We start from the raw sequence: 55,946 nt of genomic DNA, 5'->3' as shown, positions 1-55,946 counted from the left end.
GGCGCGGCAGGCTGCGCGGGGGACGTGGCTTGCACGCCCGCCGCAGAGTCATCCGGGGTCGCGGCGTCGGGGACGGCCGCGGCCGCCGCGGCGTCGGGCGCAGCCGCCGGTGCGGCCCCGTCGGCGGCGGGTTGCGGGGCGGCAGGAACTGCAGCCTCTGGCTGGCCCTGGGTCGTCGGCACATCCTGGGCCAGGCCTGCACCGGCCAGCGTCGCGGCGACCAGAAATGCGGCAAGCCCCGCGCGAAGCGGCTGTCTGGGCAGATGGGTCATGGCGGTCCTTGCATCCAGTTGGTGTCGGGCAGGCGGGCGCGAAAGGGCGTCGGGCCTGCGGCGGTCCGGGGGGTTATCGGCCCACCAAGCAAAACTGTCAACTATTGGAAACGCGGTGATGCCTTGTGCCGCCGATGCGGCGGGGCCACAGTCGCGCCATGACATCACCCCCCCGCATCCCCGCCCTGATCCTTGCCGGAGGCCGCGCGACCCGCATGGGCGGCGGTGACAAGCCCCTGATGGCGCTGGCCGGGAGGCCGATGCTGGCGCATGTGCTGGACCGCCTGCGCCCGCAGGCCGGGCCGCTGGCGCTGAACGCCAACGGCGATCCGGCGCGCTTTGCCCGGTTCGGTCTGCCCGTGCTGCCCGACAGCCTGCCCGACCGCCCCGGGCCGTTGGCGGGGGTGCTGGTGGCGATGGATTGGGCGCGGGACCTGGGGGCCGCGCATGTGCTGACCGTGCCGGGCGATTCGCCCTTCCTGCCACCGGACCTGGTGGCGCGGCTGTGGGCGGCGCGGGGGCCCATGGGGCTTGCGCTGGCAGCGGGCGACGATCCGCAGGGGCCGCGCGAACATCCGACCTTCGGGCTGTGGCCCGTGGCACTGCGCGACGATCTGGCCGCGACGCTGGCCGCGGATCAGCGCCGCGTCCGCCGCTTTGCCGAACGCCATCAGCCGGGGCGCGCAGTCTGGCCGGACGCGGTCTTTGCCAACATCAACACCCCCGCCGACCTGGCCCTGGCCGAGGCGCGTCTTGCCGCGCTTTGACCGGATCGTGGTCCTGGACTGGTCGGCGGCGGGACGCCCGACACGAGGGGCCGATTCGATCTGGATCGGTGACGACCGCGGCCTGCTGGCCAACCCGCCGACCCGGATGGAGGCCCACCACCTGCTGCAGGAATTGGCCGAACGGGGAACGCGGCTGCTGATCGGGGCGGATTTCGCCTTTGGCCATCCGTCGGGGCTGGCGCGCCAGATCACCGGGCGGGCCGATGCGCTGGCGCTGTGGGACCATCTGGACGCGCAGCACAGCGACGACGCGCGCAACTGCAGTAACTATCGTGACGTGGCGGCGGGGCTGAACCGGGCGCTGGATGCGCCGGTCTTCTGGGGGGACGGGCGGCGGCTGCCCACGCCGGACCTGCCGCGGCTGAGGCCCCCGCCCCATCCCGACCTGGCACCGCACCGCGTGACGGAAACCCCAATTCCCGGAGGCCCGCGCCCGAAATCGCCCTTTCAGCTGGCCGGCGCGGGCGCGGTCGGCGCGCAGAGCCTGACGGGCATCCCCTGGCTGAACCGCCTGCGCCAGCGGGCGGGCACGGCAGTCTGGCCGTTCCAGCCATGGCAGGACGCGGAACTGGTGCTGGCCGAGGTCTATCCCTCGATGCTGGGGCGGCTGGATGTTGCGGGCTGGCCCTGCCTGGACGCGGCGCAGGTGGGGCTGCTGGCCCACACGCTGCGCGCGCTGGACGACCGCGACGCGCTCGTGCCGATGCTGGCCCCCGACCCCCGCATCACCGATCCGGCGGCCGAGGGGCAGATCCTGGGGTTCGGCCATGACGCGGCCCTGCGCGCGGCGATGCCCCGGACGGGCGACGGGGCGATGCCCTAGGCCGGCGGCGCGGTGGACCGGCCGACGACCAGTTCGGCCTCCAGCAGCTCCTGCACCGGATCACCGGGTCCGCCGGTGATCCGGTCGATCAGCAGCGCCGCACAGCGCGCCCCTGCCACTCGCACCGGCGACCGCATGGCGCTGAACACCGGCACCGCATCGCGGTTCGCGTAGTAGGACAGGTCGTCATCGAAGGTCAGTACCGACACGTCGTGGCCCAGGACCAGCCCCCGCTCCTCGATCGCCTGGCGCACGCCGGTTGCGATCATCGTGGCCGCGCACAGGAACGCGGTCGGCGCCTCGGGGCCCGCCAGCAGGGCGCGGGCCTGGGCATAGCCATAGGCGGCCGTCATCTCTCCGGTGGTCATCAGCGCGGGCCGCGGCGCATGGCCCGCATCGCGCAGCGCGCGCAGGTATCCGTCGCGGCGGCGGCGCGCGAAATCCAGCCGTTCGTCCCCGTTCAGCAGCGCGATGCGCAGATGACCAAGCTGCAGCAGGAACCCCGTCCCGCGTTCAAAGGCCCGCAGGTTGTTCACGTCCACCCAGCTGTAGGGACCGTCATGCCCGGTCACCCGCCCATGCACGACATAAGGCAGTCCGATCCGATCCAGCAGCGCGGGGCGCGGGTCGTCATGGCGCGGGAACTGCACGATCACGCCCCCGATCAGACCTTTGGACGACAGCGCGCGATAGGCGTCGGGCTGATCCTCCTCGGGGACGACGGTCAGGTTGATCTCGAACCGGCGGCGGGCGCATTCCTCGCCGACCCCGGCCAGGAAATCGGCATAGATCGGGTTCACGATCTCGTTCCGGCCGCCGATGGGGATCACGCAGCCGATGGTGCTGGCATGGCCCATCGCCAGAAAGCGCGCATGGGCGTTGGGCTGATAGCCGTGCTGGCGGGCGGCGGCGACAAGGCGGGCGCGGGTCGCCTCGTTCACCTCGGGGTGGCCGTTCAGGGCACGGCTGACCGTGGTCGCGGACATGCCCACCAGCTTGGCGAAATCCTTGAGCTTCATCGTCTGCACGGGCCATCGGGCTGCGGCGCGGTGTCGCGCCGGGATGCGGGGGCCCTATCCATGGCGCGAACGCGCGCCCATGGCAACCGCCGCGCCACCCTGCACGTTGACAAACGCGCACAACGCGCCAACCTGCACCCCGCGCCCCAGCCGAAAGCCCTGCCCATGCCGAACCGCACCCTTGCCCTTCTGGTCCTGCTGGCGGCGGTGGCCTTTGCCGTCTCTCCGCTGCTGTTCCCGGGCTTTGCGGGCTACGACCCCGACCGCTTTCCGATTCCCCAGCCGGACCCGCCGATCCAGCCCGCGGGCTGGGCCTTCTCGATCTGGGGCCTGATCTATCTGTGGCTGATCGCCGGCGCTGCCTTCGGCCTGTGGCGCCGTGCCGACGACGAGGGCTGGCTGCCGCTGCGGGCGCCGCTGCTGGTCAGCCTGGTCATCGGTTTCTTCTGGTTGCCGGTGGCGCAGCGCCTGCCGGGGCTGGCCACGCTGATGATCATCGCGATGCTGGTCAGCGCCATCGTCGCGATGATCTGGGCCGGTCGCCGCGACCGCTGGCTGGAGGGGCGGCCCATCGCGCTTTACGCGGGCTGGTTGACGGCGGCGTCGGGCGTGTCGGTGGGGATCTGGCTGGGCGGCCACGGCTGGCTGTCGGCCCAGACCGCCGCGATCCTGTGTCTGATCGCGGTCAGCGCGTTGGCGCTGGCGGTCCAGTCACTGCGCCCGCGCGAATGGGCCTATTCCGCGGCGGTGATCTGGGCGCTGGCCGGGATTGTCGTCGCCAACTGGGGCGCCGGAAACTGGCCCGTGATCCTGATCGCAACCCTTGGCGCCGCCGCGCTGGCGGGTCGCCTTGCCACCGCCCGATGAGTTGACCCGCACCCAAGGAGAAAGCCCATGAGACGCCGCCTTTTCCTGTCCCTTGCCACCGCCCTGCCCGCCCTGGGCCTGACCCGCGCGCGGGCAGAGGACGTGCCGCATTTCACCTTTCCGTCCGTCGACGGGGGCAGCTATGACACCGCGCAGTGGCGCGGCAGCCCGGTTCTGGTCGTCAACACCGCGTCGATGTGCGGCTTTGCAGGCCAGCTGGCCGACATGCAGGCGCTGCACGATGCCTATGCCCCACGCGGGCTGGTGGTGCTGGCCGTGCCGTCGGACGATTTCAACCAGGAATTGGCCAGCGGCGCCGAGGCCAAGGAATATTGCGAGCTGCAATATGGCCTGACCCTGCCGATGACCGACATCCTGCACGTGGCCAAGCGGGACGTGCACCCGTTCTATGCCTGGGCGCGGGCGCAGACGGGGTTCGTGCCGCAGTGGAACTTCAACAAGGTGCTGCTGGACCCGCATGGCCGCATCGCGGGCACCTGGGGGTCGTTCGTCAAGCCGGGCGGGCGTCAGATCATGGGCGCCGCGTCGCCCTATCTGACCTGATCACCACGGCACCCGCGCGCCCTTCCAGTCCCAGAAGCTGCCGGTATCGTCGGTCGTCAGCCCGTCGATCACCGCCAGCAACGCCTCGGCGCTGCGGTCGGGGGTGATGGTTGGATAGCGGGAGGCGTATTTCGCGGTCAGCGGCGTCTCGACCGTGCCAGGATGCAACGCGACCAGGATCGCGTGCCGATTGCGGCGGCGGTATTCGATGGATGCGGTGCGGATGATCTGGTTCTGCGCCGCCTTGGCCGCGCGATAGCCAATCCAGCCGCCCAGATCGTTATCGCCGATCGAGCCCACGCGCGCCGACAGCGACGCGAACACCGCCCGCCGGTCCCGCGCCAGCAGCGGACCAAAGGCCTGGATCGCCAGCGCGACCCCGGTGGCGTTCAGCGCGAACTGTCGTGCCATGGCGTCCGCATCGACCGCGTCCAGCGACTTTTCCGGCTGGTGCCCGTCGATGACCAGCGCGCCCGTCGTGTTCACGATCAGATCAAAGGACTGCCCCGCCAGCCGCGCGGCGTGTTCCGCGACCGTTCCGGGCCGTGTCAGGTCCATCCCGTCGGCGGATCGCGACAGGCCCGTGACCTGCGCCCCCTGCGCCTCCAGCCGCGCGGACAGCGCCCGCCCGATGCCGCCCGTCGCCCCCAGGATCAGCGCGCGCGTCACGATTTCACCTCCTCATAGGCCGTCAGGGCGCGGGCGCGGCCCTCGGCCAGCGAGATCCGCGGCATAGCGCGTTTCGTCAGGTCCAGGTCCCAGGCCCGCGGAATGGCCGCCGCGAATTCCCGCGCGCCGGACGCGTCGGGGCGCATCCAGTGGTCCTGGTACTGGCTCTTGCCGTCGAACTTCTCGGCCTGCGTCTCCGGATTGAAGATCCGGAAATAGGGCGAGGCATCCGGCCCGCAGCCCGCCACCCATTGCCAGTTCATGGCGTTTGACGCCGCGTCCCAATCGGCCAGGCAATGTTCGAACCACGCAAGCCCCACGCGCCAGTCGGTCAGCAGATGTTTCGTCAGATAGCTGGCGGTGATCATCCGCACGCGGTTGTGCATCCGCCCCGTGACGTACAGCTCTCTCATCCCGGCATCGACGATGGGCACGCCGGTGCGGCCCCGCCGCCAGGCCTCGGCGTCGTCATTGTCGGCGCGCCAGGGAAAGTCGTTCCACTCCTTGCGCCAGCAGCTGCGGTCCATGTCGGGCGTCTCGAACATCAGCTCGCGCGCGAACTCGCGCCAGCAGACCTCGGACAGGAACGGCTCGATCCCCGGAATGCCCTGCTCGAACTCTCCGCGGCAGCGCGACCAGATGCGCCGGGCGCTGATCTCTCCGACGGCCAGCGCATCGGACAGGCCCGACGTGGCCTGGGGACGCCAGGGATGGTTGCGGTCCTGCTTGTAGCCTGCGACGTCACCCGACATGAACTCCTCCAGCCGGGCATGGGCCTCCTCCTCTCCGGCGCGGACATGGGCGGCCATGACATCCCAGCCCCGGTCCATCGCAGCGCGGGCCTCGGGCCAGTCGGTGCCGTCGCTGTCGGGCCAGGCATCGGGTGCGGACAGCGACGGTGGCGCCAGGGGCGGCGCGATGTCCACCTGGCGCACCGCCTTCCAGAACGGAGAGAAGACCTTGTAGACCCCGCCCGACCCGGTCAGCACCGACCCCCGCGGCACCAGATCGGCCAGGTCGTGCAGATGCAGCCGCGCCCCGCCGCGTTCGACCACCTCTGCCAGACCGTCGTCTGAGGCGAAGGGAAACCCCACCGTCGTGTGCACCGCATCGGCCCCGGTATCGTTCAGGACCTGTTCCAGCACCCTGGCCGGATCACCCCGCCGCACGATCAGCCGGCTGCCGATCTTGCGCAGCGCGCGGTCCAGCGGCGCCAGCGCCATCGCTTGGCGCTGCGCGCTGGCGGGCCGGTCGCTTGCCTCGCGCGGGTCCAGGATCACCAGCGGGATCACCGCGCCCGCGGCGGCGGCCGCGACCAGCGCCGGGTGGTCGTCCAGCCGCAGAACCCGCCTGAACCAACAGATGACCGTCATCGCATTCTCCCTTGATGCCCGGATGATCACGCGCCAGCGGCGATATGGTTTCATCGCCCGTGCCGCGCGCAAAGAAAACGCGCGGCATTGTCACACCGGGCCGGGGTGGTATAGCTGAAACCCCGCCCGCCCATAAGGCCCACAGCCCTTGTCCGATCCCAGCTTTCCCCCCGGCTTCGTCTCGCTTGTCTCGGCGGGTCCGGGCGATCCCGACCTGCTGACGCTGAAGGCCGCGCGCAGGCTGGCCCATGCCGACGTGGTGCTGTTCGACGACCTGGCATCGGGACCGGTGCTGGACCATGCGGGTCCGCAGGCCGACCTGATCGCCGTGGGCAAGCGGGCGGGCCGCCCGTCGGCCAAGCAGGACGCCGTGAACGCGCTGATCGTGCAGCATGCGCAGGCCGGGCGCCGCGTCGTGCGCCTGAAGTCGGGCGACAGCGGCATCTTCGGCCGGCTGGAGGAGGAGCTGGTGGCCCTGACCGCCGCCGGCATCCCGTGGGAGATCGTGCCCGGCGTCACCTCGGCCAGTGCCGCAGCGGCGGCGATGGGCATGCCGCTGACCCGGCGCCTGACCGCGCGGCGGGTGCAGTTCGTGACCGGTGCCGACATCACCGGCCAGCTGCCCGGCGACATCAACTGGGCCGCGCTGGCCGACCCGCTGACCACGACCGTGGTGTTCATGGGCCAGCGCAGCTTTCCCAAGATGGCACAGGGGCTGATCGACCACGGCCTGCCCCCCGACACCCCCGCCCTGCTGGCCGAGGCCGTTGGCCATCCCGGCCAGCGCCTGCTGCCCGGAACGGTGTCGTCGCTGGCCGATCTTCTGTCGCGCGACGGGCCGGCCAGCCAGCCGGGGCTGATCCTCTATGGGCCGCTGGCGCTGCCCGCCTGAGGGTTCCCGCCCCGGCGCGGGCCTTTGCCTAAAATGCACGTCAAGCAAGACTGGCCAGGCGGCGCGGTTAAGACCATCTTAACACCTGCCCCCTGTTCCCGGCGCCGATGGCCGGACAACCCGCAGTATTGCCATGATCGTGTATCGCCACGTGACGACCTTTGGCGTCACGGAACAACGCTGGCTGTCCAATCTGACCGACCTCGAGATCGTCGAGGCCGACGGCCGCCTGCTGCTGGTGGCGGCGAACCAGGTCCGGGGCGGGATCAGCACCTATGCGATCAGCGACCCCGCGGCCCCCATCACCATGCTGCGCACCCGCCCCTATCTGGCCGACTTCNCCTATCAGGGACCGCCGCAGATCACCGCGATCCACATGGGTGGCGACACGCTGATCCATGTGGGCCAGATGGGCGGGGCCAGCAACCTGGGCGTGACGCTGCGCGGCGACATCGGGGCGATGTCGACCTTTGGCTGGCTGTTCGGCACCAGCCTGGGTCCGCAGGTGACGGCCTTGGGCCAGGTGGACACGGGCCAGGCGCAGGTGCTGTATTCGGCGCAGGGCGGCGGGCTGACGCTGACCACCCACCGGATGGGCGCGGACGGCGCGCTGGTCCGGGCAGGCCAGGCCACCATCGCCACCCCGGCGGGCACGACCGACGCGAACCTGGACAAGATCACCGATGTCAGCGTGGACGGACAGCGGATCCTGATCTCGATCTCGGGGAACGGGAACTTCATCGCGACGCATCTGGTATCGGCGTCGGGCGCGCTGACGCCGGGCATGGTGCACGGGGCGGACCGCGGCACCGGCTATGACGTGCCATCCGACGTGGACGCGGTGCAGTTCGGCGGCCGCACCTATGTGGTGATGGCGGCGACGGGGTCCGGGACGCTGACCGTGTTCCGCCTGACCGCCGACGGGCGGCTGACCACCGTCGACCATGTCCTGGACGAAGGGACGACCCGGTTCCAGAACGCCACCGCGCTGGAGACCGTGGTCCTGGGCGGGCGGGCCTTCGTCTTTGCGGGCGGGGCCGATGACGGGATCAGCGTGTTCACCATGCTGCCCGACGGGCGGCTGCTGCACCTGACCACCATCATCGACACCGACGCGATGACCCTGGCCGATGTCACCGACATCGAGGCGCGGGTGATCGACGGCCGCATCCTGCTGTTCGTCGGTTCCGGGACCGAGACGGGCGTGACGCAACTGGTCTTCGAGCCCGGCCCGATCGGGGCCACGGCCACGGCGGGGGCGGGCACCGCGCGTGGCGGCACCGGGGGCGACCTGCTGGTCGCCGGCGCCGCCACCACCCGGATCGAGGGGGGCGACGGCAACGACATCATGGTCGCGGGCGCGGCCCCGGTGACCCTGGTAGGCGGCGCGGGGGCCGACATCTTCGTGCCGTCGCGGGTGACCGGGCGGATCACCATCCTGGACTATGACCCCGCGGTGGACCGGCTGGACATGTCGATGCTGGGCAACATCCGCAGTGTCTGGCAACTGCGCTCCATCCCCACGGCGAACGGGGTGATGATCATCTATGGCGACACCATCCTGAACATCACCACCCGCACCGGGCGCGGCCTGACCGCGGCCGATTTCTCGAACGCGCTTTTCCCGGTGGGCCACTATCTGGCGCCCGAGACCGACCCCGTGGTGACGCCCCCCGTGCCGCCCCCCTCGACCGAGGCGCTGTGGATCTTCGGTACGGCGGACGCCAATCACCTGATCGGCGGGGCCCGGCGCGAACAGATCATGGCCGGGGCGGGCAACGACACCGTTTCCGGCGGTGCGGGCGACGACACCTTGCGCGGAGAGGCGGGCAACGACTATCTGCGCGGCGGCGACGGCTATGACAGCCTGCATGGCGGCCCGGGCCGCGACACGCTGTTCGGGGATGCGGGCGACGACCTGCTGCACGGCGACGATGACGACGACCTGCTCTATGGCGGCGACGGAACGGACACGCTGCATGGCGATTCGGGCAACGACACGCTGTATGGCGGGGCGGGCAACGATCGGCTGTCGGGGGGGGACGGCAACGACGTGCTGTCCGGAGAGGCGGGCAACGACTGGCTGGAGGATCTGTCCGGCAACAACCGCCTTCTGGGCGGGGACGGTGATGACACGCTGATCGCCGGGGCCGGGATCGACTACCTGGATGGCGGCGCAGGCCATGACAGCCTGCAGGCGGGCGACGGGCGCGACACGCTTTTGGGCGGGGATGGCGACGATCGGCTGTTCGGCGATGGCGGTGATGACCTGCTGATCGGCGGGGCGGGCAACGACCACCTGGAGGGGGGCGACGGCACAGACCGCCTGTCAGGCGGCACCGGCCGCGACACCCTGCTGGGCGGGGTCGGCGACGATGTCCTGGAGGGAAACGAGGATGACGACCAGCTCGACGGCGGCGAGGGCAACGACACGCTGTTCGGCGGGACGGGGGGCGACCGCTTGCTGGGCGGTGCCGGGCATGACGTGCTGTGGGGCGGTGACGGCAATGACATGCTGTGGGGCGGCGATGACCAGGACACGTTGTGGGGCGGCTGGGGCTGGGACACGCTGTACGGCGATGGCGGCAACGACGTCCTGAACGGCGAAGGCGGCAATGACATGCTGTTCGGCGGCATGGGCGACGACCGCCTGTTCGGCGGATCCGGCAACGACCGCCTGTTCGGAGAGGACGGCAACGACCTGTTGATCTCGATGGTCGGATGGAACGTGCTGGACGGCGGCACGGGCAATGACACGCTGACCGCGGGGATCGGGCGCGACCGCCTGATCGGCGGTGTTGGCAATGACGTCCTGCAGGGCGGAGCGGGCGACGACACGCTGGATGGCGGGGCGGGCAACGACCGCATGAACGGCGGCCCCGGGCATGACCGCATGTTCGGCGGCACGGGGTTCGACCTGCTGATGGGGGGCGGCGGCAACAACGTCATGTCCGGCGGCATGGGCAACGACACCCTGCTGGGCGGCGGCGGCAACGACTGGATGAACGGCGATCTGGGCAATGACATCCTTCGCGGCGGGGCCGGCAACGACCGCATGTCCGGCGGCGCGGGGGCAGACCGCCTGTTCGGAGAGGCCGGCAACGACCGCATGTTCGGGGATGCGGGCGACGACGTCATGGATGGCGGCATTGGGGCGGACTGGCTGGTCGGCGGGCTGGGCAACGACCGCCTGAACGGCGGCTGGCACAACGACACGCTGGACGGGGGTGTGGGCAATGACTGGCTGTCCGGGGGGCCGGGCAATGACCTGCTGCGCGGTGGTCCGGGGGCGGACCGGATGCTGGGCGGGCCGGGCAACGACGTCCTGGTTGGCGGGACGGGCGGCGATGTGATGCAGGGCGGCATGGGGCGCGACACGTTCCGGTTCTTCGGCGCGATGGACAGCCCGCGCCGTGCCCCCGACCTGATCACCGATTTCCGGACGGGCGAGGATCTGCTGGACCTGCGCGCGATGAACCTGGCCTATGCCGGGTCGGGCGGGCATCAGGGCCAGCGATCCCTGCGGTGGGAGCATGTGGGCCAGCAGACGCACCTGCTGATCGACGTGAACGGTGACCGACAGGCCGACATGCTGATCCGGCTGGACGGTCGGCTGTCGCTGGACGGCGACGACTTCCTGCTCTAGCGCGCCAGCCGCGCCGCGGCCCAGGACGCGGCCTCGGCCACGACCGGATCGGCGTCCCCGGTCAGCCCCCGCGCCACGGGTGCCAGCGCGGCATCGCCGGAATTTCCGATGGCGTACAGCACGTTCCGGACAAAGCGGTCGCGCCCGATCCGCTTGATCGGCGACCCCGAAAACCGCGCCCGGAACGCCGCGTCGTCCAGTCCCGCCAGCTCCGCCAGAGGCGGCGCATCGATGATCCCCCGATAGCGCATCTCGGAGCCTGCCTGCGCGAACTTGTTCCACGGACAGACCGCCAGGCAGTCGTCGCAGCCATAGATCCGGTTGCCCATCAGCGCCCGCAGGTCGGGGTCCACCGGCCCCTTGTGCTCGATCGTCAGGTAGGAGATGCAGCGCCGCGCATCCAGCTGATAGGGCGCAGGAAAGGCCCCGGTCGGACAGACGTCCAGACAGGCGCGACAGGACCCGCAATGACTGACCTGCGGCGCGTCCGGTGGCAGCGGCATGGTCGTGAAGATCGCGCCCAGAAAGAACCAGCTGCCCAGATCGCGCGACAAAAGGTTGGTGTGCTTGCCCTGCCAGCCCAGGCCCGCGGCCTGCGCCAGGGGCTTTTCCATCACCGGCGCGGTGTCGACAAAGACCTTGATCTGGTGCCCCGACTCGGGCGCCGTTTCCAGCAGCCAGCGCCCCAACCGCTTCAGCCGCTTCTTGACCAGGTCGTGGTAATCGCGCCCCTGCGCATAGACGCTGACGGCGGCGCGGTCGCGCTGATCCAGCACCGCCAGCGGATCGCCCTCGGGGGTGTACAGCTCGGCCAGCATCACCACCGACCGCGCCTCGGGCCACAGCGCCGCCGGATCGCCGCGCCAGCTCATCCGTTCGGCCATCCAGCCCATCTGCCCGTGCCGCCCCTGGGTCACGAAATCCGCCAGCCGCCCGGCCAGTTCCGGCACGCCGTCCGGGCGCATGACGCCCATCGCGGCAAATCCCACCGCGCGCGCCTCGGCCTGCATCCGGGCCTTCTGCTTTGCCCAAATACCCCGGGGGGGATCGCCGTCAGGCGATGGGGGGCTGCCCCCCCCGCCCTCAGCCGAAGTCAAGCTCGGCATAATGCGGCGCAGGATGGATGCCCGGCACCTGGTCGGCCAGGACCGACCGGAACGCGGGGCGGGACTTGATGGTCGCATACCAGTCGCGCAGACCCTCGGACCGGTCCCAGTCCACGTCCGAGATGTAATCCAGGCACGAGAAATGCGCGGCCGCCGTGAAATCCGCCAAGCTCAGCGTGTTGCCCGCCAGCCAGCGCCGCGTCTCCAGCAGGGACGACAGGTAGTCGATGTGGTCCTTGACCGCGCGCAGCCCGTCCTTGACCACGCGGCTGTCGGGGTACCCGGACCGGGTGATCTTCTTCCAGACGCGCTCGTTCAGGATGGGCTGGGTGACCTCGGTGTGGAACTTGTCGTCGAACCAGGCACACAGGCGGCGCACCTCGTGGCGCTCCAGCGGGGTCTGCGGCATCAACGACGGGGCGGGCACCGCCTCGTCCAGGTATTCGATGATCGCCTGGCTTTCCGCCAGCAGGTTGCCGCGATAGCGCAGTACCGGCAGCTTGCCCGCCGGGTTGCGGCGCTTCAGATCGGGCGATCCCTCCCAGTACCGCTCCTCGACCAGTTCGACCTCGATCTTCTTCTCGGCCAGAACCAGCCGCACCTTGCGGCAGAACGGGGACAGGGCGGTGTGGTACAGTCGCGTGGTCTGCGTGTTGGTGTTCATGGCTGCTCGAGACCTTCTTCTTATTGTCGCAACGCCCCGTTGATACGCCCCGACCCCGCCGCTTTCAACCGCAGCCCTCAGAAGCAGGCGGCCCGCCCGTCCCGCGCGATCGTCTCCGCCCCGTCCAGGATGGCCCGCGACCGCGCCGACGGCCCTGACGGGCTGCGCTGGCGCGGGTTGGGCAGGACGGCGGCCAGGCGCGCGGCCTGCACCGGGGTCAGCCGGNCGGGGGTGGTGCCGAAATGGTCGCGCGCCGCGGCATGGATGCCGAAGATGCCCGGCCCGAATTCGGCCAGGTTCAGATAGACTTCAAGAATGCGGGCCTTGGACCACAAGGCCTCGATCTGCGGCGTCAGGATCGTTTCGGCGGCCTTGCGCGGCCAGCTGCGCGTCTGCCACAGGAACGCGTTCTTGGCAGTCTGCTGGGTGATCGTGGACGCCCCCCGCGACGACCCCGACGCGACCACCTTGCGGATCTCGACCATGTCGAAACCCCAGTGGCTGCAGAAATTCGCGTCCTCGGCCGCGACCACCGAGCGGCGCATCACGGGGGCGATGTCCGCCAGCCGCGTCCATTCGCGCGGGGTCAACGGGTGCTGACGCGCGGCGCCGACCATCGTCCAGGTATGCGGCGGGTTCACGACGCCATAGATCGCCACTGACCCCAGCATCACCAGCACCGCCCGCAGCGCCAGAAAGCGCAGCCAGAACATCGGCCTGCCGCGCCTGCGGGCGGATCGGGCCGGTTCGGTCTTGGAGGGGTGGGCGCGGCGCAGGATCATGCCCGCATGTCTCATGGTGCGGCGCTTTGCGTCAAGCGCACCTTGCCAGCCGCGCGGCCCCGCGCCACCCTGCCCGCGAACAACCGCCCCGAGGATGCCATGACCCGACATGCCGCGCCGATCCTGCCCCTGCTGCTGGCCCTTGCCGCCCCCGCGCTGGCACAGCCGATGCTGTCCCTGCCGCTGGCGCCCGATGCCACCATGACCAGCGTCACGCATGATTGCGACGACGGGCGTCAGGTGGCGGTGACCTATGTGACGTCGGGGGACGATGCCTTGGCGCTGGTCACGCTGGAGGACGGCCCGCGGATCTTCGTCAACGTGATCGCGGCATCGGGCGCGCGCTATGTCTCCGGGGCGCTGGAATGGTGGACCAAGGGCGACCAAGTGACGTTCACCGACGCCATGTCGGACGCGGACCCCGTCACCTGTACCGCCCGGCCCTGAAACGCAGCGCGGCCCCGCAAGGGGGCCGCGCCGGATGTCATTCCGCGGGAACCGCGCGGGTCTGGTCCACCGCCTCGATGGGGTGGGACAGGTGCTGCAGCATCTCCTTGGGGCAGACCTGCAGGAAATTGCCCTTCTCGCGGTCCCAGTTCGACAGGATCTCGTCGGCGCGACGCGAGCCGGTCTCCTTGAGGTGCCGTTCGATCAGGCCCTTCAGCTGATCCTCCCAGTGGTCCTGGGTCACCGCGCACATCACCAGCGTTTCCGGGTTGATGTAGTCGCGCGCCAGCCCCTCGGGGTCGTACAGATAGGCCATCCCCCCGGTCATGCCCGCACCGAAGTTCGCGCCGATCCGGCCCAGAATGACGGCCACGCCGCCGGTCATGTATTCGCAGCCGTTCGACCCGCAGCCCTCGATCACCACGCTTGCACCGCTGTTGCGGACCGCAAAGCGTTCGCCCGCCCGGCCCGCCGCGAACAGATGCCCGTTCGTCGCGCCATAGAGGACCGTGTTGCCGATGATCGTGTTGTCGGCCGCAACCAGCGGGCTGGCCATCGGCGGCCGCACCACGATGGTGCCGCCCGACAGACCCTTGCCGACATAGTCGTTGGCATCGCCCGAGACCTCGATCTTCAGCCCCGGGGCCGCGAAGGCGCCAAGCGACTGCCCGGCGCTGCCGGTCAGGCGGATCGTCAGGTGGTCGGGCTGCAGGTTGTTGCGCATCCCGAACTTCTGCACGATCAGCGACGACGTGCGCGTCCCGATGGTGCGGTGGGTGTTGCGGACCGCATAGGACAGCTGCATCTTCTCGCCGTCCTCGAAGAAACGGGCGGCGTCCTTGACGATCTCGGCGTCCAGCGTGTCCAGCACGGCATTGCGCGGCTTGGTGCGGTCATAGACGATCTTGTCCGCCCCATCGACGGTGATCAGCAGCGGGTTCAGGTCCAGATCGTCCAGGTTCGCCGCACCACGGCTGACCTGGGTCAGCAGGTCCGCACGACCGATGATCTCGTCGATCGACCGCGCGCCGATGGATGCCAGGATCTCGCGCACCTCCTGGGCATAGAAGGTGATCAGGTTCACCACCTTGTCCGCCGACCCGGTGAACATGGCGCGCAGCTTCTCGTCCTGGGTGCAGACGCCCACCGGGCAGGTGTTCGACTGGCACTGGCGGACCATGATGCAACCCATCGCGATCAGCGCGGCGGTGCCGATGCCGTATTCCTCGGCGCCCATCATCGCCGCCATGACGATGTCGCGGCCCGTGCGCAGACCGCCATCGGTGCGCAGCGTCACCCGCTCGCGCAGGCGGTTCATGGCCAGGACCTGATGCGCCTCGGTCAGGCCCATCTCCCACGGAAGACCCGCGAACTTGATCGACGTGGCGGGCGAGGCGCCCGTGCCGCCGTTATGGCCGCTGATCAGGATCACGTCGGCCTTGGCCTTGGCCACGCCCGCCGCGATGGTACCCACGCCCGACGATGCCACCAGCTTGACGGTGATCTTGGCGCGCGGGTTGATCTGCTTGAGGTCATAGATCAGCTGCGCCAGATCCTCGATGCTATAGATATCGTGGTGCGGCGGCGGGCTGATCAGCGTCACGCCCGGCGTCGAGTGACGCAGACGCGCGATCAGCTTGGTGACCTTCATGCCGGGCAGCTGGCCGCCCTCGCCGGGCTTGGCACCCTGGGCGACCTTGATCTCCAGCTCCTCGCAGGCGTTCAGGTATTCGGCGGTGACACCGAAGCGGCCGGAGGCGACCTGCTTGATCTTGGCGCAGGGGTTGTCGCCATTGGGCAGCGGGTGGCTGTGCGCCGGGTCCTCTCCGCCCTCGCCCGAATCGGACTTTGCGCCGATCCGGTTCATCGCGATGTTCAGCGTCATGTGCGCCTCGGGCGACAGCGCCCCAAGCGACATGCCCGGCGTCACGAAGCGCTTGCGGATCGAGGTGATCGATTCGACCTCCTCGATCGGCACCGGCTTGCCGAAGGGCTTGATGTCCAAGAGATCGCGGATGTGGATCGGCGGGTTGGTCCGCATCGTGGCGCTGAACTGCTTCCAGATGTCATAGGACGCCTTTTCGCAGGCCACCTGCAGCAGCTTCATGGTATTGGCTTCCCAGGCGTGCTTTTCACCCGTCCGCCGCAGCTTGTAGAAGCCGCCGACCGGCAGCATGTCCACGTTGTCGGTGCGGAAGGCGACCCGGTGCAGCGCCTCCAGCTTGGCCTGCAGCCCGTGCAGGCCGATGCCCGAGATCCGCGACTGCATGCCGGGGAAATATTCCGCGACCATGGCGCGCGACAGGCCCACCGCCTCGAAGTTCAGACCGCCCCGATAGGACGACAGGACCGAGATGCCCATCTTGGCCATGATCTTCAGCAGGCCCGCGTCGATGGCCGTGCGATAGCGGCGCATGTTCTCGACCAGGGTCCCGGTCAGCAGCCCGCGCGCGATCCGGTCGTCGATCGAATCCTGCGCCAGATAGGGGTTCACGGTCGTCGCGCCGCAGCCGATCAGCACCGCAAAGTAATGCGGGTCGATGCATTCCGCCGACCGCACGTTGACCGAACAGAAAGTCCGCAGGCCCTTGCGGGTCAGCCAGGAATGCACTGCGCTGGTCGCCAGGATCATCGGCATCGCGACCCGACCAGGGCCCTGCGCGTCGTCAGACAGCACCAGATGGCCCGCGCCCGACCGCACGGCATCCTCGGCCTCGGCGCGGATGCGTGCCAGACCCTCACCCAGGGCGTCCGGCCCCGCGCCTTCGGCAAAGGTGCAGTCGATGACGGTGACGGTGTCGCCGAACATCTTGACCATCTCATCGTATTCGCCGTTGGCGATGAACGGGCTCTCCAGCACCACGATCTCGGTCTGGGCACTGCTTTCGTCCAGCACGTTCTTGAGGTTGCCGAAGCGTGTCTTGAGGCTCATCACCCGCGTCTCGCGCAGGCTGTCGATCGGCGGGTTCGTCACCTGGCTGAAGTTCTGGCGGAAGAAATGGCTCATCGGGCGGTACTGGTTCGACAGGACCGCAGGCGGCGTGTCGTCACCCATCGACGCGATGGCCTCCTTGGCATCCTCGGCCATGGGGGCCAAGACATGCTCCAGATCCTCATGGGTGAACCCGGCCGCGCTCTGCCGGCGGCGCAGGGCGTCGCCCTGATACCGCACCACCTCGGGCAGGTCGCGCATGATGTCATTCAGCTCGGTGACCTTCTCGATCCACTCGCCAAAGGGCTGGCTGCCGGCCAGGCGGTCCTTGATATCGGTGTCGTGGTACAGCTTGCCGTCCCACATATCGACCGCGATCATCTGCCCCGGCCCCAGCGCGCCCTTTTCGCGCACGCCGGTCTCGTCCACCGGGACCATGCCGACCTCGGAGCCCGCGATCAGCAGGTTGTCGCCCGTCACGACATAGCGCATGGGGCGCAGCCCGTTGCGGTCCAGACCGCCGCAGACCCAACGCCCGTCGGTCATGGCCAGCGCCGCGGGGCCGTCCCACGGCTCCATCACCGCGTTGCAATAGGCGTACATGTCCGCCCAGGCCTTGGGCATGTCGGTGGTGGCCTTGGACCAGCTTTCCGGGACCAGCATCGTCTTGGTCATCGGCGCGGACCGCCCGGACCGCACCAGAACCTCGAACACCGCATCCAGCGCCGCCGAATCCGACGACCCGGCGGGCACGATCGGCTTGATGTCCTCGGCCGCGTCGCCGAAGGCCGACGATGCCATGCGGATCTCGTGGCTGCGCAGCCAGTTCAGGTTGCCCTTCAGCGTGTTGATCTCGCCGTTATGGGCCAGCATGCGGAAAGGCTGGGCCAGCCACCATTGCGGGAAGGTGTTGGTTGAATAACGCTGGTGATAGATCGCGAAGGCCGATTCAAACCGCTCGTCCTTCAGGTCGGGATAGAATTCGGCGACCTGCTCGGCCAGCATCATGCCCTTGTAGATGATCGACCGGCAGGACAGCGAACAGAAATACAGCTCGCGCACCTGCGCCGCGATGGCGGCCTTCTCGATGCGGCGGCGGATGATGTACAGCTCGCGCTCGAAGCGGACCTGGTCGATGTCCTTCTCGCAGCGGATCAGGATCTGCTCGATCTCGGGGCGGGTGGCGTTCGCCTTCTCGCCCAGCACGGCGGTGTTCACTGGCACATGGCGCCAGCCATAGATATAGTGCCCCATCCGCAGGACCTCGGATTCCACGATGGTCCGGCAGGCCTCCTGGGCGGCAAAGTTCGTGCGCGGCAGGAACACCTGGCCGACCGCGATCAGCTTGTTCTGATCGGGTTCGTGTCCCGTGCGGCGCACCTGGTCATAGAAGAACGGCACCGGGATCTGGACGTGGATGCCCGCGCCGTCACCGGTCTTGCCGTCCGCGTCCACCGCGCCGCGATGCCAGATGGCCTTCAGCGCGTCGATGCCGTTCTGCACGACCCGGCGGCTGGCCTTGCCGTCCAGATCGACCACGAAGCCCACGCCGCAGGACGAATGCTCGTCCTCCTCGCGGTACAGGCTGTTCTGGTCCATCCATGCGCGGCGGGCTTCTTCCTGTGCTTGCCAGTCCATGGTCATGATGCGGCCCTTTCCTGCGGGATCTGCGTCAGCAACTGATCGCAGTCGAATTGTGGGGTTGTGGAACCGAACCCGGCCTCGCCGGGAAAGGTGAACAGCACGGGGCTGTCGTCGGTCTCGGTCTTGGTGCCGGTCCAGTCGCTGCCGGTCTCGGTCCCGCCATAGAAGCGGTTGAACTCGCGGCTGATGTACTGGCTGCCCTCGCGGGTGATCAGAACCTCGCCGCCGGCGTCGCGGGTGGTCAGCCGGAAGCGGGTCCGTTCCAGTGCCTGGCCATCGATCGTGACGGTCTCTCCGGTCAGGGTGTCGGCGCCCTGGTGGTGCAGGCGCTGGCCGTCATCGGTCTGGGTCCAGAAGTCGAAATCATCGCGCCCCGTGGCCAGCAGTTCGCTGAAGCTGGCATGGTCGTCGGCCTCCTCGACCAGCCGGTCGATCAGGCCGGACGACATGCTCTGGCTCTCGATCCAGCGCGTCTCGGCGTCGATGGTGGACAGGTGGTACAGCCCCTCGCGCCCGAAATGGGCGCTGTGCTGATAGCCTTCGGGATCGGCACTGCAGGTATAGTACTGGCTGACGGTGCAGCTGCGGTTCTGCACCGTGACGTTCAGCGTGCAGCCCGCGGGCGGCGTGAAGCTGGCCGCCCCCGCCTGCCCCGCCGCCAGCATCCCGCCCGCCAGCACCAGAAGCGTCAACAGGCCCGACATGATCCCGACAGCGGGGACGGCCCGCGCCGCCGCTGCTCCATGCCGCCGTCCGCACGCTGCACGCCCCGTGTCATGGTGGTGCGCCATCGCCATGCCCCTATTCGGCGGCGATGCGGGCATCGCCCGTCAGGAAGGTCGCGATCGCGTCCGCGGCCTCGCGCCCGTCCCGGATCGCCCAGACGACCAGGCTGGCGCCGCGCACGATGTCGCCCACCGCGAACACGCCAGGGATCGAGGTCTGGTGCGTCTGGAAGTTCGCCTTGATGGTGCCCCACCGCGTGACCTCCAGCCCGTCCACGCCCCACAGCTTGGGCAGGTCCTCGGGTTCGAATCCCAGGGCCTTGATGACCAGGTCGGCGGGTTCGTCGTAATCGGCGCCCTCGATCAGCTCGGGCGACTGGCGGCCGGTGACGTCGGGCTGACCCAGGCGCATCTTCTGGATGCGCACCGAGGCGATCTGCGGCAGACCGTCGACGTCACGCTCCTGCGCCTCGGCGGCGATGCCGGTCACGTGGCCCGCAAAGGCGCCGGGGGCCGACAGCCAGACGAACTCGACGCCCTCCTCCTCGGCGTTCTGCACCTCGCGCTGGCTCCCCGGCATGTTGGCGCGGTCGCGCCGGTACAGGCACTTGACCGATTGGGCGCCCTGGCGGATGGCCGTGCGCACGCAATCCATGGCCGTGTCGCCGCCGCCGATGACGACGACGCGCTTGCCCTTGGCGTTCAGCTCTCCGTCGTCGAAATCGGGAACATCGTCGCCGAACTCGACCTTGTTCGAGGCGGTCAGATAGTCGATCGCGCGGACGATCCCGCCGTGATCGGCGTTGTCCAGGTCCAGGTCGCGGGTCTTGTAGACGCCCGTGGCGATCAACACCGCATCGTGCTTGCCGCGGATCGCGTCAAAGCTGATGTCCTCGCCCACGTTGCAGTTCAGCACGAACTCGACGCCGCTGTCCGCCAGCAGCTGGTTGCGGCGCATCACCACGTCCTTCTCCAGCTTGAAGCCGGGGATGCCATAGGTCATCAGCCCGCCCGCGCGGTCATAGCGGTCATAGATCGTGACCTGGAACCCCTGCTTGCGCAGCATGTCCGCCGCGGCCAGGCCGCCCGGCCCGGCCCCGATGATGCCGACCGATTCGGCACGCTCCTGCGCGGGCTTGAAGGGCTGGACCCAGCCGTTGTCCCAGGCGGTGTCGGTGATGTACTTCTCGACCGCGCCGATGGTGACGGTGCCGTGGCCCGACTGCTCGATCACGCAGTTGCCCTCGCACAGGCGGTCCTGGGGACAGATGCGGCCGCAGATCTCGGGGAAGGTGTTGGTGGCCTGGCTGACGCGATAGGCCTCCTCCAGGCGACCCTCGGCGGTCAGACGCAGCCAGTCGGGGATGTTGTTGTGCAACGGGCAATGCGACTGGCAATAGGGCACGCCGCACTGGCTGCAGCGGCTGGACTGTTCGGCGGCCTTGGCTGCGGCGAATTCGCGATAGATCTCGTGGAAATCCTCGCTGCGGTCGGCAGCGGCGCGTTTTTCGGGCATCTCGCGCGGGGTCGAGACGAATGTCAGCATCTTCTGCGTGGCCATGGCTGCGCTACCTTCCCTGAAAGGACTTCGGCAACCGCAATAAACCAAGGCTTTTGCGATGAAAAGTCAGCAATACTGACCTAATCGCCACTTTTTCGGTGCGCGGACCAAGTTTTTGTCCGAACACCCGCAATATTAGGTCAGCATTGCTTACATACCCAGTGCAAGCGCCAGCAATGCAAGGCTTCCAACGATGATGCGCCACCATGCGAACAGCCCGTATCCGTGCTGGGATACATAACCAAGCAGCCAGCGTACCACCACGACGGCGGCCAGAAAGGCGGTGATGAAGCCCACGGCGATGTCGTTGATCGCGCCCGCATCCAGCGCCGCGCGATTCTGCCACAGGTCCAAGCTGAAGGCGCCCAGCATCGTGGGCATCGCCAGGAAGAACGAGAATTCGGCGGCCGACCGCTTGTCCGCGCCCATCAGCAGGGCACCGACGATGGTGGCCCCCGACCGCGACACGCCGGGGATCATGGCAAGGCACTGGAACAGGCCGATGCGGAAGGCCATCGACAAAGGAATATCCTCGGCCCGGGTATAGCGGGGGGTGACGGCGCGGCGGTCGACCCACAGCAAGACGAAGCCGCCCAGGATCAGCATGACCGCGACCAGCATCGGCGTCTCGAACAGCACCGTCTTGATAAAGCCGTGCGCCATCGCGCCGATCACCGCCGCCGGGGCAAAGGCCAGCAGGACCGCGCCGATGAACCGCCGGGCGACCGGATCGTGGGGCGCGTCGCGCACCACCTGCACCAGCCGGGCGGCGTAAAGGCCCAGGATCGCCAGCAGGGCGCCCAGCTGGATCAGTACCTCGAAGGACCGGGCGGGCGAATCGAAGCCCAGGAAATGACCGGCCAGCAGCAGGTGGCCCGTCGACGACACCGGAATGAACTCGGTCAGGCCCTCGAGAACCCCGAGGGCGGCGGCGACGATCGTGTTGTGGTCCATCAGTGCTCGCGCAGGTTCTTGGCCGACCGCTTGATCGAATCGTACTGGCCCGACGGGCGGAAGCGCACCAGATAGTCGTCCAGAACGGACCCGGCCGCCGTGGGCACGATGCCCAGATCCGCGAAACCGCGGGCGCCGGGCGTGACGACGTTGTCCTTGCGCAGCAGGGCCAGCTGGTCGCGGCTCAGCGGACTGGTGAACAGGCCGCCGGTGACCGCCTGCGCCACGCCCATCGCGGCCGATGCCAGTCGCGCGATCGGGAACGGCAGGTTCACCACCGCGCGGCGGCGGTGGACGGCGGACAGCACCTGCCCCACGATCTGGCGCGTGGTCAGGATCTCGGGACCGCCCAGTTCATAGATGCCGGGGGCGGCGGCGCCGGTGGCGCCCATCACCGCCGCGCGGGCGACGTCGCCCACGAAGACCGGCTGCATCCGGGTGTTGCCGCCCACGATGGGCATCACCGGCCCCATCCGCGACATGCCCGCAAAGCGGTTGTAGAAATTGTCGTTGGCACCGAAGATCACCGACGGGCGCAGCACGACCGCATCGGGACGCGCGGCCAGCACCGCGGCCTCGCCCCGCGATTTCGACGCGATGTACGTGCTGTCCGATTCGGGATCGATCCCCAGGCCCGAGATGTGGACCAGCCGCGCGACGCCCATCTCCGCCGACAGGCGGGCGATGTTGTCGGCGCCGGTCTCGAACACGGTCTTGAAGGTGCTCTTGCCCTGCGCGTTCAGGATGTTGACGCAGTTGATCGCGGCATCCGCCCCGGTCAGGGCAGCCCGGACGGAGTTTTCGTCGCGGATGTTGCACATCACGGGGACGACCTGCCCGACCGCGCCATAGGTGCGGGTGAACAGCGCCTCGTCGGGGCGGCGGACGGCTATGCGGACGCGCCAGCCCTCCTTGGCCATCAGCCGGGCCACCTGCCGGCCGACAAAGCCCGATCCGCCAAAGATCGTGACCAGTTTCGCCATGGGCGTCTCGCCTCCCTCTGATAGGCCGAATGTCGCGTGATCCTTACCCCCGACGCGCGTTCCGGGCAAGGCTGCGCAGGGTCGCGGGCAGCTTCGCGCACGGCCTTGGCAGGTCTTGGCAAAAAACTGTCGAAAAACTTTCACGACCCCCATTGACGCCCCCCCGCACTCGCTTTAATCAGCCGCTCATACCACCTGCCCAGGTGGCGGAATTGGTAGACGCGCACGGTTCAGGTCCGTGTGCCGCAAGGTGTGGAGGTTCGAGTCCTCTCCTGGGCACCAAAAACAAAACCCCCGAAAACCTCGTGTTTTCGGGGGTTTTGCTTGTCCGGCGGGACGATCCGACCTTGGGGCTTTTCATTTCCGCGCCGGTCGCGTTCCCTCTGGCGAAACATGGGGACGTGATGAGCTTGTATCTGGGGATCGACGGGGGCGGCACGGGCTGCCGGGCGGCCATTGCCGATGCGGCGGGCCGCGTGCTGGGCCGCGGTCAGGGCGGGCCGGCAAACATCAATTCCGATCCATTCGGCGCGGTGACCAGCGTGCTGGCCGCGGCGACGGCGGCGATGGCTCAGGCCGGGGCCTCGCCTGCGGACCTGACCGCGGTGCTGGGCCTGGCCGGGGGCGGCATGCAGGACGCGGCCCGCGCGATGCAGGCGCGCCTGCCCTTCGCGCGCAGCCTTGTGGTGAACGATGCCGTCACCGCCGCGCGCGGCGCGCTTGGCGCGGATGACGGCATCCTGGTCGCGGTCGGCACCGGGTCGGTGCTGGCGGTCCAGCGCGGCGGCCAGCTGCGCCAGATCGGGGGGCGCGGCTTTCTGATGGGGGACGAGGGCAGCGGTGCCGTCCTGGGCCGCACCCTGCTGGCGCGGGCGATGCGGGCGGGCGACGGGCTGGTCCCGGACACGCCCCTGCTGTCCGCGCTGCGTGACGAATTCGGCGGGATCGAGGGGATCATCGCCTTCGGCACCGGCGCTGCGCCCGCGCGCTTTGCGGAACTGGCCCCGCGCCTGGTCGCCTCGGACGATCCCGCGGCCCGTGCGATTCTGGACCAGGCGGTGGCCCAGATCGGCGACGCGGTGCGCGTGCTGCAGGATGGCGCCCGCCTGCCGGTGGTCTGCACCGGCGGGCTGGGCCCCTTCTATGCCACGGCGCTGGCGGCGGACTGGCCCGTCGTTCCCGCCCGCGGCACAGGCGTGGACGGTGCGCTGGACATGGCACGGGCCTGGGCGCCATGACCCTGCAGACCCTGGCCGCCACCACCCTGTTCGATGGCGCGCAGCTGCTGGACGACATGGCGGTGATCCTGCGCGACGAGGTGATCGAGGCCATCGTGCCGCGCCCGGCAGGCGTGGTTCCGATGCCCGGCATCCTGGCCCCCGGTTTCGTCGACCTTCAGGTGAACGGCGGCGCCGGGCTGATGGTCGGCGCAGGAACCGACGCCGCAGCCCTGGCGCGCATCTGCGCGGTGCATCGCGATCTGGGCTGCGCGGGCATCCTGCCGACGCTGATCACCGACGGACCCCAGGTCACGGCGCGCGTGCTGGCCGCCGGGATCGCCGCCGCCCGCGTCGACACGCCGGGCTTTCTGGGCCTGCACCTGGAGGGGCCGCATCTGGACCCGCGCCGCGCCGGGGCGCATGACGCAGCCCTGATCCGCCCGATGACCGATGCCGACATGGCCGCCCTGATCGCCGCCCGCGCGGACCTGCCCGCGCTGATGGTGACCCTGGCCCCCGAGGCCACCACACCTGCCCAAATCGCCGCCCTGACCGCGGCGGGGATCATCGTCAGCCTTGGCCACAGCGACTGCACGCTGGATCAGGCACAGGCGGCCTTTGCGGCAGGGGCGCGCTGCGCCACGCATCTGTTCAACGCCATGAGCCCGCTTGGCCACCGCCAGCCCGGTCTGGTCGGCGCGGTCCTGTCGGGCGATGCGCAGGCCGGGATCATCGCGGACGGCACCCATGTCGACCCGGCGGCGCTGCGCATCGCACTGCGCGCACGGCCTGGGGGGTTGTTCCTGGTCAGCGACTGCATGGCGGTCGCGGGCACCACGCTGACCGAATTTCCATTGCAGGGCCGTCGCATCCTGCGGCGCGACGGGCGGCTGACGCTGGCGGACGGCACGCTGGCCGGCGCGGATCTGCGGCTGGACCGCGCGGTGCGCGTCGCGGTGGCGGCGGGCGCGGGCCCGGCGCAGGCGCTGGCGATGGCGACGTCGGTCCCGGCCGACCTGATCGGGGCCAAGGCCGGGCGCATCGCGCCGGGCCGGGCCGCGGACCTGATCCTGCTGGACGCGGACCTGCACCTGACCGGCATCCGCGACGGCGCGGGCTGGCGCGCGCCCCGGGCCTAGCTGCCGCGCAGCCGGCTTTCGATCAGCAGCCCTTCGTCCTGCAGGATCGGATGGGCGACCGAGACCGCATGGGCATTGATCCGCTTGAGGTCGCGCAGCAGGTCCAGATGCAGGGACGAGGTTTCGCGGCTTTCGGTCTGGCCTTCGCGCAGGCGGATCAGGTGGCGCTGCGCGGACTGGCGTTCCAGGTTGCGGATGGTGACCTTCTGCTCCATCAGGCGGCGGGCCATGTCGCGGTCACGCGTCATGAACACCGTCTGCGCCATGCGCAGGTTCTCCTGCGTCAGCAGGAACAGCGCGTCCAGTTCGCGGAACCCCTCGCCCGAAAAGCGCAGGCCCAGGCCGATCTTCTTGGCCACCTCGGGGGACAGGCCCCGGTCGATGATGTCGCCGATATGTTCCAGGTTGATGACGTAATCCAGGATGTCGATGGCCTGCCGACGCTCGGCCTCGGTCGCGTCGCCGGTCAGGCGCGACAGATAGTTCTTGACCTGCTGCTGTCGCCGGTCGACCTGATCCTCGATCGCGCGGACCTCGGCCAGGGGGGCGGGATCGTGCTTGCGGAACGCCGCGCGGGTCTGGGCCAGCATCCGCTCGACGCTGTCGCCGATGTCCAGAACCTCGCGCCGGGCGCCGGTCAGGGCCAGGGGCGGCGCGTCCAGAACCTGCGCATCCAGCCAGCGCGGCGCGGTCGAGGCCGCATGCGCGTCCTGCGGCATCAGCACCGCCACCAGACGGCAGACCAGCGCGTTGAAGGGCCAGATCAGCGCCGCCAGCGCCAGGTTGAACGCCAGGTGGGCGCTGACCGCCAAGGGCCCCACGGCCAGGGGCATGGCATTCAGCGCGCCCGCCGCCAATCCCGCCAGCGGCAGCGCGATCAGGCAGCCGATGGCGCGCACCGTCAGGTTGCCCAGCAGCACCCGCCGTGCGGCGATATCCAGCGTGGCCCCCGCCAGCACCGGCGCCATCGCGCCGCCCAGGTTCGCGCCCAGCACCATGACCACCGTCAGGTCGGGCGGCAGAACCAGCGACCCGATCAGCAGCACCGCCGCCAACGATGACGAACACAAAAGCGCGATCCCCGCCGCGAAGGCCAGCGCCACGGGCCAGGCCTGATCCAGCATCGGCAGGAAGGCGGCCATCTGCGGCGAGGCGAGCAGCGGCGCGGTCGCCTGGTCCAGCAACGTCAGCGACACCAGCATCAGCCCTACGCCGATCAGGGCCGTGCCCACCCCCGACGTCACCGTCGTGCCCCGGCGGCGCAGGCCGTAACCCAGCAGCACCAGGACCGGCGCGACCGCGGTGATGTCGGTCGACACGATCACCGCCGTCATCGCCGTGCCGACATTCGCGCCCAGCAGCACGATCTGCGCGCGGCGGGTGGCGATCATCTCTCGCTGGACGAAGGACGCGGTCAGCAGGGCGGTGGCCGTCGACGATTGCAGACCCAAGGTGGCGGCAAGCCCCGATGCGAAGGCCCGCAGCCCCGTGCGCGTGCCCGCGCCCAGGATCAGCTTCATTCGCAGGCCGAAGGCCTCGACCATGCCGTCGCGCACCAGTCCCAGACCGAACAGCAGCAGCGCCACCGCGCCTGCCAGCTGCAGGAAACCCAGAATCGATGCCATGTGCCTTTACCATCCCTTTCCGGGCTGCCCGCGCGGGCCGTCACAGATCCGACTTGAAGCCGCCCCTTGCATCCTGTGAAGGGGATAACGACGCAGCGGGCGCCGCTGTTGCACAAAGCGCACAGGATTTGGGCCGATGCCGTGCCTAAAATGGATTTAGCGCCCTGTGAATCTGAGCCTATGGCGCAGAATACATCCAAAGATTTGTCACCATCCCCGGACCGGGTGAGATTCGACGTTTAACTTAAAATCGCAGTACAATGGAAACCTGTTCACCGGAACGCGGTCCAGCCCTGGTGCCACCGCAGGATCGTGGTGACGCCGCAGGCCGCGGCAAAGATCCAGGCCAGCAGTGGAAAGGATGCGGGGATCAGGCACATCGCCAGGAACAAGACGATCGTCTCGAACCCCTCGGTCAGGCCGCCCAGATAGTAGATGCCCTTGGTCGGAAAGGCCGCCGCCCGGTCGCCGCGCCGGGCGGCGATAGCGGCAAAGGCCAAAAACGACGATCCGGTCCCCACGAAGGCCGCGATCAGCACCGCCGCGGGCAGCGCGTTGGCCGCGGGATCGTGCAGGGCGAACCCCACCGGCACCAGCGCATAGAAGACGAAGTCCAGCGCGATATCCAGAAAGGCGCCGCGGTCGGTCGGGCCCTGGATGCGTGCGACCGCGCCGTCCAGCCCGTCCATGATCCGGTTCGCCGCGATCAGCACCAGCGCCGCGGTCCACCACCCCAGGGCCAGCGCGGCCACCGCCAGCAGACCCACGGCAAAGCCCGCGATGCTGATGGTGTCCGCCTTGACGCCGCGGGCAGCCAGCATCTGCGCCGGGTGCCGCAGGGCCGCGCGCTGCAGCGGTTGCAGTCGGGCGTCGATCATCCGCGCCTCCATCGATGATAGCGTTCGACCAGCGCCAGCAGGCGCGGGTTCACATGGGCGCGCCGCCAGGTGCCGGCGACCGCCTTGTTGGCCTCGGCCCAGGTCGGATAGATGTGGATCGTGGCCAAAACCTTGTTCAGGCCTAGGCCGTGCTTCATGGCTAGGACGAACTCCGCGATCAGGTCACCGGCGTGATCACCCGCGATGGTCACGCCCAGGATGCGGTCGCGCCCCGGCGGGGTCAGCACCTTGACGAAGCCGCGCGCCGCCCCGTCGGTGATGGCGCGGTCCAGGTCGGCCAGGTCATAGCGCGTGACCTCGACCGCGATGCCCCGGTCGCGGGCCTCTGTCTCGGACAGGCCGACGCGGGCGATCTGCGGATCGGTGAAGGTGGCCCAGGGGATCACGCGGTCATCGACCCTGAACCGCCTGAGAATGCCGAACAGCGCGCTGACGCTGGCGAACCAGGCCTGGTGGGATGCGGCATGGGTGAACTGGAACGGTCCGGCCACGTCGCCCGCCGCCAGGATGTGGGGAAAGCGGGTCTGCAGGAAGGCGTTCGTGACGATGGTGCGGTCGGTCTCGATCCCCAGACGGTCCAGTCCGAACCCCTCCAGCCGGGCGCTGCGGCCCACGGCCACGATGATCTGGTCAAAGCCGATGCGGCGGGCCGCGCCGTCCCGTTCGACCTCGATCCACCTGCCCCCGTCGATGCCGCAGCGGATCGCGCGGTGCCCGGTCAGCACCGTCACCCCGTCGGCGCGCAGGGCGTCCGCGACCAGGGCCGACACCTCGGGGTCCTCGCGCATCAACAGGCGGGGGGCCATCTCGATCTGGGTGACGTCGGACCCCAGCCGCGCAAAGGCCTGCGACAGCTCGCAGCCGATCGGCCCGCCGCCCAGGACAACCAGCCGCCGCGGCGCGTGGTCATGATCCGCCAGCCGCGACCACAGCGTCTCCGAGGTCAGCGGGTCGACCAGGTCCAGCCCCGGCAGCGGCGGCATGACGGGCCGCGCACCGGTCGCGATGATGATCGCCCGCGTGGTCAGCCGCCGCTCGGCGCCCTGCGGGTCGGTGACCGCGACCGTCCAAGGGTCGATCAGGCGGGCGTGGCCCTGCAGCACATCGACCCCCAGCCCGGCATAGCGTTCGACGCTGTCATGGGGCGCGATGTCGGCGATGACCTGGCGGATGCGGTCCATGACCGCGCGAAACGGGACCGCGGGCGGCGTATCGGCCAGCCCGAAGCGCGCGGCATGGCGCATCTGATGCGCCAGGGTCGCGCTGCGGATCAGCGCCTTGGACGGAACGCAGCCATGGTTCAGGCAGTCGCCGCCCATCGCGCCGGCCTCGATCAGGGTCACCTTGGCCTTGGTCGCCGCGGCGATGTAGGCCGAGACCAACCCGGCCGAACCCGCGCCGATCACCACCAGATTGCGGTCGAACCACCGGGGTCGGGTCCATCCGGCATAGGCGCGACGGCGGCGAAGGATGCCCACGATGGCGCGGGCGATCCACGGAAACACGGCCAGCGCCGCGAAGGACGCCAACAGGGGCGGCGACACGATCTCGGACAGGCTGTCCAGTGCGGCCAGCTGCGTGCCCGCGTTCACATAGACCGCGGTGCCCGCCAGCATGCCAAGCTGGCTGACCCAATAGAACGTCCGGGTACGGATCGGCGTCAGGCCCATCAGCAGGTTCGTGGCAAAGAACGGCATCACCGGGATCAGCCGCAGCGAAAACAGATAGAACGCCCCGTCCCGTGCCAGCCCGGTCTCGATCCCCTTGGCCCGCGCGCCCAGCCGCGCCCGCACCCAGTCCCGCAGCAGGTACCGCGCCGCCAGAAAGGCCAGCGTCGCCCCAATGGCCGACGCGAACGAGACGATCGCCAACCCTGTCCAGAACCCGAACAGCGCGCCCCCGGCCAGCGTCAGCCAGACCGCGATCGGCAAGGACAGCGCGGTGATCGCGACATAGGCGGCGGCGAACAGCGCCGCGACCAGCACCGGCCGCTGCTGCTGATACTCGGCCACGGCGGACAGATGCCCGCGCAGCGACTGCAGCGTCACGTCCTGACCGCCCAGCAGCCACGACCCGGCCAGCACAAGCGTCGCGACAAGGATCAGCAGAACGGGTCTGGTCACGGCATGTCCTTCATCACGGCCTCGGGGCACCTACCCGACAGGTCGTCAGGATGCCCGAAGTCTTACCGGACCGCCGCGACCCGCCCGGTCACGTCCCCGTGTACACGCGGCCCCGTCATCCCCGTCATCCCCGTCGGAGCCGTCGGAGCCGTCGGAGCCGTCGGAGCCGTCGGAGCCGTCGGAGCCGTCGGAGCCGTCGGAGCCGTCGGAGCCGTCGGAGCCGTCGGAGCCGTCGGAGCCGTCGGAGCCGTCGGAGCCGGATGGGTCTTTTGGAATGTCATGTCCACACCTGAAGACAAGGCTGGTCAATAGCGGCTCAATCCGATGCATATTGGAACGGTAACGCCCGGCGGAAACCGGTCTCCAATGCCCCTTGGCATGACCGATCACGCCCCTGCCCGGCCCCAACGCGCGGCGATGGTCTGCGCCAGTCCGGCAAGGTCGGGGGCCGTCACGTCAGGCTGCGGCACGCCCGGCAGCACCAGCGCCGCGTTCACGCCATGGGTCACCAGCGCGCCCTTGCCGCCCAGCGCCTGCATCCCGATCGTGTCCCAGACATGGCAGGCCACCAGGCAAAGATCGGACAGCGGTACCGCCAGTGCCTCGGCCACCAGTTGATAGGTCTGGGGCGCGGGCTTGAAACGGTTGGTCGGCTGGACGCTGAAGCTGGCCTCGAAATGCTGCGCCAGGCCCGAGCGGTCCAGCGCGGTCCCTCCCGCAGAGGGCGGCGAGTTGGTCAGTGTCACCAGACGGAACCCCCTGTCCCGCAGACGGACCAGCGCCGCCTCGGCATCGGGATGGGCGGGCAGCGTGCCCATAGTCCGGCGCAGCGCATCCTCATGCCCCTCGGTGATCGCCACGCCCCTAATCTCTCCGATCATGCGCAGCACCGCGACGGCCAAGGCGCCGAAATCGCTGCGCAGTCCGGTGATCGTCAGGGTCTGGGAATAGAGGATCAGCTGCGCGAACCAGTCGCGCATGACGGCCCCGTCGCCGAAGATGTCATCGAACAGCGGACACAGGTGGTCCAGGTCCAGCAATGTCTCGTTGACGTCAAAGACCAGGATGGGGCGCGGGGACATGGGGGCGATCCTGATCGGTTGACGGTCATGCAGAACCATCGGTCGCGATTATCGTTCCCTGCGACTGCCCTACGGCGAAGTTCTGGCCAATGCAGGTTGGACGCCCCTGCTGACCACCATCGCGGGCGGCAGCCGATGCAGCCTTTCCGGTGGTGAAAGGCGCGCCGTAACCCACGTTTTTTCATTGTCACCCGCGTGATCCACTGCGCCTGGCCCTGATCGAACACTTGTCCACCTATGGACGGCACTGGGTGCCGCCGAGTCGGCAAAGGCGGTGCGGAACGCCATCGGACCGTCCATGGCCGGGTCTATCACCATCATTTTCGGTTCGTGCCACGCCGGGCCTGGGTCGATCGAGCATCGGCCATGCATTCGCCTCAGCACCAGAAGGGTGCTAAGACCGTCCGCCATGGCGGTCACGGTCATCGGCCTGTGGGGCCGCCTCGCCTTTGCCAATCTGCCGCCGCGTGAGGTCCAGGACGGGCGGACGGTCAGCCCGAACGTGGTCGATGTCCCGCCTGCATTGAACATCCGGGCGTTCAACTTGGGCGTTGCGTACCGGGATCGGAGGCATGATGCAGAGGATGCGGGTCTGACCGCCGCCCCCTGTAACCGTCCAGTGGCCGAGGGCACTGCGGCGACACGCCAGTCGGGTCTCCATAAGGGATCAGGCGCGGTCCCCGTCCCCTTACCACCCGTCCGCGCCAAGGTTTGGCAATCCCGGCACGTTCATGCCACAAGGCCCCTGCTGCAACGGGATCGGAAGGGATGCCATGTCGTCGTTCATGCAGCAGATCGCGGGACTGGACGCCGTGGCCCTGGCCCGTCGGCTGATCGGTGCGCGGCTGACCGTCCGCGGCGCCGGCGGGACCATCATCGAGACCGAGGCCTATGCCCCAGACGATCCCGCCTCGCACAGCCATCGGGGGCCGACGCCGCGCAATGCCTCGATGTTCGGCCCGGCGGGCCACGCCTATGTCTATCGATCCTACGGCATCCACCTGTGCCTGAACGTCGTGGCGACCCCCGGCGCGGCCGTGCTGATCCGCGCGCTGGACCCCGACACCGGCCTGGACCTGATGCGCGCCCGCCGCCCCGCCCCCCCGCTGTGCAGTGGGCCGGGGCGGTTGACGCAGGCGCTGGACATCCGGCCCGACGATGACGGCGCCGCCTTCGACGGTCCCGATTTCGGCATCGTCCTGGCGGCGGCGGTGCCCGATCTGCTGGTCGGGCCGCGGATCGGGATCAGCCGGGCGCAGGACCTGCCATGGCGGTTCGGCCTTGCCGGGGCGGCGGGGCTCAGCCGGCCATTCCCGCGGGCGCGCCCGGATCGCTGACGGCGGGGCTGCGGAAAAGACACTGTGCATTCCCGCCGCCCTGCAATACAGATGCGGGCCGACAAACCGTCCAATGCCGGGGATCATCGATGGATTTGCACAGCAGCGACCACCCCAGGCAGGACCACGCGGCCTATCAGGCCGGACAGCATGATTTCCAGTCCGACATCCAGCGCCTGGCCGAGAACGAGCTGGTCGGGACGATCCTGGAGACGGTGATGCTGGCCACGCGGATGCGCTTTGCCGGGGTGGCGCGCGTCACCGCCGACCGGTGGGTCGCCTGCCGCACCGTCGACGACCTGAAATTCGGGATCGCCGCGGGCGACGAGATCGAGATCGGGTCGACCTTCTGCCAGACGGTCCGCAAGACTTCCGAGATGATCATCTTCAACGAGGCGTCGTCCGACCCGGTCTATCGCGACCATCCCATCGCCGCGACCTTCGGCATCGTCAGCTATGCCTCGGTGCCGATCTTTCGCGGCGACGGCAGCTTCTTCGGCACGCTGTGCGCCATCGACACCGAAACCAAGGACGTGAACAACGCCCGCACCGTCGCGATGCTGAAGATGTTCGCCACCATCATCGGTGGCACGCTGGACACCGCCGAACGGCTGGACGCCCAGGAACGCATGATCGAACAGGAACGCAAGCTGGTCCGCATCCAGGAGGAGTTCACCGCCATCCTGGGCCATGACCTGCGCAACCCCGTCACCGCCCTGCGGTCGGGCATCCGCATGCTGGGCAAGGAGCCGCTGACCGAACGCGGCCGCGGCCTGATCGGGCTGATGCAGTCCTCCCTGCACCGGATGGGCGAGTTGGTCGAGAACATGATGCTGCATGCCAAGGCGCGGCTTGGCGACGGGATCACCGTCGCGGCCACGCCCGACGCCCCCCTGGGCGACGCCATCGCCCAGGTCGTGGCCGAGATCCGTCTGGCCGCGCCCCAGCACCGGGTCACGACCGAGCTGGATTTCGGCGGGCCGGTCTGCTGCGATCCGTCACGCATCGCGCAGGCGGTGTCGAACCTGGTGTCGAACGCCATCAACCATGGCGACGCCGACACCCCGGTGACCGTGCATGGCCGCCGCACCGACGGCGCCGTCGTGATCGAGGTCCAGAACGAGGGCGAGCCGATCCCTGAGGCCGCCCAACGCGCCATCTTTCAGCCGTTCCAGCGGGGCCGGACCGCCGAAAGTTCCGGGCTGGGCTTGGGCCTGCACATCGCGTCGTCCATCGCGCAGGCGCATGGCGGCACGATCGCGGTCGCCTGCGGGGACGGCACGACGACCTTCAGCCTGACCTTTCCGGTCCTGCCCGCCTGACCGCGCGCGCCGTCCGAAACGGTTGCCCCCCGGCGCCCCGATCGGCCATTCTGCCCCCTGACGCAATCGCCAGTCGGGACGATCGATGACCAGACCCCAAGGACGCCACCGGCTGCCCCCCATCGCGGTGATCGCGATCGCGCAGCTGTTCGGGACATCGCTGTGGTTCAGCGCCAACAGCGCGGCAGAGGGGCTGATGCAGGCCTGGGGCGCGACCGCGGCCGATATCGGCCTGCTGACCAATGCCGTGCAGGCGGGCTTCATCGTCGGCACGCTGGTCATGGCGCTTGGCGGCCTGGCGGACCGGTTCGCCGCCAGCGCGATCTTTGTCGTCTCGGCCCTGGCGGGGGCGGCGTTCAACCTGGGTTTTGCATGGCTGGCCCAGGATGTCGCGACCGGCGCGGGGTTCCGGTTCCTGGTCGGGCTGTCGCTGGCCGGGATCTATCCCATCGGCATGAAGATGATCGTCAGCTGGGCGCCCGACCGCGCGGGGCAGTCGCTGGCCCTGCTGGTGGCGATGCTCACGCTTGGCACCGCGCTGCCGCATCTGCTGCGTTCGACCGCGGGGGCGGTGCCGTGGCAATGGGTGGTCGCGACCTCGTCGGGTCTGGCCGTCATCGGCGCCGCCATGATCCGCGCCCTGGGCGACGGCCCGCATCTGGCGCGCCCCGCCCATCGCGGCAGCGCCGGCGCCCTGCGGGCCTTTGCTATCCCCCGGTTCCGTGCCGCCGCCTTCGGCTATTTCGGCCATATGTGGGAGCTTTATGCCTTCTGGACCATCGTCCCGCTGCTGGTGGCCGCGACTGGTCTGGCGGACGCCTATCCGGGGCTTGGCGTGTCGGGCCTGTCCTTCCTGATCATCGGTGCCGGGGCCGCGGGGTGCCTGGCGGGCGGCAGCCTTGCCCGCGTCCTGGGCAGCGCGCCGATAGCCCTTGCGGCGCTGATCCTGTCGGGGGCCAGCGCCCTTTGCATGGTCACGCTCTGGCCGGTGCTCCAGCCGGGCTGGCTTCTGGTCCTGCTGGTGGTCTGGGGCGCCACCGTCGTGGCGGATTCGCCGCAATTCTCGGCCCTCTCCGCGCGCGCCTGTCCGCAGGATGCGGTGGGGGCCTCGCTGGCCATCCAGAACGCCATCGGCTTTGCCATCACGGTCGCATCGATCGCGCTGACGACGGCGCTGTTCCAGCGCATCGGCCCCACGGCCGTCTGGCTGCTGATCCCCGGGCCCGTCGCGGGTGTCCTGGGCTTCCTGATCGCCGCGCGCCCGCGGCGGTGATCCCGGTCAGGCCGGAAGGGCAAATCGGTCGATGCGAAAGCCGTCATGCCCCGTGCTGTCCGATGGTCCCAGGACAGCCTGCAGAATGGCCACGGCCCGGGGTCCGTCCAGCGCCTCGTCGGTCGGGCCGGTCCAATTGACGGCGATCACCGGGCCCGTCGCCCGGGCCCGCAGCCAGCCGCCAAGACCGGTGATCTCCTGGGGGGTCAGGAAATACAGCACCTCGGACAGCAGGACCAGATCGGGGCGCAGGTCCGGCAGGTCCTGGGGCGCGCAGCCCTGCAGGACGGTGACCTGCGGCAGGGGGTCCAGCACCTGCCGCGCCGACCGGATCGCGGCGGGGATGCAGTCCATCACCGTCAGGCGGTCGCACCGGTCGGCCAGTCGCCGCGCCAGCGTGCCGTTGCCGCACCCGATCTCCAGCGCGGCCCTGAACGGGCCGTGCCCGATGGCGTCAAGCGTGGCGGCGTACTTGCCGGCCTCATAGGGGCTGGTGCGGTGATTCCAGGGATCGTCGCTGGCGGCATAGAGGCGGGCCAGATGGTCCAGCGTTTCCCTATGGGGCAATGACAATCTCCGGATGGGTCAGGAAATGGGCCTGATGGGTGTCGGTCATGACGAACCCCGTCGGGTCGTCGTCGATCAGCCCGGTCATCTGCGACCTATGACAGGCCAGCGCGCGCCGCTTGGCCGCCACCGCCGCATCCGAAGCCGCGATCAGCCGGACCTCCGCCGCGCGGTCGGTGAACCGCCCCCAGACCGGATAGAAGGCCAGCGCGAGATCCGCCCGCATGGCGGCAAGGCGCATGGCAAGACGCGCGACCTGCTGATGATCGACGTGCGGGTCGTGTTCCCAGGTCGCAAGCACCAGCGCGTCGGGCGCGATCAGCGCCGACACCCGTTCCGCCGCCTGCGCGTCGTCGGGGGCGGCACAATCGGGATAGCCAAGACATGTGACCCGCGCCGCGGGCGCCAGGATCGCGCAGGCGGCGCGCAGTTCCGCCGCACGCGTCGCGGCCAGCACCGGGGCGGGCCAGCGCCGCGATCCGGGATGCGAGCGCGTGCCGTCGGTCGCGCAGATGACGTGACACGGGGTGCCCTGCGCGGCCGCATCGAACAGCAGCGCGCCGCAGCCCAGCGTCTCGTCATCGGGATGCGGGGCCAGGATGACCAGCGGGCGGCCCTGCATCAGCGAAGCGGGCGTCAGCGACGGGGCGGATGCCGCATGGTCCAGAAAGCCGCTCATCCGATCCACCGCCGGTGCAGGTCGGGGTCGGCCAGGATCCGGTCCACCGATGACAGGGCCAGGGCATCCGGGCCAGCCTGCCGCAGGTATAGGCCCAGATCCCGCCGGATGCGGTCGGCCGGATGCGCCGTGGCGAATGACGCGGCCCCCAGCGCCTGGTCCATGTTGGCCAGCAGGGCCACGGCCTCGTCTGTCGTGCGCAGGCGGGCCAGGATCGCGGCCTGGGCATCGGCTGCGGTCGCGGCGGGACGCTCGATCCGGCAGGCGGCCTGGGCCAGCCACAGGCGGACCGTCTCGCAGGCCGTGATCATGCGGTGCAGGCGCATCGCCTGAAGGGGGGCATCCTGCTGGCCGCGGGCGCGCAGCTGATCGGCGGTCAGGGCCGTCAGCCTGCGCATCGCCCCCAGCTGGACCGCGGCACAGCGCCAGACGCCGCCGTGGAAATGCGGCTCGGTCAGATAGGCGTCGGGCGCGCCCCGGGGTCACGGCCTCCGCCACGGCCAGCCCGACCAGGTCGCAGCGACCCGATGCGGTGGCCTTCATCCCCGACATGTCCCATTCGCCGGGAAACAGCCGCCCGTCCAGCTGGTCGCGCGCGAACATCAGCAGGTGCAGCCCGGCATCCGACCGCACAGTGACGATCATGTGGTCCAGCACGTCCGCACCGCTGGCGAACAGCTTCTGCCCGCGGATGACCGAACCCTCGATCCGCGCGGGGTCAGGACCGTCGGCGCCCCAGATGCCGTAAAGCGCCCCCTGCGCCACGGGCGCGGTCGGACCGTCATGCAGCATCAGCAGCTTGACGGCGTTCACATGCCCCTCGAACAGCCGCCCGGCGGACAGGTTCGCGCCGCCCACCCGCTGCAGCGCGTCAAGCAATACCAGCGGATCACGCGGGTGATGGGCCAAGGTCAGACATTCCGCCAACAGCCCGCTGTCGCGCAATGCCGCTGCCAAGGCAGGGCCCGACGGGCCGTCGGCACCGTCCGGCAGAGCATCGGCGATCATCCGTTCGGCACGGTCGATGGCGTCGGTCATCCGACCACCATCGCGGCGTGCCGGTCGGACCAGCGGGCAAAGTCCGGATCGACGGTCCCGTCGACCAGCGCCGCCAGATCCGCCAGCCGCGCCTCCAGGTCCGAGGCGCGCAGCGTCGGGCCGGCCGGAACGCTGCGGTCGGGATAGGCGCGGATGGACCCTGACATCGCCTCGTCCCACATCGCGCACAGCGCGTCGGGCAGGATCATGGCCTGATCGGCCAGCGGATCGGCATCCTGCATCCGATGGCGCAGGCAGGCGGCCATGCCGCCATCGGCGCGCCCCTGCAGTCGCCCGGACACGCGCGCCGTCATGTCGCAGGAATAGCGGACGGCCAGGCCATGCGCCTCGGCCCGAAAGACCAGGGCGCGATCCTCTCCGAAATCCAGCGCCGGCAGGCCACCGATGGCCCGGTACAGATCCGCACGGATCGCCATCGACGCGCCGGATTCCATGTAATGCGGGGTCTGCGACTGCGCGGACTGGCGCCCCGCCACCTGGTCCAGCCGGTGGCGGACCCTGCGCAGCAGCGCGCTGTAGGCCTCCTCGGCCCGGGTGATGCGCGCGCCTGAAGGGGTGGCCAGAACATGCGGGACATCGGCGCTGATCGATCCGCAGATCAGATCGGCCCCGTCACCCATCGCGTCCAGCGCGGCCCGGATCCAGCCCTGCGCCGGGATCGCGTCGGCATCCGTCGTCATCAGCAGCCCGCCGGTCCTGGCGGCCAGGTCCATCGCCACCCGCCGCGCGCGCCCGGCACTGGCGGTCGATACCGGAAAGGTGACGGAATGCACCGACACCTGCAGCGCAGGGCTGCGAAAGGACCGGGCGATCCGTTCGCTGGCATCTGTGCAGTTGTTGGCCAGCACTAGGGCCGTGACAGGCAGATCACAGGCTTGGGCGGCCCCGGCCAGCGCCTCCAGCAGTCGGTGCAACCGCTTGGCCTCATCGCGCACGGGGATGGCGACAGTGACGTGGCGCAGTGCGGGACGGGTATCGTGCCAAGGGGTCATGAGCATCCGTATCATGCAGGAAGGTCCGGCCAGGGCGGTCGACCGGCGACGGATGCATGACCGGATTGTCCTGCGCATCCGCCTGCAAAACGGACGCATGACAGGGCAGTTCCTGAACCTGCGCCTGATAAAGATCAGGCTTCATGGCATCGGTTCCCTGAAATCGGCGTGATTTCAGCAGGCTATGGACAAGTGCAGGACGGCGGCTTTCTTCAGGCGCAGTGTCCCGCCTGCGTTCCATCAGCCGGTGATGGCCTTTCCACCTGTCCAGGCGTCTTCGGCCGCTGTCCTGACCGACCGCAACGGGTGGGACAAGCGAGGACCGACAGGTCTTACCTCAAGCCCCGGTCCATAGCCCCATGCCGCGGCACGCTCTGCCTGCGACGGGGTCATCTGCGGCGCCGATCCGTAGTCCAGATTGCCGTCCCGGACCGTCGCGTCCATCCGGGACGGGGAAAGCGACATGAAGGCGTGAACGCTGTTCACCACCGCCGCGGGCGATGCCACTAAGTCCTCGTACCGGATGACCATGGCCGCGTGCAGGTGGGACAGGTCCTGGTGCATCTGAGAGTGCGCGTCCAGCCAATGGTCGATCAGATGATGGGCTGGTCCATCGACCCATTTCGCGACCGCCGCCGCCACGGCCTCGGGGTGGCGGATGATCAGCAGGAATTGCGACAGCGGGAACAACTGTTGGTACAACCGTGTCCGCGTCAGGTTCACCGGCGACTTCTCGACCCGCCACGGACGATCGCCGTCGAACCATGGGTTCCAGTCGTGTTCCAGGCGCAGACGGGTCTCCAACCGGTCCAGCGGGTGGCCCTCAGTCAGGTGCTGACGCGGATCGGTCGCGAAATGCATCGGCCGGCCGTGCTGCGCGGTATGCGGGATGGCGCCCTGCAGATAGCACCCCTCGTTCTCGGGCACCGGCGCGTCGCTGATTGCGGCAACTGCGTCATGCGCCGCCATCAGCCGCGTCAGAAGCGATGTCCCGGACCGGTGCAGGCCACCCACGAAAAGATAGCGGTGATGCAGCATCAGGATGCCATTCCCCTGTCGAAATGTCGCTTGATCGTCTTCAGGCCGAGGTCGTTGAAAGACCCGCGGACGGCATGCCGGCCCGCGGGTCTTTCGGGATTGCGATGGATCAGGCCCGGGGGGCGACCTCGCCCTCTTCCTCGCCATCCCAGTAATGGATGCGCACGGCGGCGACCTTGATCAGCGCCATGCCCGGTGTATCGATGCCGTCCGGAAACCACCGTTCCAGATCGCTGGTCCAATGGTCGGCGAACGTGGCCTTATCGCGGATGATGCCGGCCTCGCCCTCGACGGCCACGAACAGCGGCGGCGCGCCCAGAATGCCTGCGCGCCCCTGGAACGACAGGGCGACATGGGGGTCGCGTTCGATGTCGGACACGGTGCGCGTGTCGTCATAGGTGAAGTAATAGCTGTCTCCGTCCCATTCGACATCGGAATTGTTGCTCATGGGCCGGGTTGCAAGCTGACCACCCTCGGTCCGGGTGGTCAGCATGGCAAAGTCGATCTTGCCCATCGCCTTTGCCAGATCGCCTATGGTTCTGTCGGACATGTGAACTCCTGACTGCCGTATCGGCTTCTGGCCCATGAACGCGCGGCCGTGGTCATTCGATCCATGACCCCTGCATCGCGGTGATCCTTCGTGCGATCACCGGCATTCACATGACCGGCAGGGTGCGGCAACCCACGCGCCGGTCGGGGGTTGTCCTTTGCTCCGTTGTCGGAGCCAGCATCAGGAGCATGACGATGACCCCAACCTTTCCAGGGATTGCCTTGGCGACCGCGCTGACGCTTGCCTTGGTCGCACCCGTCGCGGCCGATCCGGGCCGTGGGCGCCATCACGACAACGACCGCAACCACGCCCATCAGGGGTGCCCGCCGGGCCTTGCCAAGAAATCGCCGTCCTGCGTTCCGCCGGGTCAGGCAAAGCGCGATGACATCCGCTATGGTCGCGGCGTCGGCGACAGGCTGCGCGTCGAGGACTATGTCCTGGTCCGCGACCTGAACCGTTACAATGTCGAACGCCGAGAGGGTTGGCGCTATTACCGCAGCGACGATCAGTTGTACCGGGTCGATGCCGAGACGCGTCAGATTCTGGCCGTGATCAACCTGGCCCGCGCGCTTTTCAACTGAAGATTGCATTTTATGCATTTGTGAACGGTCCGGTTCGGAACCGTCGATCGGTGCGGCAAGTTTGCACCGCATCATGGGGCAGCATGCCCGAGAGACAGGAGATTACCATGAAAGCGTATCTTGTTCCGACCTTGGTTGCGGCCCTGACGGTTGCGGGGGCCGCCTCGGCGCAGACGATGGCCACCGTTGCCACGGATTTGAACGTCCGGTCCGGCCCGGGCGTCCAGCACGGCGTGATCGGCGCCATCGGCGCGGGGGACGAGGTGTCGGTCCTGGGCTGCATCGACAGCGCGAACTGGTGCCAGGTCAGCGGCGACGGTCTGGAGGGCTGGGCCTATGGCGACTATCTGAACGTCAAGGCGGGCGACGAGGTCGTTTCGCTTTATCCCAACCGCGAGACGGTCGGTGTGACCATCATCGAGGCCCCTGTCGAGGACCCGACCACCGGGCAGGACGCCGCCGTGGGCGGTCTAGGCGGCGCGGCGATGGGTGCGCTGATCGGCGGCCCGGTCGGGGCGGTGGCCGGTCTTGCCATCGGCGGCGCGACCGGTGCTGCCGCAGCCGAGGAGCCCACGACCGAAGTGACCACCTATGTCACGTCGAACACGGTGGATCCCGTCTATCTGGACGGCGAGGTCGTGATCGGCGCGGGCGTTCCGGAAAACGTGACGATCTACGAGATCCCGGATCAGCCGGATTATCGCTATGCGCAGATCAACGGCCAGACGGTGCTGGTGAACCCGCAGGATCGTCAGATCATGTATATCTATCGCTGAACGCTGTTCGCGGAAACGGCGGGCATGGCCTTTGGCTCATGCCCGCCGGACAGAGATTGCTGAAAGCATGGGCCTAACGATGCTTGCCCATTCTTCCAGTCACTGGGTCTTGGGTTCTACCGGCAAGGGTAATTTCGCGTTTCAGTCGGTCCATGACAGATCGACTACGTCGGCCCGATTTCGTGGAACCTTACAGGTCGCAATCTGAAAATCGGCCGTCGCCCATCGCCACCGGCCGCTGTCCCGCAGTCACCGCTGCGCCCTGATGACGGGCTCAGCGTGTCGTCACATCGCCTCCAGCTGGTCGACCGCTTCCTGACAGGCAGCCTCGTCCCCTTCGGCAAGAGCGCGTTCCGCATCGGCGATCAGGCTGTCGCGATCGGGCATGGCCTCGTCTCCCTCGGCCTCTTCCGCGGCGGTCGGTTCGCCTTCCTGCTGCGCCTGCACGTCGCTGCCGGACATGGCGACGGCCGTTCCAGGCTCTGCCTCTGTTCCCTCCAGCGGCGCAAGCGAGCCGTCCTTGGCGATGCCCTCGCCCGAGGCGCCGTCGGCCCCATCGGCTGCAGGCATGCCGGACGACGCATCGGCCGACGCATCGGGGGCATCCGCCTGGGTGTCATCGCCCGCCGGTTGCTCCAGCGGCGCCAGCGATCCGTCCTTGGCAATGCCCTCGGTCCCGCCTGACGCAGCACCCGCGCTGTCGCCGGTCATCGCGGCGGTATCGGTAAAGTGTGCCAGATCGGCGGCGCAATCCGCCTGCGCCATGCCGGCAAATGCGCAGATCGCGCAGCCGGCCATCCAGGTCATCGAATACTTCATGTCTCGTCTCCCATGATGCAGCGTCTCCTCCTCAGAAGACGTAATGAAGCTCCTGCCTGCGCCCGATGTTCCAGCAGATGACCTATAACGTTTGCTAATCAGCACCTGTCCGGCCGGGCGGTCGGCACCGAACGCCGCAACCCGGCAAGCCGATGAAAGGCAACGGGTTCGTCCGAACGGCGGATGGCACAGAATGCAAAACCTGCCCCAGCAACGCTGACATTAATCAAGTTGCGTGGTCGTTAACCCTGATCTTAGCTGAAACATGTCGTGAACATCGCGATGTCCTACGGCGTTCTCTTTCAGCGGCGGCCCCATGCATTCTCGTCGTCTTGTCGTCATCTCGGATCATTGCAGCGATGGTCCGCCAGTCCCGGTGACGCATCCGGCGCAGATCGACACCATCCTGCCGCCGCCCCCGACGGGACAGGTCACCGTCACCGGTGGCTATCTGGAGCGCCTGCCCTTGGCAGCGATCGCGGCGGGCATCGTCGATACCGCCGAGATCTGGAGCTTTGCCGGGCGCTGCGGCGAATCCGATGCCAGCCAGGGCCTTGCCGCGGGCCGGGCCGATCCGGACCGCCCCGGCCTGACGCGGCGCGTCTTTCGCGCCGACGCGCATGACGCCCCGTACGGATCGGCCGAGGCGGTGCGCCATCTGCAGCAGACCGGCGCGCCGGACATCCTGTGCGTCTGGGGCCTGGGGGTCGGGCACGACATCATGGATGCGGCACGCGGTGCGATCACCATCTACAATTCCATCGACGCGCCGGCACTGCGGATCCCTGACGACCTGGCGGCGCGGTTCGACCTTTTCCTGACCGGTGCCGCGTGGCAATCGGCCGAAATAACGGCGCGCATCCCCGGCGCCCGCACGCGCGTGCTGCCCATCGGCCCGAACTTTGCGTCCGACGTGACCTTTCATCCGACCGGTGCGGCCAAGGATCGCGACGTGGTCTATGTCGCCTGCGCGCAGCCCTACAAGCGCCACGACATCCTGTTCGATGCGATGGAACGCCGCCCCGGCACCACGGCCCTGCTTGTGGTCGGATACGGCGACGACGACCTGCGCGCCGACGCCGACCGCCGCGGCCTGGACGTCGAGATCGTGGGGCCCCCGGGTGTGGATCATGACGCCGTCAACCGGCTGATCAACCGCGCCCGCATCGGCGTGGTCTGCGGTCAGCATGACGGCGCCCCCGCGATCCTGACCGAATATCAGCTGGCCGGCCTGCCGGTGCTGGCCAATGCGGACCTGGTCTGCGGGCTGGACCATGTGCCTGCATCGGCCGGAACCATCGCATCCCCTGGCGCGCCCTTTGCCGCCGCGCTGGACGGGCTGCTGGCATCGCCGCCCGCCGATCCCCGCCCCGACGCGATCGCCCGATGGGGCTGGCGCGCCAGCATCGCCTGCCTTGGCCAAGACATCGACGCGATCCGCAGCGGTCGCGGGAAGGAGCCGTCATGACGCCCCGCGACCTGTCGCACCCCGCGACGACCGACAAGCCCGCCCTGATCTGCCTGTCGCATCTGCGATGGGATTTCGTGACCCAGCGGCCTCAGCACCTGATGGACCGCTTTGCCCGCGATTACCGCGTGCTATTCTGGGAGGAGGCGATCCCCACCACGCATCACCTGCCTTATCTGGAGTTCCACGCCTTTCACGGCACGACCGTCCAGGCCGTGCGCCCCCGCATTCCCGACCGCTGGTCGCCCCAGGATCAGGCCGCGGGCCTGGTGGGTCTGTTCGACCAGATGCTGGCCCTGAACGGGATCGTGCGCCCGGTCCTGTGGCTGTACACGCCGATGATGTGGCCCGTCGTGCAGCATGTCGATGCCGCGGCCGTGGTCTATGACTGCATGGACGAGCTGGCCTCGTTCCGCTTTGCGCCGCCCGCGCTGGCCGGGCTGGAGGCCGCGCTGATGGCATCGGCGGATCTGGTGACCACCGGCGGCTGGTCCCTGTGGGAAGCGCGGCGCAACGATCACGCCAATATCCACGCCTTTCCCTCCTCGGTCGAGACGGGGCATTTCGCGACCGCACGGACGGGACTTGCCGAACCCGACGATCAGGCCGGCCTACCCGGCCCGCGGCTTGGCTGGTACGGAGTGATCGACGAACGCGTCGATCTGGACCTGATCGCGGGATTGGCCGCGGCGCGGCCCGACTGGTCGGTGGTGATGATCGGTCCGGTGGTCAAGATCGACCCCGCCAGCCTTCCCCGCGCGCCCAACCTGCATTGGCTGGGCCAGAAGAGCTATGACCAGCTGCCCGCCTATCTGGCGGGGTGGGACGTGGCGCTGATGCCCTTCGCGATGAACGAGGCGACGCGCTACATCTCTCCGACCAAGACGCCGGAATATCTGGCCGCCGGATGCCCGGTCGTGTCCACCCCGGTGCGCGACGTGGTGCGCCAGTACGGCCATCTGCACGCGGTCCGCATCGCCGACGGCCCGGCGGCCTTTGTCGCGGCCTGCGCCGATGCGCTGGCGGATGCCCCGGCCGACATCTGCACCGAGGCCGACGCGGTGCTGGCCCGCCAAAGCTGGAACCTGACGCAGGCCCGCATGGCGGCGCTGCTGGACCGGGCGGTCGACCGACGCCGGCGGCCTGCCATCCCCCGCCCCTGCCGCGCGCAGCCCCGTCCCGACGTAACCATCTGCGGCGCGGGGTTTGCCGGCGCGGTCATGGCGCGCCAGCTGGCCGAACAGTCGGGCAAGCGGGTGCTGGTCGTCGACCGGCGCGACCATATCGGCGGCAATGCCTTTGACGAACAGAATGCCGACGGCCTGCTGATCCACCGCTATGGCCCGCACATCTTTCACACCAACGCCACCGAGGTCGTCGATTTCCTGTCGCGCTTCACCGAATGGCGGCCCTATGCGCACCGCGTGTTGGCCGATCTTGGCGATCGCCGGGTGCCGATGCCGATCAACCGCACGACGCTGAACATGCTCTATGATGCCGGGCTGACCGGCGACGCGGACACCGCCGCCTTCCTGGCGGCGCGCGCCCGGCCCGTGGACCCCATCCGCACCGCGCGCGATGTCGTCGTCTCGGCCGTGGGGGACGATCTGTACCGGCTGCTCTTCGAGGGTTACACCCGCAAGCAATGGGGGCTGGATCCGTCCCAGCTGGACCCCTCGGTCACGGCGCGGGTGCCAACGCGCACCGATACCGACGATCGCTATTTCACCGACCGGTTCCAGGCGATGCCGCGCGATGGCTATACCGCGATGTTCGCGCGCATGCTGGACCATCCGGGGATCGACGTGCGCACGGGCACCGATTTCCATGACATCGACCCGGCCGATCGCGGCGCGCTGACCGTCTATACCGGGCCGATCGACGCCTATTTCGGCCACCGCTTCGGCGCGCTGCCCTATCGCAGCCTGACCTTCGCGCACGAGACCCTGCCCCAGCGCCAGTTCCAGCCGGTGGGTGTCGTGAACTATCCCGACCCGGACGTGCCCTTCACGCGGATCACCGAATACAAGCACCTGACCGGGCAGGACCACCCGATGACGGCGATCACCCGCGAATATCCGTCGGACCGGGGCGATCCCTATTATCCCATCCCCTGCCCAGAGAACCAGGCGCTGTTCCGCCGTTATCAGGCGCTGGCCGATGCGGAACCGAACGTGATCTTTGCCGGTCGTCTTGGCAGCTACCGCTATTACAACATGGACCAGGTGGTGGCCCAGGCCCTGGCGCTGCACCGGCGCATGATGGCGGTCCCCGCGCATGCCTGACCGGTTGCTGCTGGTCACCGACAGCGCCGAACCGTCGGGCGTGGGCGCGCATATGGTCGCCCTGGCCGCCGCGCTGGCGGAGCGGGGGCTGCGCCCGGAAACGCTGTGGCCCGACCATCCGGCGGGCCGCGCCCTGGCTGCGCAGGTCACAGCGGCGGGCGGCATGGCCGCGGTGACGGACACCGGGGCGATGGCCCGGGCGGTTGCGGACTGGGCGGGGCAAGGCCGCGGAACGGTTCATGTCCACGCCGGCATCGGGTGGGAGGGGCACGCCCTGACCCGCGCCGCCCATGCCGCCGGCGCGACCGTGCTGCGCACCGAACATCTGCCCTGGCTGCTGACGGACCCTGATCAGATCGCCGAATACCGCACCGCGCTGGCCGGGGTGCACGGCGTGATCGCCGTGTCGCGCCAGGCCGCGGACGGGTGGCGCCGGGCGCTTGGCCCGGGAACATCCGTCCGCGCGGTGCCCAACGGCATCCGCCACCGCCCCGCGCCACAGGCGGACCGCGACGACCGGATGATCCTCTGCGTCGGTCGCCTGACCCCGCAAAAGGCGCAGCGCGTCCTGTTGGGGGCGCTGGCCCGGCTGCGGCGGGGCGGCGGCGACGCACGGGTCGTGATCGTCGGCGACGGTCCGGGCCGGCTGCTGCTGGACCGCGCGATCCGCCGGTTGGGCCTGCAGGACCATGTGACCTTGGCCGGGCGACGCGACGACGTGCCCGCGCTGATGGCGCAGGCCGGCATCCTGGCCCTGCCCTCGCGGTTCGAGGGGCTGCCACTGGTCGCGCTGGAGGCGATGGCCGCCGGCCTGCCCGTCGCGGCCAGCCGGATCGGCGGCACCGTCGAGGCGCTTGGCCCCGGCCACCCCTGGCTGCACTCGCCGGGCAACAGCCGCGCCCTTGCCGACCACCTGGCCGCGGCGCTGCGCGATCCGCAGGCGCGCGCACGCGTGGCGCAGGCGCAGCAGGACCGTTTCACCGCGCATTTCACTGCCGCCCGCATGGCCGGCGACACCCTGGCCGCCTATCGCGCCGCCCGCGCAAGGAAGGAAAAACCGTCTATGGACCGTATCAGACTGGGCTTCATCGGGGCGGGCGGCATCGCGCATCGCCATTTCGGCGTGCTGCAGACCATGCCCGACGTCCAGGTCGTGGCCATCTGCGACACCGACCCCGCCCGCGCGCAGGAGGCCGCAGACCGCATGGGGGCCACGGCCCATCACGATCACGACGCGATGCTGGCCGCGCATGATCTGGACGCCGTCTACATCTGCGTGCCGCCCTTTGCGCATGGGGCGCCCGAACGGGCCTGCATCGCGCGGGGACTGCCGTTCTTCGTCGAAAAGCCGATCACCCTGGACGTCGATCTGGCCGAGCGGATCGCGGCAGAGGTCGAGCAGGCCGGGCTGATCACCGCCGTCGGCTATCACTGGCGCTATCTGGACACGATGGACGAGGCGCGCGCCCATCTGGCGACCAATCCCGCGCATCTGATGCAGGGATTCTGGATCGACCAGACGCCGCCGCCGGAATGGTGGTGGCGGGCCAACGGATCGGGGGGCCAAGTCGTCGAACAGGCGACCCACATCATCGACGCTGCACGGTTCCTGGCCGGCGACGTGACCGAGGTGTTCGGCCTGTCCGCACGGCGCGACCGCGACGACTTTCCCGGCCTGACCGTGCCCACCGCCACCGCGGCCACGCTGCGCTTTGCGTCGGGGGCGGTGGCCAACCTGTCGTCGACCTGCCTGATGCGGTGGAACCACCGCGTCGGCCTGCATGTCTTCAGCGACGCCATGGCGATCGAGATCACCGATCACGACCTGATGGTCGACGTGGGCCAGGGCCGACCCGTCCGGCAGGCCAGCGGTGATCCGGTCTGGCGCGAGGACCGCGATTTCGTCGAGGCCGTCATGGGCCGCGAGAACCGCATCCGCTGCGACTATGCCGAGGCGCTGCTGACCCATCAGGTCGCGCTGGCCGTGGGCCGGTCGGCCGAAACCGGAACCCTTGTGCGGATGGAGGGGCTGCGGGCCGACCCGCAGCCCACCTTTTGTCCTGCCGCTGCGGCGGGCGCCGACGATGCCGCATGAACATCGCCACATCCGGTCGCTGGCCATCCTGGACCAGGGCCGTCCGGGCTTCTTCGGCTATGACGAAGGGCCGGCGGGGGACGGGCAGGTTCGGCTGGACCTGCTTTATACCGGGCTGTCGGCGGGGACCGAGCTGACCTTCCTGAAGGGCACCAACCCCTATCTGCACAGCCGGTGGGACGATGTCGCGGGCCGCTTCGTGCCCGGCGAGCCGTCGGCCCGGTTTCCGGTCAACTTCCTGGGCTATATGGAAAGCGCCCGCGTGATCGACGCGCGCGCGCCGGGCTGGCGGAACGGTCAGGTGGTCGGCACCGCCTTCGGTCACAAGACCGGACATACCGCCGATCCGTCCCACGACCTGCTGACGGCGCTGCCCGACGGGATGGACCCGATGCTGGGCATCTTCGTGGGCCAGATGGGATCGATCGCCGCAAACGGCATCCTGCATGCCGATGCCGAGGCCTTCGGCGCCGCCGTCCCGCATCTGGGCGCCAGCCTGGACGGGCGTCCCGCGCTGATCTGGGGTGGCGGCACGGTGGGCCTGTTCTGCGCGCTGTTCGCGCAAGCCGCTGGCGCATCCGAGGTGGTGGTCGTCGATCCGTCGCCCTTCCGCCAGGACATCATCCGCAAGCTGGGTATGATCCCGATGGACGAGGACGCGGCCGTGGCCCATGCCAAGTCCGCGTGGCACGACCGTCACGGCGGCCGCGGCGCCGAGGTGGTGTTCCAGACCCGGGCCCATTCCGACAGCCTGCACCGCGCGCTGGCCGCCCTGCGCCCGCAGGGCACGGTGATCGACCTGGCCTTCTATCAGGGTGGCCTGCCGGACCTGCGCCTGGGTGAGGAATTCCACCACAACGGCCTGCGCCTGATCTGCGCCCAGATCAACCGCATGCCGCGCCGTCTGGCCGCAAACTGGAGCCAGCGGCGGCTGGCCGCGGAAACCGTCCGCCTGCTGGAGCGCATGGGCCCCGCCATCAGTCAGCATCTGATCACCCATGTCGTGCCCTTCGACGAGGCGCCGCGGTTCCTGGAACGCCTGGTGGCCGAGCGGTTCGATTTCCTCCAGGTCGTCTTCGCGACCTGATCCCGCCAAGGAGCGATCCGATGAACGACGATCTGAACCAGCCCTGGGGCGTTCAGCCGCCCCAGGACCTGCCCGTCCCGCATCCTGACGCCGGCAAGATTCGCATCCTGTTCGTCCTGGCCTGGCTGGTCGTCGGCGGAGAGGAGACGGAACTGCGCCTGCTGGCCCGCACCCTGCCCCGCGACCGGTACTGGATCGACGTCATCCCCTGCTTTCGCAAGGAGGGGATGCCCGACCAGACAACCGACCAGCTGCGCGCGCTTGGCATCCATGTCGACACGACGCCCTATGCGCTTGGGTTCGACGACACCATCGACTATCTGCGCCGCAAGATCTGCGGGGCCGACGTGGTGGTCAGCTGTCAGAACGTTGCCGACATCTATCCCGCGATGGAGCGTCTGGCCCTGCGCCCGCCCCTAATCGAACATGGCGGGCTGGTCAGCGAGGCGCTGGCCGGGCCCAAGCACCTGACCGCGCGCTATGTGGGCGTCTGCGACAGCATCCGCGCGGCGGCGGCGGGACGCATGCCCGACCGGCCCGACCATGCGGTCGAGATCCCGTCGATGGTCGATCTGACCGAGTTCGATCCGGCACGCCGGGCGCCCATCCGCGCGGCGCTTGGCATCGCCGACGACCAGGTGCTGATCGGATGGGTCGGCCGCTTGGACCGCAAGAAACGGGTCGAGGATTTCCTGGCCGCCGCGATGCGCGTCGCCGCCAGCCATCCGCAGGCGCGGTTCGTCGTCATCGGCGGGCCGGACGCCTTCATGCCGGAATACGCGCTGCAGCTGCAGGCGCTGGCGGCACCCCTTGGCGACCGCGTGATCTTTACCGGCGACCGGGCGGACGTGCCCGACCTGCTGGCGGCGATGGATGTCTTCTGCTGGCTCAGCCGGGGCGAGGGCATGCCCCATGTCATCGCCGAGGCCGGGGCCGCGGGCCTGCCCGTCATCGCCACCCCCGACAACGGCGCCCTGCAGCAGATCCGCGACGGCGTCAGCGGCCTGTTCGTGCCGCACGAGGATCCCGGGGCGGTTGCCGCCGCCATGCGTCGGCTGATCGACGATCCGGCCCTGCGGCACGGCCTGGGGTCGGCGCTGCAGGCCCATGTGCGCGCAACCTATTCCGCCACGGTCGTGGTGCCGCAATGGCAGGCGCTGATCGACACCGTTCTGGCCGAACAGGCCCCGGCGCCGGTGCCTACGCTGTTCACCAGCGTGATCCAGGGGGGATGGGAATCCTCGACCCATCGGCGGCGCGACGGGCGGCGGCTGGATGTCATCGCGGCCATCGGTCACGACACCCATGCCGCCCAGGATTACCTGCAGCTGCAGGGCCTGGGCATCCGCACCTGCCGCGACGCCCTGCGCTGGCCGTCGATCGACGCGGGCGGCGCGCTGGACCTGGGATCCTGGACCCCGATGCTTCAGGCGGCGCGCGACACCGGCACGCAGGTGATCTGGGACATGATGCATTACGGCTGGCCGGACGATCTGGACGTCTGGTCCCCGGCCTTCGTCGACCGCTTTGCCCGGTTGGCCCGCGCCGCCGGTCGGCACCATCGCCAGGTGACGGATGCCGTCCCCTTCTGGTGCCCGGTGAACGAGATCAGCTTCCTGTCCTGGGCCGGCGGGGATGCGGGCTATCTGAATCCGTTCGCCGGGGGCCGCGGGTTCGAGCTGAAGGTCCAGTTGGCCCGCTGCTATCTGGCCGCCCGCGCGGAGCTGGTGGCCATCGACCCGCGGGCGCGCTTCGTCACCGCCGAGCCGCTGATCGCGGTCCAGCATGCCGATTGGACCGGTCGCCCGCTGTTCGAGGCGCATGGCTGGCACGACGCCCAGTTCCAGGCCTTCGATCTGATCGCGGGCCGCATCTGGCCGCAGATCGGGGGATCCGAGGCCGCGCTGGACGTGGTCGGCGTCAACTATTACTGGAACAACCAATGGATCCATGGCGGCCCCCCCATCGACGTCGATCATGCGCTGCACCGCCCCCTGTCAGATCTGCTTGTCGAGATCGCGGCGCGCTATGACCGCCCCATGATGCTGGCCGAGACCGGGACCGAAGGCGCGCGCCGCGCCGCGTGGTTCGATCATGTCATGACCCAGACCCATGACGCCCGCCGTCGCGGCGTCCGGGTCGAGGGGGTATGCCTCTACCCCGTTGCCGACCACCCCGGATGGGACGACGACCGCATGTGTCCGAACGGCCTGCTGGGCGCAGACCCCAGCAGCGGCGCACGCGACGTGTACGCTCCATTGGCACGCATGTTGCAAGGAGTGTCACAATGGTAATGTCGAGGAATATAGGCACAAACCCGCAGCAGCGCTGGTTATCCAGTTTCAGCAAAATGTGTTTGCTTGGTGTCCCAGGTGAATCATCGCTAGAAGTGGCGCTGACCTATCAACCAGTCTGAATTGGTTCGGCAAGGTTTACCGGTAGAACCGATATTTCACGCATCTGTTTGCAGATAGGAGCCTGACTGGAAACGCAGCCTCTGACACCTTGTGGACTACGTTTATTGCGATCCGGTCATGCGTTTCAGCTGCTGATCATCAGTCAGGCGTTCGATGCCAAAAGCTTCCAATGCTTTGACGATGATGTCCGTGGGCGAATCCCCCGCTTCGGCTGCCGCAGTCTCCAAGCCACGGCGAAGGTCGTCGGGAAGGTCAATTGGTGGGGTCGAACCGGTCATGTTCCGCTCTCCTGTGTCGTTTCATCGAACATGTCAGCGCGTCATGCGGTTCCCAAGCTTGCACGTCCTGTGAGGTCTCCCCACCAATAGGCCAAGCGCCGCTTCCGGGGTTACAGGTACACTAGAAAGCAACGTACTGCGTCCGAGTTTCCAAATACGGTCGGGAATGGATTGGCCGTCGCTGGTGGCACGACGCCTTCGAACCAGTGCTTTGCCCGAAACGATGACGACGTCATGGCCAGGAACATTTGCTGCGGCTGCCGGTTGCCGGACCTCCACCGAAAAGGAGGATCCGATGAACCACCCACGCGTCTTTGCAGTCATATCTTCCCACGCCGTCCTGACCCAGTCGAGGCTCAGGCTCGCTCCACCTGTCATTGACGCCACGCCGACGATCCTGCCGGCAAGCGACCTTTTCGGGTGGAACGTTCATATCGCAAACAGGCGTATGACAGCCGGCACGGCAAGCAGCTGCGTCAGCCGGCACCTCTGCCAGCATCAGACTGCCGCCGTGACTGCTGACAGAGTGCCAAGCGTTGATGATATCGCCAACCATGCCGCCACCGCCAAACCCCTGCGCGCCAGGCAGGCAAGACCAACGTTCGATCTCACCTTACCGGCCAGCCAGATCTCCGACCATGAGCCGCCCCTGATCGTGCGTACAGCCCATGCCCGCGACATCACCGAACAGCCGCTTTGGAGCGTGCCTATGGGCGCCACGCCAACCATCGGCACGCCTTTGAACGGACAGTAAATGGGGAATGACGGAATGCAGACCTGGTTGTGCCTGTCCGGCGGAAACGCATTGGGGGCCTTTCATGCCGGCGCATGGAAGGCGATTCAGGACGCAGCGCTGAACGTCACACGCATCTCGGGCGCCTCGATCGGGGCGATCGTCGCGGCGGTCATCGCGGGCAATCAGCCAGACCGGCGCGTCGAAAGCCTGGACCGCTTTCTTAGGCTCCAGACCCATTGATTTTACGCCTTTTGCGTGATTCAGGCCGCCGCAAGGAGACCTGATCAATGAGCAACCTGTTCTGGCTGACGGAGGCGCAGATGGTGCGTCTTCTCCCGTTCTTTCCCAAGAGCCATGGTCGCCCGCGTGTGGATGATCTGCGGGTTCTGAGCGGCATTATCTTTATCAATCGCAATGGCTTGCGATGGTGCGATGCTCCGAGAGAATATGGACCGGCCAAGACCCTCTACAGTCGCTGGAAGCGTTGGAGCGATAACGGCGTCTTCGCACGGATCATGGTCGGCCTGGCTACCGAAAGCATCGATCCGAAGACGATCATGATCGACGCGACTTATCTGAAGGCGCATCGTACGGCTTGCAGCCTGCGCGCCAAAAAGGGAGGCGCAGTCGCCAGATTGGTCGAAAGAAAGGCGGCATGAACACAAAGCTGCACGCCGTCGCCGATGCGAAAGGCCGACCGATCCGGTTGTTTATGTCGGAAGGGCAGGTCAGCGATTACACCGGCGCGGCGGCGCTTCTGGACAGCCTGACACAGGCCGACTGGTTTCTGGCAGACCGAGGCTACGACGCTGACTGGCTTCGGCAAGCATTGCAGGACAGAGGAATAAAAGCCTGCATCCCCGGCAGGATGTCGCGCAAGAAGACTGCGAAATACGATAAACGCCGCTACAAAAGGCGCAATCACATCAAGATCATGTTCGGTCGTCTGAACGACTAGAGACGTGTCGCCACACGTTACGACAGGTGCCCGGAGACCTACCTCTCCGCAATCGCGTTGGCCGCAACCGTCCTGTTCTGGATGTGATCAAGAACGAGATGCCGTAACGGGGCCTTTGCGGATCTCCGGATTGTCGGGCGGCCGCTCGCGACGCACCGTCTTCGGATCGACACCGACCAGGACGCAAGCCCGGCGTTGCGAGATGACGTGATCCCGCATCGCYTTGAGCACYGCGTCCCGCCGCGCTTTCGGTGTCGTCAGGCCTCAGCCATGGYCCTTGGACCAGTGGCGTCCCATGGCTTCGATCCCAGAAGATCCTTCAGCACGATGTTGTCGAGCATGGCATCTGCCAGCAGACGCTTCAGCTTGCCGTTCTCGTCCTCGAGCGCCTTCAGCCTTTGGGCATCGGACACGTCCATGCCGCCATACTTGGCCTTGAGCTTGTAGAACGTCGCCNGGCTGAGACCATGCCGACGACAGACATCCGCCGTCGCCATTCCGTCGACGCAGTACGTCGACCCTGCTCCTTGATCATCCCAATGATCTGCGCCTCRGTGAAGCGGCTTTTTCTCATGTCGTCTGCTCCTTCGTGATGAAGCAAACTCTACATTAAACCGAGGGACGTTCCGGGGGGCAGGTCAGGTCAAGTTCTGAGGGGCAGAGCAGCCCCCGCGTTTCGCGGCGGCCTTGTTCAACGTTGATGTGGCGTTGAGTTGCTTTGCGGACATGCGAAAGCCCCCGCGGTGAGGCGGGGCGCATGTCTTTGATCTAGCGATCTATTTTGGTTGCGGGGACAGGATTTGAACCTGTGACCTTCAGGTTATGAGCCTGACGAGCTACCGGGCTGCTCTACCCCGCGCCAAGGTTGTCCTGATCGGGTTTGTTTCATCGTATCAGAGAGATATTGCGTTTCTTACCAGGTCTGGCGGTGACCTACTCTCCCACGTCTTAAGACGCAGTACCATCGGCGCAGCGGCACTTAACGGCCGAGTTCGGGATGGGATCGGGTGTTTTGCTCGCGCTAGGGCCACCAGACCAGGAAAGAAACGCTCAGCGTCGGACCCTTTCGAGGGGTCTGATATTGTCCAAGGATGCTTTGGAGGAAGGAGGGTAATCCTGCTTCTTCCGGATCAAATCAAGCCTATCGAGCCATTAGTACCGGTCAACTGAATGCATTGCTGCACTTACATCTCCGGCCTATCGACGTGGTGGTCTTCCACGGCTCTCAAGGGAGACCTTGTTTTGAGGGGGGCTTCACGCTTAGATGCCTTCAGCGTTTATCCTGTCCGTTCATAGCTACCCAGCACTGCCGTTGGCACGACAACTGGTCCACCAGTGGAACGTCCACCCCGGTCCTCTCGTACTAGGGGCAGCTCCTCTCAAGTCTCCAACACCCACGGCAGATAGGGACCGAACTGTCTCACGACGTTCTAAACCCAGCTCACGTACCTCTTTAAACGGCGAACAGCCGTACCCTTGGGACCTGCTCCAGCCCCAGGATGAGATGAGCCGACATCGAGGTGCCAAACGATGCCGTCGATATGGACTCTTGGGCATCATCAGCCTGTTATCCCCAGCGTACCTTTTATCCGTTGAGCGATGGCCCTTCCACTCGGGACCACCGGATCACTATGGCCGACTTTCGTCTCTGCTCGACTTGTCAGTCTTGCAGTCAGGCTGGCTTCTGCCATTGCACTCAACGACCGATTTCCGACCGGTCTGAGCCAACCTTCGCGCGCCTCCGTTACTGTTTGGGAGGCGACCGCCCCAGTCAAACTACCCACCACGCAGGGTCCCGGACCCGGATAACGGGCCGCGGTTAGACATCAAGAGTGCGAAGGGCGGTATCTCAAGGATGGCTCCACGAGGACTAGCGTCCCCGCTTCAAAGCCTACCGCCTATCCTGCACATCGCAATCCTGATGCCAGTGCGAAGTTGTAGTAAAGGTGCATGGGGTCTTTCCGTCTAACCGCGGGAAGTCTGCATCTTCACAGACAATTCAATTTCGCTGAGTCCACATTTGAGACAGCGGGGAAGTCGTTACGCCATTCGTGCAGGTCGGAACTTACCCGACAAGGAATTTCGCTACCTTAGGACCGTTATAGTTACGGCCGCCGTTTACCGGGGCTTCAATTCAAGGCTTGCACCTCTCCTTTTAACCTTCCGGCACCGGGCAGGCGTCAGACCCTATACGTCGTCTTACGACTTCGCAGAGCCCTGTGTTTTTAGTAAACAGTCGCCACCCCCTGGTTTGTGCCCCCGGCCTCTGCTTGCGCAAAAACCGGGCCTCCTTCTCGCGAACTTACGGAGGTATTTTGCCGAGTTCCTTAAATGTGGTTCTCTCAAGCGCCTTGGTATTCTCTACCAGTCCACCTGTGTCGGTTTAGGGTACGGTCTTGTGGAGGGCTATTTCCAGGGACCCCTAAGCAGCCCGATCAATCCGTTAAGATCGAACTACCCTCGGGATCCGTCACCATCTCCTGGCCCAGGAATATTAACCTGGTTCCCATCGACTACGCCTTTCGGCCTCGCCTTAGGGGCCGGCTTACCCTGCTCAGATTAGCTTTAAGCAGGAACCCTTGGACTTTCGGCGACAGGGTCTCTCACCCTGTTTGTCGCTACTCATGTCAACATTCTCACTTCTGATCACTCCACCGGTTGCCTCACGGCCCGGCTTCACAGTCAGAACATTGCCTCCGTAGACCATTGCTGGGCTAAAGAGGCAGCGTTCTATATCACAGAACGCTCCGCTACCACGCACTCTAAAGTGCATCCAAAGCTTCGGCTCGTGGCTTGAGCCCCGTTACATCTTCGCCGCAAGACCTCTTGA

46 protein-coding genes, 2 tRNA genes, 2 rRNA genes and 2 pseudogenes (1 of these 52 cut by a window edge) are annotated in these 55,946 nt (G+C 68.2%); 24 read left to right on the top strand and 28 right to left on the bottom strand.

Features of this window, described 5'->3' with window-relative positions; translation table 11 throughout:
• Positions 1-272 (bottom strand): hypothetical protein (locus GBO37_RS16320; protein ID WP_371927611.1); only part of this gene is annotated, 272 nt, incomplete at its 3' end.
• A 158-nt stretch (positions 273-430) separates the two neighbouring features.
• Here GBO37_RS16320 and mobA point away from each other — a divergent pair.
• Entirely contained in the window at positions 431-1,039 is a 609-nt protein-coding gene (gene mobA, locus GBO37_RS16315) for a molybdenum cofactor guanylyltransferase MobA (protein ID WP_252930026.1), read from the top strand.
• A complete protein-coding gene (locus tag GBO37_RS16310) occupies positions 1,026-1,883 on the top strand; it encodes a hypothetical protein (protein WP_252930025.1) in 858 nt (285 codons plus the stop codon). Before mobA ends, GBO37_RS16310 begins: the two co-directional genes overlap by 14 nt.
• Here the strand turns inward: GBO37_RS16310 and GBO37_RS16305 are convergent.
• Complete coding sequence (locus GBO37_RS16305; RefSeq protein ID WP_252930031.1) at positions 1,880-2,902, bottom strand: LacI family DNA-binding transcriptional regulator; 1,023 nt, start codon at positions 2,900-2,902, stop codon at positions 1,880-1,882. The two genes, GBO37_RS16310 and GBO37_RS16305, sit on opposite strands and share 4 nt — an antisense overlap.
• A 60-nt stretch (positions 2,903-2,962) precedes the next feature.
• Between GBO37_RS16305 and GBO37_RS16300 the strand changes: the two genes are divergently transcribed.
• Positions 2,963-3,769, top strand: a complete 807-nt coding sequence (locus GBO37_RS16300; protein WP_371927610.1) for a tryptophan-rich sensory protein — start codon at positions 2,963-2,965, stop codon at positions 3,767-3,769.
• A gap of 27 nt (positions 3,770-3,796) precedes the next feature.
• The gene (locus tag GBO37_RS16295; RefSeq protein WP_252930024.1) at positions 3,797-4,333 is read left to right on the top strand and encodes a glutathione peroxidase; all 537 of its coding nucleotides are present in this window, start codon (positions 3,797-3,799) and stop codon (positions 4,331-4,333) included.
• Here the strand turns inward: GBO37_RS16295 and GBO37_RS16290 are convergent, their stop codons facing one another.
• Together GBO37_RS16290 and GBO37_RS16285 are read right to left on the bottom strand one after the other, a co-directional pair.
• Positions 4,334-5,002 carry an SDR family NAD(P)-dependent oxidoreductase gene (locus tag GBO37_RS16290; RefSeq protein ID WP_252930023.1) on the bottom strand — a complete coding sequence of 223 codons (669 nt, stop codon included), beginning with the start codon at positions 5,000-5,002 and terminating at the stop codon, positions 4,334-4,336.
• Positions 4,999-6,375 carry a deoxyribodipyrimidine photo-lyase gene (locus GBO37_RS16285; RefSeq protein WP_252930022.1) on the bottom strand — a complete coding sequence of 459 codons (1,377 nt, stop codon included), beginning with the start codon at positions 6,373-6,375 and terminating at the stop codon, positions 4,999-5,001. Before GBO37_RS16285 ends, GBO37_RS16290 begins: the two co-directional genes overlap by 4 nt.
• Before the next feature lie 148 nt (positions 6,376-6,523).
• Here GBO37_RS16285 and cobA point away from each other — a divergent pair, with 148 nt between their 5' ends.
• Entirely contained in the window at positions 6,524-7,267 is a 744-nt protein-coding gene (cobA, locus tag GBO37_RS16280; protein ID WP_139598974.1) for a uroporphyrinogen-III C-methyltransferase, read from the top strand.
• 133 nt (positions 7,268-7,400) lie between these two features.
• Positions 7,401-10,913 (top strand): calcium-binding protein, encoded by a 3,513-nt coding sequence (locus GBO37_RS16275; RefSeq protein WP_252930021.1) that lies wholly within the window; start codon positions 7,401-7,403, stop codon positions 10,911-10,913.
• On the opposite strand, the gene queG is transcribed toward GBO37_RS16275, so the two are convergent.
• The 3 genes from queG to mtgA all read right to left on the bottom strand — a co-directional run bounded on the left by queG (position 10,910) and on the right by mtgA (position 13,480).
• Positions 10,910-11,923 carry a tRNA epoxyqueuosine(34) reductase QueG gene (gene queG / locus GBO37_RS16270; protein ID WP_252930020.1) on the bottom strand — a complete coding sequence of 338 codons (1,014 nt, stop codon included), beginning with the start codon at positions 11,921-11,923 and terminating at the stop codon, positions 10,910-10,912. The genes GBO37_RS16275 and queG overlap by 4 nt on opposite strands.
• 73 nt (positions 11,924-11,996) lie before the next feature.
• Positions 11,997-12,683, bottom strand: coding sequence for a glutathione S-transferase family protein (locus GBO37_RS16265; RefSeq protein WP_045982541.1), 687 nt, complete (start codon positions 12,681-12,683; stop codon positions 11,997-11,999).
• A gap of 77 nt (positions 12,684-12,760) precedes the next feature.
• Entirely contained in the window at positions 12,761-13,480 is a 720-nt protein-coding gene (gene mtgA, locus GBO37_RS16260; protein WP_252930019.1) for a monofunctional biosynthetic peptidoglycan transglycosylase, read from the bottom strand.
• Between mtgA and GBO37_RS16255 the strand changes: the two genes are divergently transcribed.
• On the top strand, positions 13,472-13,912 hold the full coding sequence (locus GBO37_RS16255) for an MliC family protein (RefSeq protein WP_148910867.1): 441 nt from the start codon (positions 13,472-13,474) through the stop codon (positions 13,910-13,912). The genes mtgA and GBO37_RS16255 overlap by 9 nt on opposite strands.
• Positions 13,913-13,949: 37 nt before the next feature.
• Here the strand turns inward: GBO37_RS16255 and gltB are convergent, their stop codons facing one another.
• The 5 genes from gltB to GBO37_RS16230 all read right to left on the bottom strand — a co-directional run bounded on the left by gltB (position 13,950) and on the right by GBO37_RS16230 (position 22,711).
• Complete coding sequence (gene gltB, locus GBO37_RS16250; RefSeq protein ID WP_164871460.1) at positions 13,950-18,482, bottom strand: glutamate synthase large subunit; 4,533 nt, start codon at positions 18,480-18,482, stop codon at positions 13,950-13,952.
• Between the two features lie 2 nt (positions 18,483-18,484).
• Positions 18,485-19,192, bottom strand: a complete 708-nt coding sequence (locus tag GBO37_RS16245) for a hypothetical protein (protein WP_252930018.1) — start codon at positions 19,190-19,192, stop codon at positions 18,485-18,487.
• Positions 19,193-19,289: 97 nt separating this feature from the next.
• The gene (locus tag GBO37_RS16240) at positions 19,290-20,774 is read right to left on the bottom strand and encodes an NAD(P)-dependent oxidoreductase (RefSeq protein WP_045982537.1); all 1,485 of its coding nucleotides are present in this window, start codon (positions 20,772-20,774) and stop codon (positions 19,290-19,292) included.
• Positions 20,775-20,924: 150 nt separating this feature from the next.
• The gene (locus GBO37_RS16235) at positions 20,925-21,728 is read right to left on the bottom strand and encodes an undecaprenyl-diphosphate phosphatase (RefSeq protein WP_371927607.1); all 804 of its coding nucleotides are present in this window, start codon (positions 21,726-21,728) and stop codon (positions 20,925-20,927) included.
• Positions 21,728-22,711: a complex I NDUFA9 subunit family protein gene (locus tag GBO37_RS16230; protein WP_252930017.1), complete on the bottom strand. Its 984-nt coding sequence runs from the start codon at positions 22,709-22,711 to the stop codon at positions 21,728-21,730. The genes GBO37_RS16235 and GBO37_RS16230 overlap by 1 nt, the downstream gene beginning before the upstream one ends.
• A 197-nt stretch (positions 22,712-22,908) precedes the next feature.
• On the opposite strand from GBO37_RS16230, the gene GBO37_RS16225 reads away from it, so the two are divergent.
• From GBO37_RS16225 to nagA, 3 genes are all read left to right on the top strand, one after another.
• Positions 22,909-22,993, top strand: a tRNA-Leu gene (locus tag GBO37_RS16225).
• A gap of 122 nt (positions 22,994-23,115) precedes the next feature.
• Positions 23,116-23,949, top strand: coding sequence for a BadF/BadG/BcrA/BcrD ATPase family protein (locus GBO37_RS16220; protein ID WP_252930016.1), 834 nt, complete (start codon positions 23,116-23,118; stop codon positions 23,947-23,949).
• Complete coding sequence (gene nagA, locus GBO37_RS16215) at positions 23,946-25,070, top strand: N-acetylglucosamine-6-phosphate deacetylase (RefSeq protein ID WP_252930015.1); 1,125 nt, start codon at positions 23,946-23,948, stop codon at positions 25,068-25,070. Before GBO37_RS16220 ends, nagA begins: the two co-directional genes overlap by 4 nt.
• On the opposite strand, the gene GBO37_RS16210 is transcribed toward nagA, so the two are convergent.
• The 4 genes from GBO37_RS16210 to GBO37_RS16195 form a co-directional block, all read right to left on the bottom strand.
• Positions 25,067-26,695: a Na/Pi cotransporter family protein gene (locus tag GBO37_RS16210; RefSeq protein ID WP_252930014.1), complete on the bottom strand. Its 1,629-nt coding sequence runs from the start codon at positions 26,693-26,695 to the stop codon at positions 25,067-25,069. The two genes, nagA and GBO37_RS16210, sit on opposite strands and share 4 nt — an antisense overlap.
• 272 nt (positions 26,696-26,967) lie before the next feature.
• A complete protein-coding gene (locus tag GBO37_RS16205; protein WP_252930013.1) occupies positions 26,968-27,573 on the bottom strand; it encodes a CDP-alcohol phosphatidyltransferase family protein in 606 nt (201 codons plus the stop codon).
• A complete protein-coding gene (locus GBO37_RS16200; RefSeq protein ID WP_252930012.1) occupies positions 27,570-29,717 on the bottom strand; it encodes an FAD-dependent oxidoreductase in 2,148 nt (715 codons plus the stop codon). The genes GBO37_RS16205 and GBO37_RS16200 overlap by 4 nt, the downstream gene beginning before the upstream one ends.
• Positions 29,718-30,103: 386 nt before the next feature.
• On the bottom strand, positions 30,104-30,799 hold the full coding sequence (locus GBO37_RS16195) for a haloacid dehalogenase type II (RefSeq protein WP_252930011.1): 696 nt from the start codon (positions 30,797-30,799) through the stop codon (positions 30,104-30,106).
• Positions 30,800-31,572: 773 nt separating this feature from the next.
• Between GBO37_RS16195 and GBO37_RS16190 the strand changes: the two genes are divergently transcribed.
• From GBO37_RS16190 to GBO37_RS16180, 3 genes are all read left to right on the top strand, one after another.
• A complete protein-coding gene (locus GBO37_RS16190; RefSeq protein WP_239441310.1) occupies positions 31,573-32,136 on the top strand; it encodes a DNA-3-methyladenine glycosylase in 564 nt (187 codons plus the stop codon).
• Between the two features lie 89 nt (positions 32,137-32,225).
• Positions 32,226-33,458, top strand: coding sequence for a GAF domain-containing sensor histidine kinase (locus tag GBO37_RS16185; protein ID WP_252930010.1), 1,233 nt, complete (start codon positions 32,226-32,228; stop codon positions 33,456-33,458).
• Between the two features lie 85 nt (positions 33,459-33,543).
• Positions 33,544-34,731 carry an MFS transporter gene (locus tag GBO37_RS16180; protein WP_252930009.1) on the top strand — a complete coding sequence of 396 codons (1,188 nt, stop codon included), beginning with the start codon at positions 33,544-33,546 and terminating at the stop codon, positions 34,729-34,731.
• A 6-nt stretch (positions 34,732-34,737) separates the two neighbouring features.
• Here the strand turns inward: GBO37_RS16180 and GBO37_RS16175 are convergent, their stop codons facing one another.
• The 4 genes from GBO37_RS16175 to GBO37_RS16160 form a co-directional block, all read right to left on the bottom strand.
• Positions 34,738-35,298, bottom strand: coding sequence for an SAM-dependent methyltransferase (locus tag GBO37_RS16175; RefSeq protein WP_252930008.1), 561 nt, complete (start codon positions 35,296-35,298; stop codon positions 34,738-34,740).
• Positions 35,288-35,977, bottom strand: coding sequence for a PIG-L deacetylase family protein (locus tag GBO37_RS16170; protein ID WP_252930007.1), 690 nt, complete (start codon positions 35,975-35,977; stop codon positions 35,288-35,290). The genes GBO37_RS16175 and GBO37_RS16170 overlap by 11 nt, the downstream gene beginning before the upstream one ends.
• Positions 35,974-36,435: an acyl-CoA dehydrogenase family protein gene (locus tag GBO37_RS16165; RefSeq protein WP_256481100.1), complete on the bottom strand. Its 462-nt coding sequence runs from the start codon at positions 36,433-36,435 to the stop codon at positions 35,974-35,976. The genes GBO37_RS16170 and GBO37_RS16165 overlap by 4 nt, the downstream gene beginning before the upstream one ends.
• A gap of 576 nt (positions 36,436-37,011) precedes the next feature.
• On the bottom strand, positions 37,012-38,028 hold the full coding sequence (locus GBO37_RS16160; RefSeq protein ID WP_252930005.1) for a glycosyltransferase family 2 protein: 1,017 nt from the start codon (positions 38,026-38,028) through the stop codon (positions 37,012-37,014).
• Here GBO37_RS16160 and GBO37_RS16155 point away from each other — a divergent pair.
• The gene (locus GBO37_RS16155) at positions 38,027-38,200 is read left to right on the top strand and encodes a hypothetical protein (protein WP_252930004.1); all 174 of its coding nucleotides are present in this window, start codon (positions 38,027-38,029) and stop codon (positions 38,198-38,200) included. The two genes, GBO37_RS16160 and GBO37_RS16155, sit on opposite strands and share 2 nt — an antisense overlap.
• Before the next feature lie 68 nt (positions 38,201-38,268).
• Here GBO37_RS16155 and GBO37_RS16150 read toward each other — a convergent pair whose 3' ends face one another.
• Together GBO37_RS16150 and GBO37_RS16145 are read right to left on the bottom strand one after the other, a co-directional pair.
• A complete protein-coding gene (locus tag GBO37_RS16150; RefSeq protein ID WP_252930003.1) occupies positions 38,269-39,066 on the bottom strand; it encodes a sulfotransferase in 798 nt (265 codons plus the stop codon).
• A 109-nt stretch (positions 39,067-39,175) separates the two neighbouring features.
• Positions 39,176-39,616, bottom strand: coding sequence for a pyridoxamine 5'-phosphate oxidase family protein (locus GBO37_RS16145; protein ID WP_045982374.1), 441 nt, complete (start codon positions 39,614-39,616; stop codon positions 39,176-39,178).
• A 194-nt stretch (positions 39,617-39,810) separates the two neighbouring features.
• Here GBO37_RS16145 and GBO37_RS16140 point away from each other — a divergent pair, with 194 nt between their 5' ends.
• Positions 39,811-40,197, top strand: coding sequence for a hypothetical protein (locus GBO37_RS16140; protein ID WP_157001455.1), 387 nt, complete (start codon positions 39,811-39,813; stop codon positions 40,195-40,197).
• Positions 40,198-40,304: 107 nt separating this feature from the next.
• Entirely contained in the window at positions 40,305-40,973 is a 669-nt protein-coding gene (locus GBO37_RS16135) for a DUF1236 domain-containing protein (protein ID WP_252930002.1), read from the top strand.
• 285 nt (positions 40,974-41,258) lie between these two features.
• Here GBO37_RS16135 and GBO37_RS16130 read toward each other — a convergent pair whose 3' ends face one another.
• Positions 41,259-41,792, bottom strand: a complete 534-nt coding sequence (locus GBO37_RS16130; RefSeq protein ID WP_252930001.1) for a hypothetical protein — start codon at positions 41,790-41,792, stop codon at positions 41,259-41,261.
• A 316-nt stretch (positions 41,793-42,108) separates the two neighbouring features.
• On the opposite strand from GBO37_RS16130, the gene GBO37_RS16125 reads away from it, so the two are divergent.
• From GBO37_RS16125 to GBO37_RS16105, 5 genes are read left to right on the top strand one after another with little or no spacing between them, the layout of a single operon-like run.
• Positions 42,109-43,260, top strand: a complete 1,152-nt coding sequence (locus GBO37_RS16125; RefSeq protein ID WP_252930000.1) for a glycosyltransferase — start codon at positions 42,109-42,111, stop codon at positions 43,258-43,260.
• Positions 43,257-45,545, top strand: a complete 2,289-nt coding sequence (glf, locus tag GBO37_RS16120) for a UDP-galactopyranose mutase (protein WP_252929999.1) — start codon at positions 43,257-43,259, stop codon at positions 45,543-45,545. The genes GBO37_RS16125 and glf overlap by 4 nt, the downstream gene beginning before the upstream one ends.
• The gene (locus GBO37_RS16115) at positions 45,538-47,640 is read left to right on the top strand and encodes a glycosyltransferase (protein WP_252929998.1); all 2,103 of its coding nucleotides are present in this window, start codon (positions 45,538-45,540) and stop codon (positions 47,638-47,640) included. Before glf ends, GBO37_RS16115 begins: the two co-directional genes overlap by 8 nt.
• Positions 47,630-48,727, top strand: a complete 1,098-nt coding sequence (locus GBO37_RS16110) for a zinc-binding alcohol dehydrogenase (RefSeq protein ID WP_252929997.1) — start codon at positions 47,630-47,632, stop codon at positions 48,725-48,727. The genes GBO37_RS16115 and GBO37_RS16110 overlap by 11 nt, the downstream gene beginning before the upstream one ends.
• A gap of 20 nt (positions 48,728-48,747) precedes the next feature.
• Positions 48,748-51,021 (top strand): glycosyltransferase family 4 protein, encoded by a 2,274-nt coding sequence (locus tag GBO37_RS16105; protein ID WP_252929996.1) that lies wholly within the window; start codon positions 48,748-48,750, stop codon positions 51,019-51,021.
• Positions 51,022-51,245: 224 nt separating this feature from the next.
• Here the strand turns inward: GBO37_RS16105 and GBO37_RS16100 are convergent, their stop codons facing one another.
• Positions 51,246-51,422, bottom strand: a complete 177-nt coding sequence (locus tag GBO37_RS16100; protein WP_157001453.1) for a hypothetical protein — start codon at positions 51,420-51,422, stop codon at positions 51,246-51,248.
• A gap of 295 nt (positions 51,423-51,717) precedes the next feature.
• On the opposite strand from GBO37_RS16100, the gene GBO37_RS16095 reads away from it, so the two are divergent.
• From GBO37_RS16095 to GBO37_RS16085, 3 genes and pseudogenes are all read left to right on the top strand, one after another.
• Entirely contained in the window at positions 51,718-52,176 is a 459-nt protein-coding gene (locus GBO37_RS16095) for a hypothetical protein (RefSeq protein ID WP_252929995.1), read from the top strand.
• Between the two features lie 15 nt (positions 52,177-52,191).
• Entirely contained in the window at positions 52,192-52,398 is a 207-nt protein-coding gene (locus GBO37_RS16090) for a patatin-like phospholipase family protein (RefSeq protein WP_252929994.1), read from the top strand.
• A 47-nt stretch (positions 52,399-52,445) separates the two neighbouring features.
• Positions 52,446-53,203, top strand: a pseudogene (locus GBO37_RS16085) (IS5 family transposase).
• Between the two features lie 27 nt (positions 53,204-53,230).
• Here the strand turns inward: GBO37_RS16085 and GBO37_RS16080 are convergent.
• The 4 genes and pseudogenes from GBO37_RS16080 to GBO37_RS16065 form a co-directional block, all read right to left on the bottom strand.
• Positions 53,231-53,690 (bottom strand): annotated as a pseudogene (locus tag GBO37_RS16080) (transposase); the annotation flags it as partial.
• A 208-nt stretch (positions 53,691-53,898) separates the two neighbouring features.
• A tRNA-Met gene (locus GBO37_RS16075) sits at positions 53,899-53,975 on the bottom strand.
• Positions 53,976-54,036: 61 nt separating this feature from the next.
• Positions 54,037-54,151: ribosomal RNA gene (gene rrf, locus GBO37_RS16070) — 5S ribosomal RNA — on the bottom strand.
• 96 nt (positions 54,152-54,247) lie between these two features.
• Positions 54,248-55,946, bottom strand: a 23S ribosomal RNA gene (locus GBO37_RS16065); it runs 1,134 nt beyond the window's last position.

It is taken from the genome of Paracoccus sp. 08, from assembly GCF_024105395.1.
Taxonomy (GTDB): domain Bacteria; phylum Pseudomonadota; class Alphaproteobacteria; order Rhodobacterales; family Rhodobacteraceae; genus Paracoccus; species Paracoccus marcusii.
Note: the sequence above shows the minus strand (reverse complement) of the source record. Positions and strands in the feature narration are given on the sequence as shown.

Coding starts and splice junctions, on each gene's coding strand:
- GBO37_RS16140 (WP_157001455.1), top strand. CDS start 39,811: ATGACCCCAACCTTTCCAGGGATTGCCTTGGCGACCGCGCTGACGCTT.
- GBO37_RS16115 (WP_252929998.1), top strand. CDS start 45,538: ATGCCTGACCGGTTGCTGCTGGTCACCGACAGCGCCGAACCGTCGGGC.
- GBO37_RS16110 (WP_252929997.1), top strand. CDS start 47,630: ATGCCGCATGAACATCGCCACATCCGGTCGCTGGCCATCCTGGACCAG.
- GBO37_RS16190 (WP_239441310.1), top strand. CDS start 31,573: ATGTCGTCGTTCATGCAGCAGATCGCGGGACTGGACGCCGTGGCCCTG.
- GBO37_RS16150 (WP_252930003.1), bottom strand. CDS start 39,066: ATGCTGCATCACCGCTATCTTTTCGTGGGTGGCCTGCACCGGTCCGGG.
- GBO37_RS16265 (WP_045982541.1), bottom strand. CDS start 12,683: ATGAACACCAACACGCAGACCACGCGACTGTACCACACCGCCCTGTCC.
- GBO37_RS16285 (WP_252930022.1), bottom strand. CDS start 6,375: ATGACGGTCATCTGTTGGTTCAGGCGGGTTCTGCGGCTGGACGACCAC.
- GBO37_RS16130 (WP_252930001.1), bottom strand. CDS start 41,792: ATGAAGTATTCGATGACCTGGATGGCCGGCTGCGCGATCTGCGCATTT.
- GBO37_RS16155 (WP_252930004.1), top strand. CDS start 38,027: ATGAGCATCCGTATCATGCAGGAAGGTCCGGCCAGGGCGGTCGACCGG.
- GBO37_RS16235 (WP_371927607.1), bottom strand. CDS start 21,728: ATGGACCACAACACGATCGTCGCCGCCGCCCTCGGGGTTCTCGAGGGC.
- queG (WP_252930020.1), bottom strand. CDS start 11,923: ATGCAGGCCGAGGCGCGCGCGGTGGGATTTGCCGCGATGGGCGTCATG.
- GBO37_RS16135 (WP_252930002.1), top strand. CDS start 40,305: ATGAAAGCGTATCTTGTTCCGACCTTGGTTGCGGCCCTGACGGTTGCG.
- GBO37_RS16295 (WP_252930024.1), top strand. CDS start 3,797: ATGAGACGCCGCCTTTTCCTGTCCCTTGCCACCGCCCTGCCCGCCCTG.
- GBO37_RS16230 (WP_252930017.1), bottom strand. CDS start 22,711: ATGGCGAAACTGGTCACGATCTTTGGCGGATCGGGCTTTGTCGGCCGG.
- GBO37_RS16185 (WP_252930010.1), top strand. CDS start 32,226: ATGGATTTGCACAGCAGCGACCACCCCAGGCAGGACCACGCGGCCTAT.
- glf (WP_252929999.1), top strand. CDS start 43,257: ATGACGCCCCGCGACCTGTCGCACCCCGCGACGACCGACAAGCCCGCC.
- GBO37_RS16125 (WP_252930000.1), top strand. CDS start 42,109: ATGCATTCTCGTCGTCTTGTCGTCATCTCGGATCATTGCAGCGATGGT.
- gltB (WP_164871460.1), bottom strand. CDS start 18,482: ATGGACTGGCAAGCACAGGAAGAAGCCCGCCGCGCATGGATGGACCAG.
- mobA (WP_252930026.1), top strand. CDS start 431: ATGACATCACCCCCCCGCATCCCCGCCCTGATCCTTGCCGGAGGCCGC.
- GBO37_RS16255 (WP_148910867.1), top strand. CDS start 13,472: ATGTCTCATGGTGCGGCGCTTTGCGTCAAGCGCACCTTGCCAGCCGCG.
- GBO37_RS16245 (WP_252930018.1), bottom strand. CDS start 19,192: ATGTCGGGCCTGTTGACGCTTCTGGTGCTGGCGGGCGGGATGCTGGCG.
- GBO37_RS16305 (WP_252930031.1), bottom strand. CDS start 2,902: ATGAAGCTCAAGGATTTCGCCAAGCTGGTGGGCATGTCCGCGACCACG.
- GBO37_RS16240 (WP_045982537.1), bottom strand. CDS start 20,774: ATGGCCACGCAGAAGATGCTGACATTCGTCTCGACCCCGCGCGAGATG.
- GBO37_RS16300 (WP_371927610.1), top strand. CDS start 2,963: ATGGCGCGAACGCGCGCCCATGGCAACCGCCGCGCCACCCTGCACGTT.
- GBO37_RS16160 (WP_252930005.1), bottom strand. CDS start 38,028: ATGACCCCTTGGCACGATACCCGTCCCGCACTGCGCCACGTCACTGTC.
- GBO37_RS16205 (WP_252930013.1), bottom strand. CDS start 27,573: ATGATCGACGCCCGACTGCAACCGCTGCAGCGCGCGGCCCTGCGGCAC.
- nagA (WP_252930015.1), top strand. CDS start 23,946: ATGACCCTGCAGACCCTGGCCGCCACCACCCTGTTCGATGGCGCGCAG.
- GBO37_RS16100 (WP_157001453.1), bottom strand. CDS start 51,422: ATGACCGGTTCGACCCCACCAATTGACCTTCCCGACGACCTTCGCCGT.
- GBO37_RS16180 (WP_252930009.1), top strand. CDS start 33,544: ATGACCAGACCCCAAGGACGCCACCGGCTGCCCCCCATCGCGGTGATC.
- GBO37_RS16095 (WP_252929995.1), top strand. CDS start 51,718: ATGAACCACCCACGCGTCTTTGCAGTCATATCTTCCCACGCCGTCCTG.
- GBO37_RS16105 (WP_252929996.1), top strand. CDS start 48,748: ATGAACGACGATCTGAACCAGCCCTGGGGCGTTCAGCCGCCCCAGGAC.
- GBO37_RS16170 (WP_252930007.1), bottom strand. CDS start 35,977: ATGAGCGGCTTTCTGGACCATGCGGCATCCGCCCCGTCGCTGACGCCC.
- GBO37_RS16220 (WP_252930016.1), top strand. CDS start 23,116: ATGAGCTTGTATCTGGGGATCGACGGGGGCGGCACGGGCTGCCGGGCG.
- GBO37_RS16195 (WP_252930011.1), bottom strand. CDS start 30,799: ATGTCCCCGCGCCCCATCCTGGTCTTTGACGTCAACGAGACATTGCTG.
- GBO37_RS16210 (WP_252930014.1), bottom strand. CDS start 26,695: ATGGCATCGATTCTGGGTTTCCTGCAGCTGGCAGGCGCGGTGGCGCTG.
- GBO37_RS16145 (WP_045982374.1), bottom strand. CDS start 39,616: ATGTCCGACAGAACCATAGGCGATCTGGCAAAGGCGATGGGCAAGATC.
- GBO37_RS16090 (WP_252929994.1), top strand. CDS start 52,192: ATGCAGACCTGGTTGTGCCTGTCCGGCGGAAACGCATTGGGGGCCTTT.